Genomic DNA, 57,671 nt, shown 5'->3' with positions numbered 1-57,671 from the left:
TAAATACGGCGGACAGGACCATCGCGATACCGACCAGCGCGCCCTGGATCTGCGACATCGATTTTTCAGTCGCCTCTTTAGGCGGTAACTTGTCTTCCATCATGACGCGTTCAACGTTTTCCACCACCACGATCGCATCATCCACCAGCAGGCCGATGGCCAGCACCATGCCGAACATCGTCAGGGTGTTTATCGAATAGCCGAATGCCGCCAGCACCGCAAACGTCCCCAGCAACACCACGGGCACCGCGATGGTAGGAATGAGAGTGGCGCGGATATTCTGCAAAAACAGGTACATGACAAGAAAGACCAGCACGATCGCTTCGAACAGCGTTTTTACCACTTCATGAATGGAGATCTTCACAAACGGCGTGGTGTCGTAAGGGTAAACCACCTTCATGCCCTGCGGGAAGAAAGGCTCCAGTTCGGCAAGTTTGGCTTTGATCGCGGTGGCAGTATCAAGCGCGTTTGCTCCGGTCGCCAGCTTGATTCCCAGACCGGATGCCGGTTTTCCGTTAATGCGCGCCACGACGTTATAGTTTTCCCCGCCAAGCTCAATGCGGGCGACATCTTTCAGCCGCACAACGGAGCCGTCGCTGTTGACACGCAGCGTCACTTTGGCGAATTCGTCAGGATCTTTCAGACGCGTCTGCGCGATGATTGAGGCGTTCAGCTGCTGCCCTGGCAATGCCGGTGTCCCACCGAGCTGGCCCGCGGCGATCTGATCGTTCTGCACCTTTAACTGATTGATGACATCGACCGGGGTAAGCTGGTATTTATTCAGCAGGTTGGCATCCAGCCAGATACGCATTGCGTACTGGGCGCCAAACAGCTGAACGTCCCCCACGCCGTTCAGACGGCTGATGGAGTCTTTCACGTTCGACGCGACATAGTCGGAGATATCGTCCTGGGTGGTCTGCGGATTATCTGAGACGAACCCCGCCACCATCAGAAAGCTGCTGCTCGATTTCTCTACGCTGATGCCCTGTTGCTGCACTTCCTGCGGCAGCAGCGGCGTCGCCAGCTGCAGCTTGTTTTGCACCTGAACCTGCGCGATATCCGGGTCGGTGCCGGACTGGAAGGTTAAGGTGATAGTCACGCTGCCCGCCGAGTCGCTGGTGGAGGACATATACATCAGGTTATCGATACCGTTCATGTTCTGTTCGATAACCTGGGTAACGGTATCCTGCACCGTTTGCGCATCTGCGCCGGGGTAGGTGGCAGAGACGGATACCGCCGGCGGGGCGATAGTCGGATACTGTGCGACAGGGAGTTGCAGAATCGCCAGAGCGCCCGCCAGCATCAGAATGATGGCCAGCACCCAGGCAAAGATCGGTCGTTGAATAAAAAAGTTTGCCATGTCCGGTTACCTTATTGCGCCGCTTTCGCCGGGGAAGTATCGGTATCTGCGGTGGCGTTAACCTTCACGCCCGGGCGCGCTTTTTGTAAACCGCTGACAATGACCTTATCGCCGGGCTTCAGCCCCTGCGCGATCAGCCACTGGTCGCCAATAGCCTGGGAAGCGGTAACGGGCCGTGATTCCACCAGGCTCTTGTCGTTGACGACCAGTACGGTGGCATCGCCGCGCGGCGTGCGCGTCACCCCCTGCTGAGGCACCAGAATCGCGTCTGGTTGCACTCCTTCGTCAATTCGCGCGCGTACGAACATACCCGGCAGCAGCATGTGCTGTGGATTAGGGAAGACCGCCCGTAAGGTAATTGAGCCAGTGCTTTCATCTACCGTGACGTCAGAGAACTGCAATGTTCCTTTCAGCGGATAGCGCTGACCGTTTTCCATGACCAGCTCAACGCTGCTGCCGGCGCTGTCCTTATGCAGACTGCCTTGCTCGACGGATTGCTTAAGGCGCATAAAATCGCTGCTCGATTGCGTCACATCGACATAGATGGGGTCGAGCTGCTGTACGGTTGCCAGTTCGGTCGCCTGGCCGTTGGTGACCAGCGCGCCCTCGGTTACGTTCGATTTACCGATACGGCCGCTTATTGGTGAAGTAACTTTGGTGTAAGCGAGATTGATGCGCGCGCTTTCTACTGCGGCTTTCGCGGCTATAACGGCGGCGTCAGCCTGGCGGGCGTCGGCAATCGCCTGATCGTATTCCTGCTGGCTGATGTATTTCGTGCCCACCAGCGGAACATAGCGTTTCACCGTCAAATGGGCGATAGCGGCGGCGGCCTCACTTTTTGCCAGTTCGCCTTTCGCGCTGTCGTAATCGGCCTGATAGGTGGCTGGATCGATCTGATAGAGCGACTGCCCGGCTTCGACATCGCTGCCTTCGGTGAAATTACGCTTGAGAACGATGCCGCTGACCTGCGGACGTACTTCTGCAATACGCCAGGCGGAGGTCCGCCCCGGTAATTCGGTTGTTACGGCTAATGGCGCGGTTTTGACCACATGAACGGTCACATGCGGCTCGGTCGCATGAGCCTGTTGCTCTCCCTGATCGTTACAACCGGCAAGTAACGCAGCAGAAATTATGATGAATGAGGGCAGGAGTGAAAACCCGGCATGTTTCGTCATGACTGTTCCTTAAAAACCAATAGCTCGTTATTTACCGGAAATGGTAAGGCGGTAACGTGCGCAAAGAAATAACAGTTGGCTATCCTACAAATTATTGCTCCGGGATGTAAGTAATACTTATTTTATCGCTTGCGCAACGGCACATAAAAGCAAAAAAAGGCATTGATCCTGTTGTCTTACTTCGTGCGGTTTCGTTATCCTTTGACGTTAATTTATATAATTTGAAATGCTCATATAAAATATCAATATTTATAGTTTAAATATTCTTAATCTTTATAGGTCTGCATCTTTTATACGTGGCATGACCTTTTTCGCCTCATGCAAAAAATGATGAGGTGTTATAGTCGCGTTTTCCGACATTACCTGGTCGGCAGAAAATAGATTAATTCCGTTCCCGAAGTGATAACTCATGGCAAAGAAAACCAGGGCCGAAGCCCTCAAAACGCGGCAGCATTTGATTGAGACGGCGATCGTTCAGTTTGCGACGCGGGGGGTAGGCAACACCACGCTCAATGATATTGCCGATGCGGCCCAGGTCACGCGCGGCGCCATCTACTGGCACTTTCACAACAAGACGCAGCTCTTTAATGAGGTCTGGTTGCAACAGCCGCCGCTGCGCGATCTTATTCAGGAAAGGCTCTCCACGTCGCCAGCCGCTAATCCATTACAACGGCTGCGTGAGAAATTCATTGCCGCATTGCAATACATCGCGGAAATTCCCCGTCAGCAGGCGCTGCTGCAAATTTTATATCATAAATGTGAATTTCAGGATGACATGATATCTGAGCGTGAAATACGTGAAAAAATAGGCTTTCATCAGCAGGCGTTGCGCGAGTCATTACAGGAAAGTATGGCGGCAGGTCTGATTGCGAAGACCGTGGATCTTGATATGGCTGTTATCATTATCTGTGGCAGCTTTAGCGGTATTGTTAAAAACTGGCTAATGAATCCCGCCAGTTATAATCTTTATCAGCAGGCGCCCGCGCTGGTCGATAATGTATTAACAATGCTAAGTCCGGTGGGGAATCTGCATCAATTAATAAAAACAGAGAATGCGATTGGGGAAATATAATTATTTCCCCAATTAAGATACTGCACTATTTCAGATCGGCACAGTTGACCAGCCTGAGAGGGTTTACCGAGTCCATATTGCGGCACTTATCCGATTCCGTGGTGATCGTCTCGAGCCACTGAAACAGCAGGGCATCAAAGAGGAAAACGGTGACCGCAAACACCACCAGCCACCAATACTTACGAATCATTGCCTAATCCTGTGTATTCATGCCAAAGCGTGATGAAAATATACATGAAAAATGCCCCCGTAAAAGCGCCCTTACAATGCTTTTACTTTGCCGTTATTCCCGTTTCCGGACGGCTTTTTTTCGACAGATTTCGGGTCTTTCTCTTTTTCACTTTGGCAAGTTCATCCGTTGTGAAATGGGAGCTGACGCGCATCCTTCGCAGACCCATCTTCACATATTCCGTGTTGATCTCTATCCCGATGAACTTACGTCCTGCCGCTACCGCCACGGCACCCGTGGTAAAGCTGCCGGCAAAGGGATCAAGTACCGTATCGCCCGGATTGGATGAGGCCAGAACGATCCGCTGCAGCAGCGCCATCGGCTTTTGCGTCGGGTGGTTCTCATATTCATCCATCAAATAACGCACGCGAGGAAACTCCCAGACGTTGCCCGGTACTTTTTGCGTGTTGTAAGGCTGGGGAGGGTTTTTGCGATAATCTATCAGCGCTCTTTTGGCGCCGGTTTTCGTCTCGACCAGAATCGATTCACGATTAAAGGTGTAATGTTTAGCGTCTTTTACCATCATCAGGATGGGTTCATACATCGAGCCAAAGAATTTCTTCGCCTGGACGCCTGAACTGTCGTAGGACCAGACAATCCGGCTTTTAATGGTAAACAGCCCCCGACATTTAAGGTCGATGTGCGGCATGTTTTCGGTGCTGTTCATAATGTACATGGTGCCCTGTTTTTTCAGGACCCGGTGGCACTCATCAATACAGGCGAACAGCCACGTCAGGAAGACATTTTCGTCCCAGGACTCGATCATCCCGTCAAAATCTTTTCCGATGTTGTAGGGGGGATCGGCGAAGATCAGATCGACGCTTTCGGCAGGCAACTTTTTCAGTTCATTCAGCGCATCTCCGAGGATTATCGACCTCGACGCATCGCCAAAGTACTGCGTTTCAAATCCCGTTTCCATGCTAACTCCACATGAAATGCGTATAAAAAAGGCGCTTCCCCATGCCGAGTAGCGCCTTTTTAAACAAGCAGTAAGCTAATCGGAATTAGTTCATGCCGTATTTTTTCAGTTTTTTACGCAGCGTACCACGGTTGATGCCCATCATCAGGGCAGCACGGGTCTGGTTACCACGGGTGTATTGCATCACCATGTCCAACAGGGGCTGTTCAACTTCAGCCAGTACCAGCTCATACAGGTCATTAACGTCCTGACCGTTCAGTTGAGCAAAATAGTTCTTCAGTGCCTGTTTAACCGAGTCACGCAGGGGTTTTTGAGTTACCTGATCCTGAGAGTTAACGGTAGAAACGGTCAGTACGTCAGAATTTACGCGTTGTTCGAACATAGTTCTGTCAGCTCTTTATTTCATTACGCAAAATTTTCGAAGTATGCCTCCAACGCCTCCAGCTGTTCGCTGGCATCCTCAATGGCGTTGAATGTGCGCCGAAACTGGTCATTTGGAGCGTGCTCCTGGAGATACCAGGAGACGTGTTTACGCGCAATTCGGTACCCTTTTGCGTGGCCATAAAAGTCATGCAATTCCCGAACATGTGCGCAAAGCAAGCGCTTAACCTCTGCCAAAGGCAGCGGGGGCAGCAACTCCCCAGTGTCCAGATAATGCTGGATTTCCCGAAAGATCCAGGGTCTTCCCTGAGCTGCGCGGCCTATCATCAGGGCATCAGCCCCCGTATAGTCAAGCACAGCTCTGGCTTTAAGCGGGTCAGTAATGTCGCCATTCGCGATAACCGGAATGGAAACTTTCTGCTTAACTGCCCGAATGCTGTCGTATTCAGCATCTCCATTGAACAAACAGGCGCGGGTGCGTCCATGAATGGTCAGAGCCTGAATGCCACAGTCTTCGGCCAGTTGGGCAATCTCTACGCAGTTACGGTGTTCCGGAGCCCAGCCGGTGCGAATCTTCAGGGTGACAGGAACGTCCACTGCATTGACGACCTCGGTTAGTATCGACTTCACTAGATCCGGGTACTGCAAGAGGGCTGAACCTGCGAGCTTGCGATTCACTTTTTTAGCCGGACACCCCATATTGATATCAATAATCTGGGCGCCGCTTTCCACGTTAATACGTGCGGCATCGGCCATTTCAACAGGGTCGCTACCGGCAATTTGCACCGTGCGAACGCCTGGTTCGTCAACGTGCACCATCCGTAAACGAGACTTGTCGCTTTCCCAAACCTGCGGGTTAGAAGACATCATCTCGGATACGGTCAAACCTGCTCCCATCTCATAGCACAGCGTCCGGAATGGTCTGTCAGTGATGCCAGCCATGGGCGCTGCGATCAGGCGATTTCTGAGCTGGTATTGTCCGATGCGCATGAGTTAAGAAATGACCATACTGTGACTGCAAGGCGGCGTATATTACGCATTTTTTGCACGAGATGAAAGGCCAAACTTTAACCAATCCACTGAGGTGGATCAAAGAATCGCCGTTAAAGCCCACCCCTTTGAATAATTAGCTATATAAATCATCCTGTTACAAAAATATGTCGAATTTACGTACGCCTATAAATTTGCGTAACTTCTCATTTTTTCTTCGCTGTGGCCGTCGCTGTCAGGATAATCTGCTGAATTAATCAGCAGAACAGAGGGACATTGTGTGATTGCGATCCCATTTCAAAAGATGAGCGCGCCGAAGCGCCGTTACGCAAACGCGATACGCTTGTGAGGCGGCTGTCCGAAGGGACGGGAGTGTGCGGCAGCTGTAGATATGGCCTGCGAACAGGCCATAAAAAGAGGTTACTGTTTACGGCCGGTAATGCGGCACCACTCCTCTTTTTCGACTACCGGGTCGAGAGTGAAGAGAGCGGCATAAGCTTCGCACACGCTTTCCGCCTGGCTGGCAAGTATGCCGGAAAGGCCCAGCAGGCCGCCTGAAACGGGCAGTACGCTGATTAAAGGCGCCAGCTCGCGTAATGGACCAGCAAGAATATTGGCGACCACCACATCCGCTTTCATCTCCTCTGGCTGATCCTGCGGCAGATAAAGCTCCAGACGCTCAGAAACGCCATTGCGCTTAGCGTTGTCGCGGCTGGCCTGAATCGCCTGCGGGTCGATATCTATCCCGATGGCTTTCGCCGCGCCCAGCTTCAGCGCCGCAATGGCCAGGATACCGGAGCCGCAGCCGAAATCGATGACGGTTTTACCGGTCAAATCGAGGCTATCCAGCCACTCCAGGCACAGTGAGGTAGTCGGATGGGTGCCAGTACCGAACGCCAGACCCGGGTCGAGCATCACGTTGACGGCATTTTCGTCCGGCACGTCACGCCAGCTCGGACAGATCCATAAACGTTCGCCAAAGCGCATTGGGTGGAAGTTATCCATCCACTCGCGCTCCCAGTCTTTATCTTCCAGCTGTTCGATTTTGTGGGCAAAACCGGCGCCGAGCAGCGGATGCTGTTCCAGAATCGCGACCGCCGCTTTCATATCCGTTTCGGCATCGAACAGACCAATCACGTCGGTGTCGCCCCACAGACGGGTTTCGCCCGGCAATGGCTCAAAAACCGGGGTATCGTGGGTGTCCTGGAAGGTGATGGAAACGGCGCCCGCTTCCATCAGCGCATCGCTCAGTTCTTCCGCGTTCGCACCGGTGGTATTCAGTTTCAGTTGGATCCATGGCATGGCAAAACTCTTTATTTATCAGTAGACAATTCGGTGACCTGCGGAGCGGGAGAGCCAAAACGGTTCCCGACCAGAAAGGCCAGCAGGCTTAGCAGTAACGAGGGCACTATCGGATGGAAGCCCAGGTACTGAATATTCAGGGTGGCGAGAATGGCGTACAGGCCCCCGCCGACGATCATTGCGCTCAGCGCTCCGGCAGCATTGGCCCGCTCCCAGTAAAGACCCAGCACCAGCGGCCACAGGAATACCGCTTCTAGGCCGCCGAAGGCCAGCAGGTTCAGCCAGATGATCATCTCTGGCGGCTTCCACGCGGCCAGCAATAACAGCGCGCCGAGGATCAGAGTGATGGTGGCGGACATCCGCTTCAGGCGCGTCTCATTTTGCGTCTGTTCGGGACGAACATTGAGATAGAGATCTTTAATGATCGTAGCGGAACTTTGCAGCAGTTGGGCATTGATCGTCGACATAATCGCCGCCATCGGCGCGGCAAGGAAGATCCCGGCGGCAAACGGCGGCAGCACTTTCACCATCAGCGTTGGGATAACCAGATCCGGCACCTTCAGATCGGGGATCACCGCGCGCCCCAGCGCGCCCGCAAGATGCATGCCGAACATCAGGATCGCCACGACAATGGTGCCGATAATCATCCCCCGGTGTACCGCTTTGCTGTCTTTATAGGAAATACAGCGCACGGCGGTATGCGGCAGACCAATAACGCCGAAGCAGACCAGCACCCAGAAAGAGGTCATGAACGCCGGCGACAGAATGTCATCCGCCCCCTGCGGCGAAATCAGCTTCGGATCGATCGCTTCTAACGTCCTGACGGCATGGCTCAGCCCGCCAGCAGCGTGAACGATGCCGACCAGCAGGACAATCGTGCCGATAAGCATCACCAGCCCCTGCAAGGTGTCGTTGAGCACGCTGGCGCGAAAGCCGCCAAAAGCGGTGTAGAGCGCGATGCTGACGCCGAAAATCAGCAGGCCGGTTTCATAGGGAATACCCGCCGCGGTTTCCAGCAGGCGCGCCCCGCCGATGAACTGGACGGTCATGGCGCCAACGAAGGCGACCAGCAGACTGAGGCTGGCCAGCCACACCAGCAGGCGACTCTGGTAGCGGGCAAACAGCATGTCGTTGAGGGTGACCGCATTATAACGACGCGCCAGAATGGCGAATTTCTTGCCGAGGATCCCCAGCGAGAGCCAGACGGCGGGCAGCTGGATCATCGCCAGCAGCACCCAGCCCAGCCCATATTTATAGGCGGCGCCTGGTCCGCCAATAAAGGAGCTGGCGCTGATGTAGGTGGCCGTCAGCGTCATCGCCAGTACGATCCCGCCCATCGAGCGGCTGCCGAGGAAATATTCATTCAGGAAGGTACCGGCCTGCCGTTTACGCATCGCGTAAACCGAAAGGGCAAACACCACCACCAGATAGGCGACAAGCGGCAGAATGACTTCAGGCTGCATCATCATCCTCCAGCGGAATATCGCGGTAGATAAATTTCACCATCGCCCAGCACAGCAAAATGAAGATCAGCGGCGTCAGCAGGCAGGCCATTTCAAACCAGCGCGGTAACCCGGTAATGCCCGGTGTAACGCCTGGTAAGTAAGCAGTTACTAACCACGCAGCGAGATAAAGAAGGGTCAGCCACAGCGCCCAGCGCGCTTCTTTGTGGGCCTGAACAAAACGATTGTCCATTTTTTGTCCCTTTTGGAGAAAGAAAGCGGGGATTGTACCTTATGGTGTACGACGGAGGGGAAAAAAACAAAAGGCCGGATTTCCGGCCTTTTTGGCATTATCGGCTGGCGGCGAGCGCCAGATCCGATCTGCAAGCGTCAGACGGCAGGATTATTTTTCCTGCAACCCGAGCTTTTTCTCCAGATAGTGGATATTGGTGCCGCCATGCTGGAAATGCTCGTCGTTCATGATGCGGATCTGCAGATCAACGTTGGTTTTAATACCGTCGATGATCAGCTCCTGCAGGGCGTTCTTCATGCGGGCAATCGCCACATCACGGTTTTCGCCGTAGCAGATAAGTTTACCGATCATGGAGTCATAGTACGGCGGTACGGTGTAACCGGCGTAGATATGAGATTCCCAGCGCACGCCAAAGCCGCCCGGCGCGTGGAAACGCGTAATTTTACCCGGGCTTGGCAGGAAGGTGTTCGGGTCTTCGGCGTTGATACGGCATTCAACCGCATGGCCGCGAACCACCACTTCGTCCTGCTTAATGGACAGCGGTTGGCCTGCCGCGATACGCAGCTGTTCTTTGATCAGGTCGACGCCGGTGATCATTTCGGTAACCGGGTGTTCAACCTGAATACGGGTGTTCATTTCAATGAAATAGAACTCGCCGTTTTCGAACAGGAACTCGAAGGTGCCCGCGCCGCGGTAGCCGATATCGACACACGCTTTCGCACAGCGCTCGCCGATGTAGCGACGCAGTTCCGGCGTAATGCCCGGCGCTGGCGCTTCTTCGACGACTTTCTGGTGACGACGCTGCATTGAGCAGTCACGTTCGGCCAGATAAATGGCGTTACCCTGACCGTCCGCCAGCACCTGAATTTCGATGTGGCGCGGGTTTTCAAGGTATTTCTCCATATAAACCATATCATTACTGAACGCGGCTTTCGCTTCCGCTTTGGTCATGGAGATAGACTGCGCCAGCTCGGCGTCGCTGCGCACAACGCGCATACCGCGTCCGCCGCCGCCGCCGGAGGCTTTGATGATCACCGGGTAGCCGATGCGTTTCGCATGGGCGCGGTTAGCGTCCATGTCGTCGGTCAGCGGGCCGTCAGAGCCAGGGACGGTCGGTACGCCCGCTTTCTTCATGGCGGTAATGGCCGACACTTTGTCGCCCATCAGGCGAATAGTGTCAGCTTTCGGGCCGATGAAGATAAAGCCGGAACGTTCAACCTGCTCGGCAAAGTTGGCGTTCTCAGAGAGGAAGCCGTAACCCGGGTGAATCGCCACCGCGCCGGTGATTTCAGCGGCGCTGATGATAGCCGGGATGTTCAGATAGCTTTTTACGGACGGCGCCGGGCCGATACAGACCGTCTCATCCGCCAGCAATACGTGTTTTAAATCGCGATCCGCGCTTGAGTGCACGGCGACAGTCTTGATACCCAGTTCTTTACAGGCACGAAGAATTCGTAGTGCGATCTCGCCGCGGTTGGCGATAACAATTTTATCCAGCATGTTCGCCTCGTTACTCGATGACGACCAGCGGCTCGTCAAATTCTACCGGTTGACCACTTTCGACCAGAATTGCTTTCACGGTACCTGATTTGTCCGCTTCGATCTGGTTCATCATTTTCATGGCTTCAACGATGCACAGGGTATCGCCTACGTTGACTTTCTGACCCACTTCGATGAATGCTTTCGCGTCCGGGCTCGGGGTGCGGTAGAAAGTACCAACCATTGGGGAACGTACGATGTGACCACTGATTTCTGCGGCTGCTGCAGGGGCGGCTTCTGCTGCTGGCGCGACGGCCGCGGAGAGCGCAGGCTGCTGCACTGGCGCAGCGTAAGCTTGCTGCATTACCGGGAAGCTAGCGGCTGGGGCTGCACGACTGATGCGTACAGACTCTTCGCCTTCAGAGATTTCCAGTTCGGAGATGCCTGATTCTTCAACCAGCTCGATCAGTTTTTTAATCTTACGAATATCCATGAGTGGGTTCCGTACTCTTTGTTTAGTGTGATTGTGACAGAGGGGTTACCGCTGTCTGTAAAGCGTGTATTCCGACGGCAACAGCGCGTTTGCCCGTCAGGACGCCGGTATACTTTGCCTCAAAGATGATGATGTTGAGACTTATCGGTTAACATGCTGCGATTTGCGGCAATCCTCCGGCAAAAAACAAAATATACCTTCAAAGCGCAATTGTCACCCTTTCAGCGTCCTAAAACGCCGTTCGGGCAGGCCAGGGTCGCACATTATAACGATTTCGTTGCAATTGGCAGCTAAATACTGGTCTTATCAGGGAAGATAATCAACAGCTAACAGACAAATAACATCTGAATCTCTGCATTTTGCAGGCGACTGCACGGTTCGCGGAATCAGCGCCACCACTGGCGAAACTTCCTGTAACGGCAGGCTAAAAGCGCCAGCGCCAGCAGCGCGTAAATGATGGGTTGCGGCGACAATATTTTTACCGACCACAGGTAATGGACGGGCGCGAGGATCGCCGCAAGATAGACGAAATTATGCAGTTGTTGCCAGCGTTTACCCAGTTTGCGCTGCGCCGCCTGGGTGGAGGTCAGGGTCAGCGCCAGCAGGATAGACCAACTGATGATGGCAGGCGTCAGATACGGGCGAGTGAACAGTTCCCGTCCCAGTAAACTGAGGTGATCGATGCCCAGTTCCAGCAGCGCATAGCTGGTTAAATGCAGCGTCGCCCAGGCGAAACACCATAACCCCAACAGGCGGCGGACGCGTATCAGTAATGGCTGTTTAGCGTAACGCGCCAGCGGCGTGACCAGTAAGGTCGCCAGCAAAAATTTCAGCGCAGTCCTGCCGGTAAAGTGCTGAATATCTTTTACCGGGTCGGCGCTGAGGCCGCCGGTGTTAATCGCCCAACACATCCAGAGGAACGGCAGGATCCCCGCCAGATGCAGAACCACTTTCAGCCAGGTAATCTGTTTTGCCGTCAGTCGCACTTAAAAATTCTCCCGCAGATTCAGGCCGCGATATAAAGACGCCACTTCTTCGCCATAGCCGTTGAACAGCAGCGTGGGCTGGCGCTGAACGTCAAGAATACCGCCCGCGCCGATAACGCGCTCTGTCGCCTGCGACCAGCGCGGGTGATCCACGTGCGGATTCACATTGGCATAAAAGCCGTATTCATCCGGCGCGGAAAGGTTCCATGTGGTCGGCGGTCGTTCGCGGGTGAGCCTGATGCTGACGATCGATTTTATGCCTTTAAAGCCATACTTCCACGGCACCGTCAGCCGGATGGGCGCGCCGTTTTGCGGCGGCAGCGCTTTGCCGTATACGCCGACGGTCAGCAGCGTGAGCGGATGCATCGCTTCGTCAAGACGCAGCCCCTCAACGTAAGGGTATTTTAACCCGCCGCCAATGAAGCGATCTTTTTGTCCCGGCATCTCCTCCGGCGCGTAAAGCGTCTCAAATGCCACATAGCGGGCGTTGCTGGTGGGCTCAACCAGCGCGAGCAGCTTATGCAGAGGAAAGCCGATCCACGGTACTACCATCGACCAGGCCTCAACGCAGCGCATCCCGTAAATGCGCTCTTCTAAAGGAAAACGGGTGGTTAAGGCATCGTGATCCAGGGTCAGGGGCTTTGCCACTTCGCCGCTGATTTTTAAGGTCCAGGGATCGGTCTTCATGCTGCCCGCATTGGCCGCCGGATCGGCTTTATCCAGCCCGAACTCATAAAAGTTGTTGTAGCCGGTGACCTTATCTTCCGGCGTTAAGGGCAGACTGTTTTGCCACGCCTGAGGTTTAGTGAAATCGAGCGGCTTTCCGGCAGGCGCGGGTGGACGATCGTTGCCTTTGAACCAGCTCAGCAAATCGGCGTGGGCCGCCGTAGGCAACGACAGGGCAGCAGCGCTGACGCCCAGCGCTTTCAGCACCTGGCGACGACGCATAAAAAAAGCCGATTCGGCAGTGACATCGGCTTCTGTAAGTGGACGTAATTTCTTCATAACAGACTCCCGGCGTACGCATTACGCGTAGTTACTATGGCAGGAAGGCTGTCAACGCGCTGAGAAATTTCGTTATTTAAATGTAAATTTCTGCTGCGCGGCGGCTTACTTTATTTTTACCAGCGTACGACCCTGCGCCTGGTTATTCATGATCGCATCGGCGAGCTTCGGCGCATCGGCCAGAGGAATCTCCGTGGTGGCCTGCTGGTAGAAAGACTCGGGCAGATCGCGAACCAGACGTTCCCAGGCCTGGGCGCGACGCGCCGCGGGCGTCATTACTGAATCCACCCCCTGCAGACGCACATTGCGCAGGATAAATGGCATAACCGTCGTCGGCAGCGCGAAGCCGCCCGCCAAGCCACAGGCGGCAACGCAGCCGCCGTAATTCATCTGCGCCAGCACTTTCGCCAGCACCTTATCGCCCACGGTATCAATGGCGCCTGCCCACAGCTGTTTTTCCAGCGGACGGGATTCGGCGAACTCATCGCGTCCCAGAATACGGTTTGCGCCAAGCTGTTGCAGATACGCATGGGTGCTTTCACGGCCCGAGACGGCGACAACCTGATAGCCCAGTTTATGCAGCAGAGCGACCGCCGTGCTGCCTACGCCGCCGCTGGCGCCGGTCACGACGATTTCGCCATCTTCAGGGCGGATACCGGCATCTTCCAGCGCCATGACGCACAGCATTGCGGTGAAGCCCGCGGTGCCGATCACCATCGCTTTACGGCTGTCCAGCCCTTTCGGCAGCGCCACCAGCCAGTCCGCTTTTACCCGCGCCTGTTCCGCCAGACCGCCCCAGTGGTTTTCGCCAACGCCCCAGCCGGTGAGCAACACTTCCTGCCCCGCATGAAAACGAGGGTCCTCGCTTGCCCGCACGGTGCCGGCGAAATCGATTCCCGGCACCATCGGAAACTGACGAATGATTTTTCCTTTGCCGGTAATCGCGAGCGCATCTTTGTAGTTCAGACTGGACCAGTGGATATCCACCGTGACGTCGCCTTCCGGCAGCCGACTTTCTTCGATCGTCTTCACGGATGCGAGGGTTTTACCGTCCTGCTGTTCCAAAATCAAAGCCTGCATAACCTGTCCTCAATATTGCGTAGTGGATTGGAAAATGATTCATCAAGACTATACTCGCTAATTGAAACGTGATGCCGATTCAACGCAATAAATTGCCAGAAACAGCTGATTTGGTAGTATGCACTCACTCTTTGCGAAACCAGGCGGATTTTGCGTTCGGTTATGCATTTTCGTGTCACATTTTAACTGTCGGAGTTAACACAAGGATGCGATTAACGACGAAATTCTCAGCTTTTGTAACGCTACTGACCGGGTTAACCATCTTCGTGACCCTTATCGGTTGCTCGCTGAGTTTTTACAACGCTATTCAGTACAAAATGAGCCATCGCGTGCAGGCGGTGGCGACCGCCATCGATACGCATCTTGTTTCGCGCGATTTCCACCGCCTGGCGGTACAAATTAACGAGCTGATGATGTCTGCGGATATCGTGCGTCTCGATCTGCGCCAGGGCAGCAAGTCAATCTATACCCAGACGCGCAACGGCAGCTACCGCCCGATGGGCGCAAGCGATATGTACCGCGAGCTGTCGGTTCCTCTGATGAAGCAGCCGGGAATGACGATGCGCCTGGTTTACCAGGATCCGATGGGCCACTATTTTCATTCGACTATGACCACCGCGCCGCTCACGGTGGCGATCGGCTTCATTATTATTATGCTGTTTCTGGCGGTGCGCTGGCTCCAGCGACAGCTTGCCGGGCAGGAACTGCTGGAGATGCGTTCGACGCGCATACTGAACGGCGAACGCGGGTCGGGCGTGCGGGGAACCGTCTACGAATGGCCGGCGCGCACCAGCAGCGCGCTGGACATGCTGCTCTCTGAAATCCAGAATGCGCAGGAGCAGCGTAGCCGACTCGACACGCTGATTCGTTCTTACGCGGCCCAGGACACCAAAACCGGCCTGAACAACCGGCTCTTTTTTGACAACCAACTGGCGACGCTGCTCGACGATCAGGAAAAGGTCGGCGCGCACGGCGTGGTGATGATGATTCGCCTGCCGGACTTTAACCTGCTGCGCGACAGCTGGGGACGTAACCTCGCCGAAGAAGAACTTTTCAGCCTTATTAATCTGCTCTCCACCTTTATTATGCGTTTCCCGGGCGCGCTGCTGGCGCGTTACCACCGCAGCGATTTTGCCGTTCTGTTGCCGCATCGCACGCTGAAAGAGGCGGAAAGCGTTGCCGGACAGCTGTTAAAAGCGGTGGACGCGCTGCCGTCCAATAAGATGCTCGACCGCGATGATATGTTTCATATCGGCATATGCGCCTGGCGTAGCGGACAGTCGACCGAGCAGGTGATGGAACATGCGGAAGCGGCCACCCGTAACGCCGTATTGCAGGGGGGCAACAGCTGGGCGGTGTACGATGACACGCTGCCGGAAAAAGGGCGCGGCAACGTGCGCTGGCGCACCCTGATTGAACAGATGCTTCGCCGCGGCGGGCCGCGCATTTACCAGAAGCCTGCCGTCACCCGGGAAGGGCGCGTTCACCACCGCGAGCTGATGTGCCGTATCTTTGACGGCAATGAGGAGGTCAGCTCGGCGGAATATATGCCGATGGTATTGCAGTTCGGCCTGTCGGAAGAGTATGACCGCCAGCAGATCGGCCGCGTTATCCCACTGTTAGGCTACTGGCCGGAAGAGAATCTGGCCATTCAGGTGACGGTTGAGTCCCTGATTCGTCCCCGTTTCCAGCGCTGGCTGCGCGATACCTTGATGCAGTGTGAAAAATCGCAACGTAAACGCATAATTATTGAACTTGCAGAGGCGGATGTGGGTCAACACATCAGCCGGCTACAGCCTGTTATTCGTCTGGTCAATGCGCTGGGCGTTCGGGTGGCGGTAACGCAGGCCGGTTTAACGCTGGTGAGCACCAGCTGGATTAAAGAACTCAATGTAGAATTGCTTAAGCTTCATCCGGGGCTGGTGAGGAACATTGAGAAGCGAACGGAGAACCAGCTGCTGGTGCAAAGCCTGGTGGAAGCGTGCTCGGGCACGCATACCCAGGTGTACGCGACGGGGGTCCGATCGCGTGGCGAGTGGCAGACGCTGACAGCGCGCGGCGTCTCTGGCGGGCAGGGAGATTTCTTTGCTTCCTCGCAGCCGCTGGATACTAACGTGAAAAAATATTCTCAAAGATACTCGGTTTGACCTGCCGTTTGTTCAGTTTTCACGTAGAATAACGCGCGCTGTGCCTTCATGGGGGTGTGCTTGTCTGCTCGCCATTGTATCGCAGCACATATGCAGGTGAATGACCTTAAACAGGTTGCAAATTAATGGGGCGAGGATAGCTGCTGAAGAGTCCTGAGGGAATCAGGTAAAGATTTGTAACAGAGGAAACGAACTGCACTAATTTTCACCGTAGCAGATGATTTTTGCGCCTTGTCGCTGCTGCGTGTGGTTGGTAAAGTAAGCGGATTTTGTTTTCCGCCCCAGCTTTCAGGATTATCCCTTAGTATGTTGAAAAAATTTCGTGGCATGTTTTCCAATGACTTGTCCATTGACCTGGGTACCGCGAATACCCTCATTTACGTAAAAGGACAAGGCATCGTATTGAATGAGCCTTCCGTGGTGGCCATTCGTCAGGATCGTGCCGGTTCACCGAAAAGCGTGGCTGCAGTAGGTCATGATGCGAAGCAGATGCTGGGCCGTACGCCGGGCAACATTGCTGCGATTCGCCCAATGAAAGACGGCGTCATCGCCGACTTCTTCGTGACTGAAAAAATGCTCCAGCACTTTATCAAGCAGGTGCACAGCAACAGCTTTATGCGCCCAAGTCCGCGCGTGCTGGTGTGTGTACCGGTTGGCGCAACGCAGGTTGAGCGCCGCGCGATTCGTGAATCCGCTCAGGGCGCAGGCGCCCGTGAAGTGTTCCTGATTGAAGAACCGATGGCTGCCGCTATCGGCGCCGGTCTGCCGGTTTCTGAAGCGACTGGTTCGATGGTGGTCGATATCGGCGGCGGTACGACGGAAGTGGCCGTTATCTCCCTGAACGGCGTGGTCTACTCCTCTTCTGTCCGCATCGGCGGCGACCGCTTCGACGAAGCGATCATCAACTACGTGCGCCGCAACTACGGATCGCTTATCGGTGAAGCGACCGCGGAGCGCATTAAGCATGAAATTGGTTCAGCCTATCCGGGCGACGAAGTGCGCGAAATCGAAGTGCGCGGTCGTAACCTGGCGGAAGGCGTTCCACGCGGCTTTACCCTGAACTCGAACGAAATTCTGGAAGCGTTGCAGGAACCGCTGACCGGTATCGTCAGCGCGGTGATGGTTGCCCTGGAACAGTGCCCGCCGGAGCTGGCGTCTGACATCTCCGAACGCGGTATGGTGCTGACCGGCGGCGGCGCGCTGCTGCGCAACCTTGACCGTCTGTTAATGGAAGAAACCGGTATTCCGGTCGTTGTTGCCGAAGACCCGCTGACCTGTGTGGCGCGTGGCGGCGGTAAGGCGCTGGAGATGATCGACATGCACGGCGGCGACCTGTTCAGCGAAGAGTAATCGGATGCAGGCGGGGGCGCGTCAGGCGGCCCTGCCGGTTCCGATACGAGAATACGCACACTTATGAAGCCAATTTTTAGCCGTGGCCCGTCGCTACAGATTCGCCTTATTCTGGCGGTGCTGGTGGCGCTCGGCGTGATTATCGCCGACAGCCGACTGGGTACGTTCAGCCAGATTCGTACCTACATGGATACCGCTGTCAGCCCTTTCTACTTTATTTCCAATGGTCCCCGTGAACTGCTTGATGGCGTTTCGCAAACGCTGGCGTCGCGCGATCAGCTTGAGCTTGAAAACCGGGCGTTGCGTCAGGAACTGCTGCTGAAAAACAGCGAACTACTGATGCTGGGGCAGTACAAACAGGAGAACGCGCGTCTGCGCGAGCTGCTGGGGTCGCCGCTGCGTCAGGATGAACAAAAGATGGTGACTCAGGTCATCTCGACGGTTAACGATCCTTACAGCGATCAGGTGGTCATCGACAAGGGCAGCGTCAACGGCGTTTACGAAGGCCAGCCGGTGATCAGCGATAAGGGCGTAGTCGGTCAGGTGGTGGCGGTCGCGAAGCTGACCAGCCGCGTGCTGCTGATTTGCGATGCGACGCATGCGCTGCCGATTCAGGTGCTGCGTAACGATATCCGCGTGATTGCCGCCGGTAACGGCTGCACTGACGATCTCCAGCTGGAACACCTGCCTGCGAATACCGATATCCGCGTCGGCGATGTGCTGGTGACTTCGGGGCTGGGCGGACGTTTTCCGGAAGGGTATCCGGTAGCGGTCGTCTCTTCCGTTAAGCTCGACACTCAGCGTGCGTATACGGTGATTCAGGCGCGTCCTACCGCCGGTTTGCAGCGTCTTCGCTATCTGCTGCTGCTGTGGGGCGCCGATCGTAACGGCGCCAATCCGATGACGCCGGAAGATGTCCATCGCGTGGCGAATGAGCGTCTGTTGCAGATGATGCCGCAGGTGCTGCCGTCGCCGGACATGATGGGGCCGCCGGCCCCGGTGCCTGCGCCGGCCACCGGTATCACCACGTCGCCTGCTGCGCCGCAGCCGTCAGCGGCGGGGGCGACGCCGTCTCAACCACGCGCGCCGGGAGGGCAGTAGTGGCAAGCTATCGTAGCCAGGGGCGTTGGGTTATCTGGCTCTCATTTTTCATCGCGCTGTTGCTGCAAATCATGCCCTGGCCGGAGGAGATCATCGTCTTTCGGCCAAACTGGGTGCTGCTTATCTTACTGTACTGGATCCTCGCCCTGCCGCATCGCGTAAATGTGGGCACGGGTTTTATGATGGGTGCCATACTGGATCTGATTAGCGGCTCCACGCTCGGCGTGCGGGCGCTGTCGATGAGCATCATCGCTTATCTGGTCGCGCTGAAATACCAGCTGTTCCGCAATCTGGCCCTCTGGCAACAGGCGCTGGTCGTTATATTGCTTTCGCTGGCGGTGGATATTATTGTTTTCTGGTCCGAGTTTTTAGTGATCAACGTCGCTTTCAGACCTGAAGTGTTCTGGAGTAGTGTCATTAACGGCGTGCTCTGGCCCTGGCTTTTCCTGCTGATGCGTAAAGTCCGCCAGCAGTTTGCGGTGCAATAAAGGTATCTATGACGTCTTTGTACTTAGCTTCCGGCTCACCTCGCCGCCAGGAACTGCTTGGCCAGTTAGGCGTTGCTTTCGAACGTATCGTCACGGGGATCGAAGAAACCCGCGGCGAAGGGGAAAGTGCGCAGCAGTATGTGTCTCGTCTGGCGCGGGAAAAGGCGCAAGCAGGCGTGGCGCAGACCCCGCGCGATTTACCGGTGCTGGGCGCGGATACCATCGTGATCCTCAACGGGGAAGTGTTAGAGAAGCCGCTTGATGCCGGGCACGCCGCAACCATGCTGCGCAAATTGTCCGGGCAGACGCATCAGGTGATGACCGCCGTGGCGCTGGCTGACAGTCAGAATGTACTCGATTGTCTGGTCGTCACCGACGTCACCTTCAGAACGTTGACGGAGGCGGATATCGCTGGCTATATCGCCAGCGGCGAACCCATGGATAAAGCAGGTGCATACGGTATTCAGGGGCTGGGTGGCTGTTTTGTCAGGAAGATAAATGGCAGCTATCACGCCGTGGTCGGCTTACCGCTGGTTGAAACGTATGAGTTGTTGAGCAATTTTAACTCACTGCGTGAGAAAAGGGATAAACATGACGGCTGAATTATTGGTAAACGTAACGCCATCGGAGACCCGCGTGGCGTACATTGATGGCGGGATACTTCAGGAAATTCACATTGAGCGTGAGGCGCGACGCGGGATCGTAGGCAATATCTACAAAGGTCGGGTGAGCCGGGTACTGCCGGGTATGCAGGCGGCTTTTGTAGATATTGGGCTGGATAAAGCCGCATTTCTTCACGCTTCCGACATCATGCCGCACACCGAATGCGTGGCGGGGGACGAGCAAAAGCAGTTCACCGTACGGGATATTTCGGAGCTGGTGCGTCAGGGGCAGGATCTGATGGTGCAGGTGGTGAAAGATCCGCTCGGCACCAAAGGCGCGCGCCTGACAACCGATATTACCTTGCCTTCCCGCTATCTGGTTTTTATGCCCGGCGCATCGCACGTTGGCGTGTCTCAGCGTATCGAAAGCGAAGCCGAGCGCGAGCGGCTGAAAAGGGTGGTGGCGGATTACTGCGACGAGCAGGGCGGGTTTATCATCCGTACCGCGGCGGAAGGCGTGTGTGAAGAGGATCTGGCGTCCGATGCCGCCTACCTCAAGCGCGTGTGGACAAAAGTTATGGAGCGCAAAAAGCGCCCGCAGACGCGCTATCAGATGTACGGCGAGCTGGCGCTGGCGCAGCGCGTGCTGCGTGACTTTGCCGACGCGCAGCTGGACCGCATTCGCGTGGACTCCCGCCTGACCTATGAAGCGCTGCTGGAGTTTACCGCGGAATATATCCCGGAAATGACCAGCAAGCTGGAACATTACAGCGGGCGTCAGCCGATTTTCGATCTCTTTGACGTGGAAAATGAGATCCAGCGGGCGCTGGAGCGCAAGGTTGAGCTGAAATCCGGCGGCTATCTGATTATCGATCAAACCGAAGCGATGACCACCGTCGATATCAATACCGGCGCCTTCGTCGGCCATCGCAATCTTGATGACACCATTTTCAACACCAATATTGAAGCGACCCAGGCGATTGCGCGCCAGCTGCGGCTGCGCAATCTCGGCGGCATCATTATTATCGATTTTATCGACATGAATAATGAGGATCATCGCCGCCGGGTGCTGCACTCTCTTGAGCAGGCGCTGAGTAAAGACCGGGTCAAAACCAGCATTAACGGTTTTTCACAACTGGGGCTGGTGGAGATGACGCGTAAACGCACCCGTGAAAGCGTGGAGCATGTGCTGTGTAACGAGTGTCCTACCTGTCATGGCCGCGGCACGGTGAAAACGGTGGAAACCGTCTGCTATGAGATCATGCGTGAGATTGTACGGGTGCACCATGCCTACGATTCCGACCGCTTCCTGGTCTATGCTTCACCCGCAGTGGCGGAAGCCCTGAAAGGGGAAGAGTCGCACGCGCTGGCGGAAGTGGAAATTTTTGTCGGCAAGCAGGTCAAAGTGCAAATCGAACCGCTCTATAACCAGGAACAGTTCGACGTCGTCATGATGTGATCGTTTACCCAAGCCGGATAAGGCGTTCACGCCGCCATCCGCCCCCCTTTGCTTGCAGTTTGCGAGCCACTTTCAGGCAGACAGGAGAGACGCGTGAGGCGATTGCCGGGGATATTATTGCTGACTGGAGCCGCGCTCGTCGTCATCGTGGCGCTGCTGGTCAGTGGCCTGCGCCTTGCCCTGCCGCACCTCGATAGCTGGCGTCCCGCCATTCTCAGCAAGATTGAAGCCGCCACCGGCCTGCCCGTCGACGCCAGCCAGCTTTCCGCCAGCTGGCAAAATTTCGGTCCGACGCTGGAAGCGCGGGATATTCGCGCGCAGCTGAAAGACGGCGGCGAATTCTCGGTGAAGCGCGTGACCCTGGCGCTGGACGTCTGGCAAAGCCTGTTGCACCTGCGCTGGCAGTTTCGCGATTTGACCTTCTGGCAGTTGAACTTCCGCACCAACACGCCCATTGAGCGCGGTGACGGCGGCGAGGGTCTGGAAACCAGCCGTATCAGCGATCTTTTCCTGCGTCAGTTCGATCACTTCGATCTGCGCGACAGCCAGATCAGTTTTCTGACCCTCTCCGGCCAGCGTGCGGAACTGGCGATCCCCCAGCTTACCTGGCTTAACGGCAGAAACCGCCATCGCGCGGAGGGGCAGGTCAGCCTCTCCAGCCTGACCGGGCAGCACGGCGTGATGCAGGTGCGGATGGATCTGCGTGACGATGACGGTTTGCTGAATAATGGCCGCCTCTGGCTGCAGGCGGACGACATTGACGTCAAGCCATGGCTGGGCCGGTGGATGCAGGATAACGTGGCGCTGGAGAGTGCGCGCTTTAGCCTTGAAGGCTGGATGACCATCAGCAAAGGCGACATTGCCGGCGGCGATGTCTGGCTGAAAAAGGGCGGCGCAAGCTGGAAAGGCGAAAATCATACGCACACTCTCTCCGTCGATAATCTGACGGCGCATGTCAGCCGTGAACAGCCCGGATGGCAGTTCTCTATTCCGGACACCCGCATTACCGTGGATGGGAAGCGCTGGCCGAGCGGCGCGCTACAGCTTGCCTGGATCCCGGAACAGGAAGTGGGCGGGACGGACAATAAACGTAGCGATGAGCTGCGCATTCGCGCCAGCCATCTCGACTTAGCGGGCCTTGAGGGGCTGCGACCGCTGGCGGCGAAGCTTTCTCCCGCGCTGGTTGATGTCTGGCAGGCGACGCAACCGGAAGGAACGCTTGAAGCGCTGGCGCTGGATATACCGCTTGATGCCACCGAAAAGACCCGTTTTCAGGCTTCCTGGCGCGATCTGGCCTGGAAACAGTGGAAGCTGTTGCCGGGGGTAGAGCATTTTTCCGGAACGCTCTCCGGCAGCGTCGAGGACGGCAGGCTGACCGCCGCCATGAAGCAGGCGAAAATGCCTTACGAGACGGTCTTTCGCGCGCCATTGGAAATTGAAGACGGCGTCGCGACGTTAAGCTGGCTGAAGAATGACCACGGTTTTCAGCTGGACGGACGCGATATCGACGTGAAGGCGAAAGCGGTTCATGCCCGCGGCGGTTTCCGCTACCTGCAACCCGCCGGGGATGAACCCTGGCTGGGCATCCTCGCCGGGATCAGCACTGACGATGGCTCCCAGGCCTGGCGCTACTTCCCGGAAAACCTGATGGGGAAAGCGCTGGTGGACTACCTCAGCGGCGCGATTCAGGGCGGCGAAGCGGATAACGCGACGCTGGTTTACGGTGGCAACCCGCACCTGTTCCCGTACAAACATAATGAAGGTCAGTTTGAAGTGCTGGTGCCGCTGCGCAATGCGACATTCGCCTTCCAGCCCGGCTGGCCTGCGCTCACTAACCTGGACATTGAACTGGATTTCCTCAACGACGGTTTATGGATGAAGACCAATGGCGTCGATCTGGGCGGAGTAAAAGCCAGCAATCTGACGGCGGCGATCCCCGACTATTCAAAAGAAAAATTGCTGATCGACGCTGACATTAACGGTCCGGGGAGTGCGGTTGGCCCCTATTTTGACGACACGCCGCTGAAGGAGTCGCTTGGCGCGGCGCTGGAGCAGTTGCAGATCGACGGCGATGTGAATGCTCGCTTACATCTCGATATTCCGCTCGACGGCGAACAGGTCACCGCGAAAGGCGACGTCACGCTTCGCAACAACAGTCTGTTAATCAAACCGCTCGACAGCACGTTGGAAAACCTCAGCGGCAAATTCAGCTTTATCAATGGCGACCTGAAGAGCGGGCCGATGACGGCGAACTGGTTTAATCAGCCGTTGAACATCGGTTTCTCGACGACCCAGGGGGCCAGAGCGTATCAGGTCGCGGTCAATCTTGACGGGAACTGGCAGCCTGCCCGCACCGGCGTTCTGCCCGCGCAGGTGAACGACGCGCTCAGAGGGAGCGTGGCATGGAACGGCAAGGTGGGCATTGATCTGCCGTATCGCTCCGGCGCGACATGGAACGTTGAGCTTAACGGCGATCTGAAAAATGTGAGCAGTCACTTACCTGCGCCGCTGGATAAAAATGCCGGCGAGCCGCTTCCTGTCAACATCAAAGCCGACGGCGATCTGCGCGGCTTTACCCTGACCGGCAATGCCGGAAAAGAGAACCATTTCAACAGCCGCTGGCTGCTGAGTCAGAAACTGACGCTGGATCGCGCCATTTGGACCGCGGAGAGCCGGACCACGCCGCCGCTGCCGGAACAGCAGGGCGTTGAGTTGAATCTGCCCGCGATGGACGGTGCGGAATGGCTGGCGCTGTTTCAGAAAGGCGCGGTGGATAACGTCGCCAGCAGCACCAAATTGCCACAGCGGATTACGCTGCGCACGCCTGTGCTGACGCTGGGCGGACAGCGGTGGAATAACATGAGCATTGTCTCTGCCCCTGCACTGAGCGGAACGACCGTCGAAGCACAGGGACGAGAGATCAATGCGACGCTGGCGATGCGTAATAACGCCCCCTGGCTGGCGAACATTAAATATCTCTATTACAACCCCGCCACGACCAAAGCAACGCAGAGCAGCGCGCCCGCGTCGCCGTTTGCCGATGCCGGGCGGATAAGCTTCCGCGGCTGGCCCGATCTGCAGCTACGCTGCGGCGAATGCTGGCTGTGGGGGCAAAAATATGGACGCATTGACGCCGATTTCGCCATCAAAGGCGATACGCTGAACCTGAGCAACGGGGTGCTGGATACCGGCTTTGCCCGACTGACGGCGAACGGTCAGTGGGTGAACGCGCCCGGCAGCGAACGCACTTCAATCAAAGGAAAACTGCGCGGCAACAAGATAGACGCGGCGGCGGGGTTCTTTGGCGTCACCACGCCGATGCGCAACGCGTCGTTTAACGTTGATTACGATCTGCACTGGCGTAATCCGCCGTGGCAGCCGGAAGAGGCGTCGCTGAACGGCATCATCCGTACTCGCCTGGGCAAAGGCGAAATTGCGGATTTAAGCACCGGTCACGCTGGTCAACTGCTGCGACTGCTGAGCTTCGACGCGCTGCTGCGCAAGCTGCGTTTTGATTTCAGCGATACGTTTAACGAAGGCTTCTATTTTGATTCCATCCGCAGCACCGCGTGGATTAAAGACGGCGTGCTGCATACCGATGATACGCTGGTGGACGGTCTGGAGGCGGATATCGCCATGAAGGGATCGGTTAATTTGCTGCGCCGCGAACTGGACATCGAAGCGGTGGTGGCGCCGGAGATTTCCGCGACGGTGGGCGTGGCGGCCGCGTTTGCGGTTAACCCCATCGTCGGCGCGGCGGTGTTTGCCGCCAGTAAAGTGCTCGGGCCGCTGTGGAGCAAGGTTTCGATTCTTCGCTATCGGATCACCGGTCCGATCGATAAGCCGCAAATCAACGAGGTCCTGCGCCAGCCGCGCAATGAAAACGCGCAATGATTTGACGGCGGCGCGGAATTGCCCCACTCTCAGTACAGAGTACGGCTTGCGCTATGACCGCCGGATCAGCGTAGCGCCATCCGGCATAACGTTTTAGAAAGTCGCCCGTCCGGGCAGCAACCAACGAGTAGCAAAAACGATGAGTCTGAACCTGGTAAGTGAACAATTGCTTGCAGCGAACGGCCTGAAACATCAGGACCTGTTTACCATTCTCGGCCAACTGGCCGAACGCCGTCTCGATTACGGCGACCTCTATTTTCAGTCGAGCTATCACGAATCCTGGGTTTTAGAAGACCGCATCATTAAGGATGGTTCTTATAATATCGATCAGGGCGTGGGCGTTCGCGCCATCAGCGGCGAAAAAACCGGCTTTGCCTATGCCGATCAGATCAGCCTGCAGGCGCTTACGCAAAGCGCGCAGGCAGCGCGTACCATTGTGAGAGACAGCGGCGACGGGAAAGTGAAAACGCTGGGCGCGGTTGAGCATTCCGCCCTGTATACCGCCGTGGATCCGCTGCAGAGCATGTCCCGTGAGGAGAAGCTTGATATTCTGCGTCGCGTGGATAAAGCGGCGCGTGACGCCGACAAGCGGGTGCAGGAAGTGACTGCCAGCCTGACCGGTGTCTATGAGCTGATCCTTGTGGCGGCCACGGACGGAACGCTGGCGGCGGATGTCCGTCCGCTGGTGCGCCTTTCGGTCAGCGTGCTGGTGGAAGAAGACGGTAAACGCGAGCGCGGCGCCAGCGGCGGCGGCGGTCGTTTCGGCTATGAGTGGTTCCTCGCCGATCTCAATGGCGAAGTTCGCGCTGACGCATGGGCGAAAGAAGCGGTGCGCATGGCGCTGGTCAACCTGTCTGCCGTTGCCGCGCCTGCGGGCACGCTGCCGGTCGTGCTTGGCGCCGGCTGGCCGGGCGTTCTGCTGCATGAAGCGGTAGGACACGGTCTGGAGGGCGACTTTAACCGTCGCGGCACCTCGGTATTCAGCGGACAAATTGGCGAGCTGGTCGCTTCTGAACTGTGTACCGTGGTGGATGACGGCACGATGGTCGATCGCCGCGGTTCAGTGGCTATTGACGACGAAGGAACGCCAGGCCAGTACAACGTGCTGATTGAAAACGGTATACTGAAAGGTTACATGCAGGACAAGCTGAATGCGCGTCTGATGGGCGTTGCGCCAACCGGTAACGGGCGTCGTGAATCCTACGCGCATCTGCCGATGCCGCGTATGACCAACACCTACATGCTGGCGGGCAACTCCACGCCGCAGGAGATTATTGAATCCGTTGAATATGGCATCTACGCACCGAACTTTGGCGGCGGCCAGGTGGATATCACCTCCGGTAAGTTTGTCTTCTCCACCTCGGAAGCGTACCTGATCAAAAACGGAAAGGTGACGAAGCCGGTGAAAGGCGCGACGCTGATCGGCTCCGGCATTGAGGCGATGCAGCAGATTTCGATGGTGGGCAACGATCTGAAGCTGGATAACGGCGTCGGCGTCTGCGGCAAAGAGGGCCAGAGCCTGCCGGTTGGCGTTGGTCAGCCGACGTTGAAGGTCGATAACCTGACCGTTGGCGGCACCGCCTGATTAACAGCCCGTATGTGCCGGATGGCAACGCGTTACGCTCTTACTCCATACCCGATAAGTTGTAGGCCCGATAAGCGTCAGCGCCATCGGGCATGGCGCGCCGGCTGGCAACGCGTTCCGCTTTACCCGGCCAGCAATGGCGCATTTACTCCAGGCCCGATAAGCGACAGCGCCATCGGGCAAGGCGCGCCGGCTGACAATCCGTCACTTCTCTTTCCCCCGACCGTACATCCCCTTAAATAACTGCGCCACGTCGACGAAATAATCCGTCAGATAGTTAATCACTACCTGCACCTTGAGCGGCAGCTTGTCTTTCTCGGTGTATAGCGCATAAACCGGTCGCGGATCGGACTGATAGCGGGGCAATAAGATCTCCAGCTCGCCGCGATTGATCTCATTGATCACCCACATCAGCGGTACGTAGGCGACGCCCGCGCCAGCGGTCAGCCAGCGGCTGATGGTCATCGGATCGTTGGTGACAAAACGGCCCTGTGGAATGAGGCGCGTGGAAATGCCTTCCGGGGCGATCAGTTCAAATTCGTTGTCCGGACGCACGCTGTACTCCAGCCAGGAGTGGTTGGCAAGGTCGGCTGGCTTTTCCGGTATACCGTACTGCGCGAGATAGCTTTTGGCGGCGCAGACCACCATCGGCATGGCACCCAGACGGCGGGAAAACAGGCTGGAATCCTGCAACGCGCCCACGCGGATCACCACGTCCAGCCCGTCGGCGATCAGATCCGGCGCCGGGATCCCGGTCACCAGGTTGACCGTCAGGCCGGGATACTCTTTGAGCATTGTTGCCGTCAGTCCGGCGAGGACATTTTGCGCCATCGTTGAAGAACAACCGATACGCAGCGTGCCGATAGGCGTGTTGTTAAACGCATAAAGTTGCTCATGCACATCCTGCACTTCGTGCAGCATCCGCCGACAGCCCTGATAATAAATTTTTCCGGCTTCGGTCAGGCCAATGCTGCGCGTACTGCGGTTCAGCAGCTTTACCTGAAGCTCATCTTCCAGCTTCGCCACGGTCTGGCTGATGGAGGAAACGCTCATTTGTAACTGCCTGGCGGCGGCGGTGAAAGAACCAAACTCCACCACTTTGGCAAACACCGTCATTCGCTTTAATCGTTCCATTATTCACTCTGGCTTAAAAGTGATTTAGATCACATATCATAGATAACAGCATAACAGTTAAGCTAATATATTATTATTCAAATAACGGCTGTGTCGCACTCGCCTGGCTTTCCATGCCCCTCTTCGGTGACACAGACTAAAATATGTATCGCCTGCACTCTCAAAAATTCAAGGTCAACATGAGTCTCTTTCCCGTTATCGTGGTGTTTGGTTTGTCCTTCCCACCGATATTTTTTGAATTGCTTCTGTCACTGGCGATTTTCTGGCTGGTACGTCGGGTGCTGGTGCCCACGGGCATCTATGATTTTGTCTGGCATCCGGCGTTGTTTAATACCGCGCTGTATTGCTGTCTCTTTTACTTAATATCGCGCCTGTTCGTTTGAGGTTGAAGTGAAAACGTTAACAAGAAAACTCTCCCGTACGGCCATTACCCTCGTTCTGGTCATCCTGGCATTTATCGCTATTTTTCGCGCCTGGGTCTATTACACCGAATCGCCGTGGACGCGCGACGCGCGCTTCAGCGCCGACGTGGTTGCCATCGCGCCGGATGTTTCCGGGCTGATTACCCACGTCGAGGTGCATGATAATCAGCTGGTGAAGAAAGATCAGGTGCTGTTTACCATCGACCAGCCGCGCTATAAAAAAGCGCTGGAAGAGGCGGAAGCCGACGTTGCCTACTACCAGGTATTGGCGCAGGAAAAACGTCAGGAGGCCAGTCGCCGTAACCGTCTTGGCGTGCAGGCGATGTCGCGTGAAGAGATAGACCAGGCGAATAACGTGCTGCAAACCGTCCTGCATCAGCTTGCTAAAGCGCAGGCGACCCGCGATCTGGCAAAACTGGATCTTGAGCGTACCGTGATTCGCGCTCCGGCCGACGGCTGGGTGACCAACCTCAACGTCTATACCGGCGAGTTTATCACCCGCGGCTCCACCGCCGTGGCGTTGGTGAAAAAGAACTCCTTCTACGTGCTGGCCTATATGGAAGAGACCAAGCTTGAAGGCGTGCGTCCGGGCTATCGCGCGGAAATTACCCCGCTCGGCAGCAATACGGTGCTGAAAGGTACGGTAGACAGCGTGGCGGCGGGCGTCACCAACGCCAGCAGCACGCGCGACGACAAAGGAATGGCGACCATTGATTCTAACCTTGAATGGGTGCGTCTGGCGCAGCGTGTGCCGGTGCGCATTCGTCTCGACAGCCAGCAGGAGAACCTGTGGCCCGCCGGAACTACCGCGACCGTGGTGGTCACCGGTGAACGGGATCGGGATGCCAGTAACGACTCCTTCTTTCGTAAAATGGCGCACCGCCTGCGCGAGTTTGGTTAATCGCAATGGGCATTTTTTCTATTGCCAACCAGCATCTCCGCTTTGCGGTAAAACTGGCGAGCGCCATCGTTCTGGCTCTGTTTGTTGGCTTTCACTTCCAGCTTGAGACGCCGCGCTGGGCGGTGCTGACAGCTGCGATCGTCGCCGCAGGGCCAGCCTTTGCCGCGGGCGGCGAACCCTATTCCGGCGCCATCCGCTATCGTGGGATGTTACGTATTGCCGGGACGTTTATCGGCTGCGTCGCCGCGCTGGTGATCATCATGACGATGATCCGCGCGCCGCTGCTGATGATTCTGGTGTGCTGCATCTGGGCGGGATTTTGTACCTGGGTGTCGTCGCTGGTGCGCATCGAGAACTCCTATGCGTGGGGGCTGTCGGGCTATACGGCGCTGATTATCGTCATTACCATCCAGCCAGAACCGCTGCTGACGCCGCAGTTCGCCGTTGAGCGCTGTAGCGAGATTGTCATCGGGATTGTCTGCGCCATCATGGCGGATCTGCTGTTCTCCCCGCGATCCATCAAACAGGAAGTGGATCGCGAACTGGATAGCCTGCTGGTGGCGCAATATCAGCTGATGCAGCTATGCATTAAGCATGGCGACAGAGAAGAGGTGGATCAGGCCTGGGGCGATCTGGTGCGCCGGACCACGGCGCTGGAAGGGATGCGCAGCAACCTGAATATGGAGTCATCGCGCTGGACGCGCGCTAACCGTCGCCTGAAGGCGATTGACACCCTTTCGCTGACCATGATTACCCAGTCTTGTGAAACGTATCTGATCCAGAATACGCGACCGGAAGCGATCACTGATACCTTCCGTGAATTCTTTGAAACACCGGTTGAAACGGCGCAGGAGGTGCATAAGCAGCTCAAGCGCCTGCGTCGGGTGATTGCCTGGACCGGCGAGCGCGATACGCCCGTTACGCTTTATACCTGGGCCGGAGCGGCGACGCGTTACCTGCTGCTTAAGCGCGGGGTAATTGGCAATACTAAAATCAGCGCCACCGAAGAGGAGATCCTGGAGGGCGAGCCGGTGGTGAAGGTGGAATCTGCTGAACGCCATCATGCGATGGTGAACTTCTGGCGTACCACGATTTCCTGCGTGCTGGGCACATTGTTCTGGCTGTGGACCGGCTGGACCTCCGGCAACGGGGCGATGGTCATGATTGCGGTCGTCACCTCGCTCGCTATGCGGTTGCCGAATCCGCGGATGGTTGCCATCGACTTTATTTACGGCACCCTTGCCGCGCTGCCGCTGGGGGCGCTCTACTTCCTGGTGATCCTCCCCAACACTCAGCAAAGTATGCTGCTGCTGTGCCTGAGCCTTGCGGTGCTTGGCTTCTTTCTGGGTATTGAAGTGCAGAAGCGGCAGCTGGGGTCGATGGGGGCGCTGGCCAGCACCATTAACATCATCGTGCTGGATAACCCGATGACCTTTCATTTCAGCCAGTTCCTCGACAGCGCCTTAGGGCAAATTGTGGGCTGCGTGCTGGCATTTCTGGTCATCCTGCTGGTGCGGGATAACTCCCGCGATCGCACAGGACGGGTGCTGCTGAATCAGTTTGTCTCGGCGGCGGTATCGGCAATGACCACTAACGTCGTGCGACGGAAAGAGAACCATCTGCCGGCGCTGTACCAGCAGCTGTTTTTACTGATGAACAAATTCCCCGGCGACCTGCCGAAGTTCCGTCTTGCCCTGACGATGATTATCGCTCACCAGCGCCTGCGCGACGCGCCCATCCCGGTAAATGACGACCTGTCGGCGTTCCATCGCCAGCTGCGGCGCACTGCGGATCACGTGATTTCCGCCAGCAATGACGATAAGCGCCGCCGCTATTTTGCACAGTTGCTGGACGAACTGGATATCTATCAGGAAAAACTGCGGATCTGGGAAGCGCCGCCGCAGGTGACAGAGCCGGTGAGGCGTCTGGTGGTAATGCTGCACAAATACCAGCAGGCTTTGACCGACAGCTAATCAGAAAACCGACGCCGAAAGCGTCGGTTTTTTTATGGCTATACTTATCGACGTGCGCAAACCATGACATCGAAAGGAGAAAACACCATGCAAACGCTCCAGGAGAACGAACTGTTTCAGACGGGATATCTGGTTGATGGGCTGTGGAAAACGCTGGATACCACTTTTGATGTCCTTAACCCGGCGACCGGTGAAACGATCGCGAAGGTGGCAAAAGCGGGCAAACAGCAGACCGAAGAGGCGATAGCCGCCGCCAGCAAGGCCTTTCCCGGCTGGCGGGCGAAAACGGCGAAAGAGCGCTCGGCGATTCTGTATCGCTGGTATGAACTGATTATTGAAAATAAAGCCTGGCTGGCGCGTCTGATGACCACAGAGCAGGGCAAGCCGTTAAAAGAGGCGGAGGGTGAAGTTGAGTACGCCGCCAGCTTTATCCAGTGGTTTGCGGAACAGGCGAAACGCGCCAATGGCGAAATCATCCCGCCGATCAAGCCGGGGTCACGTATTCTGGCCACGCGCGAACCGGTTGGCGTAGTAGCGGCCATCACGCCGTGGAATTTCCCGATGGCGATGCTGACGCGAAAACTCGGCCCGGCGCTGGCGGCTGGCTGTACCGGCGTTATTAAACCCGCCAATAACACGCCTCTCAGCGCTTTTGCGCTGCTTACCCTGGCGAAGAAAGCGGGCGTGCCGGATGGCGTCTTAAACGCCGTGGCGGGAAATACGCAGGAGATCAGCGACGCGATTATGGCCAGCCATGAAGTGCGTAAAATTTCCTTTACCGGTTCGACGGCGGTAGGGAAAACGCTGGTGCGTAACGCGGCGGAAACCATGAAGAAGGTGTCAATGGAGCTTGGCGGCAATGCGCCATACATCGTCTTTGACGATGCCGATATCGATGCCGCCGTACAGGGGGCGATCGCCAATAAATTCCGTAACGCCGGGCAGGTGTGCGTCAGCGTCAATCGCTTTTATATTCAGGAAACGGTATACGACGAATTCACCCGCAAGCTGGCCGACGCCGTGCAGGCGCTGAAGGTGGGCAACGGTCTGGAGGATGGCGTGGTGGTCGGTCCGCTTATCGAGCCGTCTGCGGTCGATAAAGTGCGTGAACACGTTGAGGATGCGGTAGCGAAAGGGGCGAAAGTGCTGGCTGGCGGCCAGGCGCATGCGTCAGGCGGCAACTTCTGGCAGCCGACGGTGCTGGGCGAGTGCAGCGACGGGATGAAACTGGCGAGCGAAGAAACCTTCGGCCCGGTTGCCGCCTGCTTCCGCTTTACCAGCGAAGAGGAGGTGATCCAGCGGGCGAACAACACGCCGTTTGGCCTCGCCGCCTACTTTTATTCGCAAAACCTGCAGCGGGTGTTCCGCGTCTCTCAGGCGATTGAAAGCGGCATGATCGGCATTAACGAGTGCGCGGTGTCCACTGAACTGGGGCCGTTTGGCGGCGTGAAGGAGTCAGGGCTGGGACGTGAAGGATCGGTGCTGGGGCTGGACGAATTTCTGGAAGTGAAAACCCTGCATATTGGCGGCCTGTAGTCAGTAATGCCGGGAGGGTGGCGACAGATGAACATCTATACATTTGATTTTGATGAAATTGAGGATCAGAACGACTTCTATCGGGAGTTTACGCAGATGTTCGGCCTGGACAACGAAAAGGTGAACGACCTCGACGCGTTATGGGACATCGTGATGAGTGAAAAGCTACCGCTTCCGCTGGAGATCGAATTTGTTCATCTCCCCGACAAACTGCGCAGACGCTACGGCGCGCTGATTTTGCTGTTTGATGAGGCGGAAGAAGAACTGGAAGGGCAGTTGCGGTTTAACGTCCGCCATTGAGCTATAAAAAGGTTCATCGCAAATTAGCGTGAACCTTTTCTTTTTTGTTTGGACAATTTCCTAATTTACCCCAGGTTGCATGCGTACCGCTGTTTTCTGTCTTTATACAGTATAAGTTATAAATCCATTTATCTTACATAGGGATATGGTGATGAGCGGAAAACCGGCGGCCCGTCAGGGCGACATGACACAGTACGGCGGGCCGATAGTTCAGGGTTCCGCAGGCGTGTTTATCGGCGCGCCCACCGGTGTGGCCTGCTCGGTCTGCCCCGGCGGCATCACCTCCGGCTCGCCGGTTAATCCCCTGTCGGGCGCCAAAGTGCTGCCCGGCGAAACGGACCTCGCCCTGCCCGGCCCGCTGCCGTTTGTCCTTTCCCGCACCTACAGCAGTTATCAGACGAAAACGCCTGCGCCTGTGAGTGTCTTCGGTCCCGGCTGGAAAGCCCCTGCTGATATCCGCCTGCAGCTTTCTGATGACGAACTTATCCTTAACGATAACGGCGGGCGCAGCATTCGCTTTGAGCCACTGTTCCCCGGTGAGACCGCCTTCAGCCGCAGCGAGTCGTTCTGGCTGGCCCGCGGCGGCGTCCTGAAGCTGCATGAGAGCAACCCGCTGCACCGCCTGTGGCAGGCCCTGCCGGAGGAGATTCGCTTAAGCCCGCACATTTACCTTGCCACGAACAGCGCGCAGGGGCCGTGGTGGATACTGGGCTGGCCTGAGCGGGTGCCGGAGGCGGATGAGGTGCTGCCCGCCCCGCTGCCGCCGTACCGGGTGCTGACCGGGCTGGCGGACCGCGCCGGGCGCACGCTCAGTTTTCACCGGGAGGCCGCCGGTGAATTCACCGGCTGCATCACCGCCGTGACCGACGGCGCAGGCCGCTGTTTCAGGCTGGTACTGACCACGCAGGCGCAGCGGGCGCAGGCGGCGCCAGGGCGGCGGACTGGCCGCAGACGGTGCCGGTTTCCGGCTACGGCGCGGACAGCGGTATCCGCCTGGAGGCGGTGTGGCTGACGCATGACCCGCAATACCCGGACAACCTGCCCGCCGCGCCGCTGGCGCGTTATGAATACACCCCGCGCGGGGAGCTGGCGGCGGTGTATGACCGGGGCGGCGTCCGGGTGCGTCAGTTTGAATACGACCCGCAGCATCCGGGACGGATGTGCGCGCACCGGTACGCCGGACGCCCGCCGGTCAGCTATCTTTACGACACCGCCCTTTACGACACCGCCGGCCGGGTGGTGGAGCAGCGTAACCCGGCGGGCCTGAGCTACCGCTACCGGTATGACAGGAACAGCGTCGTGATTACCGACAGCCTGAACCGCCGCGAAGTGCTGCACACGGAAGGCGAAGGCGGCCTGAAGCGGGTGGTGAAGAAGGCGCTGGCGGACGGCGGCTGTGTCCTCAGTGACCATGATAACGCGGGCCGCCTGCTGGCGCAGACTGACGCCACAGGGCGCAGGACAGAATACCGGATGAATGCCGGCTCCGGCCTGGTGACGGAAATTGTCACGCCTGACGGCCGGTCCGTGCGGTTCAGCTATAACGACCGGCACCAGCTCATCTCCTCCACCGGGGCGGACGGCCTGCGCAGCCGGCGGGAATATGACGACCGGGGACGGCTGACGGCAGGGACCTCCCGTCAGGGCGACACCACCCGCTGGTTTTATGATAATCCGGACAGTGAGCTGCCCTGCGCTGTGGAAGACGCCACCGGCAGCCGCAGGACGATGACCCGCAACCGTTACGGCCAGGTGCTGACCGTCACCGACTGTTCGGGATATGAAACCCGTTATGAGTATGACCGCTTCGGGCAGACCACAGCGGTTCACCATGAGGAAGGGCTGAGCGTTTACCAGGATTACGATAACCGGGGCAGACTCATCAGCCGGAAGGATATACAGGGCCGGGAGACGCGTTACGAATACAGCATCGCGGGCGACCTGACCGCCATCATTCATCCGGACGGCCGCCGCCATGAAACGCGTTATGACGCGGCGGGACAGCCGGTCAGCCTGAGCGCAGGCGGCCTGACGCGGCAGATAACATACGATGCTGCCGGGCGCGTCACCGCGCTGACGAATGAAAACGGCGCTGTCACCACGTTGACTACGACGTCATGGACCGGCTGACGGAAGAGTGCGGCTTTGACGGCCGGACACAGCGTTACGGATATGACCCCGGCGGACAGCCTGTCCGCAGCGAAGAGGGCTCCCTCATCACCCTCTGGCATTACGATGCCTCCGGTCGCCTGACGCACAGCACGGTGAACGGTGAGGAGGCTGAACGCCGGCTGTACGATGAGCGCGGCTGGCTGACGGAAATCAGCCACCTCAGCGACGGCCACCGGGTCGCCGTTCACTACGGCTATGATGATAAAGGCCGGATGCGCAGCGAGCGACAGACCGTCCACGCCCCGCAGACAAATGAACTGCTGTGGGAGCACGTCACGCAGCACGATTACCGGAACGGACTGGCGACCAGAACCACCCCTGACCACCTGCCGCCGGTGGAATGGCTGACCTACGGCAGCGGTTATCTGGCGGGGATGAAGCTCGGCGACACGCCGCTCACCGACTTCACCCGCGACCGCCTGCACCGGGAGACGCTGCGCAGCTCCGGGGCATACGAACTGGCCAGCACGTACAGCGCAGGCGGGCAGCTGCAGGGTCATACGCTGAATATAACGGAACTGAACCGGGAATACGCCTGGAGCGACGGCGGAGAGCTGGTGAGTATCCGCGGTCCCCTGCAGCAGCGGCAGTACCGGTACGACGACGCGGGACGGCTGAATCAGGTATTCCTGACCGCCACAGAAACGACAGCAGACTGGCTGACCGACCCGGCGGGCAACCGCATTGCGGACCGGCAACAATACCCGGCGCTGCCCGCAACATGGCCGGATAACCGTATCACTGAGGACAGCCACTGGTTTTACCATCACGATGAACACGGCAGGCTGACGGAGAAGGACGAGCGGCGCATCCGCGACGGCGGCAGCCTCAGCCACCATTATCATTACGATACCCGGCACCGGCTGGTGCGTTATGTCCGCATGCAGCAGGGACAGACGCGGCTGGAAAGCCGCTACCTGTATGACCCTGTGGGCCGCCGCACAGGCAAACGGGTATGGCGAAGCCCGGGCGGGAAAGACCGCCCGTCCCTCAGCCACACGCCGGAGGTGACGTGGTACGGTTATGACGGCGACAGGCTGGTGACCACACAGACGGCAGACCGCCGTGTGCAGACGGTATACATGCCGGGCAGCTTCACGCCGCTGCTCAGGGCCGAAACGGAACTGGCGGAGCTGGAGAAGGCCGCCGCACACCGCACGCTGGCGCAGAAGCTCCAGCAGGAGGCGAACATGACGTTCGTGCCGGAGCTGGTAATGATGCTGGACGTGCTGGAGGGGGAGCTGCGGCGCGGAGAAGTCAGCGAGCCGAACCGGCAGTGGCTGGCGCAGTGCGGGCTGACGCCGGAGCAGATGAAGAACCAGACGGAGCCGGAGTACGTGCCGCGGCGTAAAATCCACCTGTACCACTGCGACCACCGGGGCCTGCCGCTGGCGCTGATACGCCGGGACGGAGGGACGGCCTGGCAGGCGGAATATGATGAATGGGGCAACGTGCTGCGGGAGGATAACCCGGAGGGGCTGGAGCAGCTCATCCGCCTGCCGGGGCAGCAGTACGATGAGGAGACAGGGCTGTACTATAACCGTCACCGGTATTATGACCCGCAGCAGGGACGGTATATTACGCAGGATCCGACTGGACTAAGGGGAGGATGGAACCCGTATACCTATCCGCTCAGCCCTGTGCTGAATATCGATCCGCTGGGATTAAGTGGATTGAGTGCGTTAGAGCCCTTGCTGAATCAACCGGGCATGAAAGATGCTTATAATTGTGCCGTAACTCAATATGAGAATTCACTTCCGAAACCCGTATCTGAGTGGAAATTTATTAGATGGGATGAAATTAAAGGTGAGACATTTTATAGTAGCTATGTAAATATAAATGCAATATGTGAAGATGAGTTCGGTAATACAAAATCAGTTAATGCTAAAACTTTCCAGACAGGTTTATTTACCATAAATGAAATTGAAGCAGGAAGAGGAATACCTGATAGCGGGGAAGATCTTTCGGATATGGCAACAGCTACGGATTCTGCTATTGATAGTATCAAAGGTCTCATAGATGCTCACTCCAGAGCAGTAACGTGTGGTTCCAAAAGTAATTATGCTTGTTTTGATAAGCAAATAGAGTTAGGGAAAAAATTATGTGGACAAAAATAGTGTGGTTAAAATATGAAGCGGATAAATAAGATTTCAGAGTTGCCTTGTAAAATAGGAACCTTATTAACTTATTGTATATGTATAAACTTTTTTTTATTTACGAGAAATGTTTTGCAGATTGTGTATTGGTATTGCTTCAGCGATTCGAATAAAGGGGTGTTGCTATTAAGTATTTTGAGGCAACAATAATTATTATAATGTTCCTGTGCGGCATGCTTTCTGGTTTTTTAATACGAAAAAAAACCATTTTTCATTCTTCGTTAATTGTGGGGTTAGGAGTGGTATTCAGTTATTTGATTTCAAATACTAATCTAAATGATTATACTCTTATCTTTCATGGCGCCATGACAGGGTTTATTTTAGGTGGGGTTGGTGGTGGATGTATTTTATTAGTAAGAAAATTGAAAGACTTAAAGAACAAGGAATTATAATAGAATTGAGGGAGTATATATACTAAGTGATGATGAATATCATTGATGTAAAAATGGCTAGAAAATCACAGTCAAATTACCATGCTTCACCGGCTGAGATGAAGCTTATAAGTCCTTAAAAGAATGTAGATATCCTTAACTGGAAGTGATTGGAATCCGACTGTTTCGTGCAGGCCAATTTCACGCAGTTGCTCAGAATCAAAAAAGAACTGGCGGAGCTGTAGAAGGCGGCAGGCGGCAGGAGGGAAGGGTATCCCCACCGGAATGCACCGACAGACGGAACCGGAATACGTGCCGCGGCGTAAATCCACCTGTACCACTGCGACCACCGGGGCCTGCCGCTGGCGCTGATATGCCGGGATGGAGGAACGGCCTGGCAGGCGGAGTATGATGAATGGGGCAACGTGCTGCGGGAGGATAACCCTGGAAGGGCTGGAGCAGCTCATCCGCCTGCCGGGGCCGCAGTACGATGAGGAGAATAAACGTCACCGGTATTACGACCGTAAGCGGCTCGCCAGAACCGTATTGATATTTACTGAGAGCTCAGATCAACTTTCCAGGGCAACAGATCGCGTACCCGATTTGCCGGCCAGTCCTGGATATGCTCAATGACGTAACGCAGCCATTTTTCTGGCTCCACATTGTTCAGACGGCATGTGCCGATCAGCGAGTACAACACCGCCGCATGTTCGCCACCGCTGTCAGAACCCGCGAACAGCCAGTTTTTCCGGCCTACGGCCACTCCCCTTAAGGCGTTCTCTGCGATGTTGTTGTCGATTTCCACCCAGCCATTACTGCAGTACACGTTCAGGCTATCCCACTGTTTCAGCAGGTATGCGAACGCTTTTGCCGTATCCGAGTGACGCGACAGTGTTTTCATCTGAGTCTGTATCCAGTCATACAGTGACTGCATCAGTGACGCAGCTCTGGCTTTTCTTGCCGCCAGACGCTGTTCTGCTGAACATCCCCGGACTTCTGCTTCGATGGCATACAGTTCACCGATACGCTGCAGGGCTTCCGTGGTGATATCGGTTGGCGCTCTTGCATGCACATCGTGGATTTTTCTCCGGGCATGGGCCATACACGCGGCTTCCGTTATTCTGCCGGATTCGTATAACGCCCGGTAGCCACCGTAAGCATCGGCCTGAAGCACTCCGCTGTAACCGGACAGGTGATTCTGTGGATGTATGCCTTTCCGGTCCGGGCTGTACGCGAACCAGACCGCCGGGGGCATCTGTGAACCGGCGTTACGGTCATCACGGACGTAGACCCACAGCCGGGCTGTCCGGGTTTTACCGCTGCCCGGCTCCTGGACCGGGACGGGGATATCATCAGCATGGACTTTACCGGGCATCAGCACATACTGGCGCAGGACGTCATACAGCGGCTCCAGCAGTTCAGCAACAGCACCTGTCCAGCGCCCCAGTGTGGCACGGCTCAGCTCCACTCCCTGACGACGGTATATTTCTGACTGGCGGTATAACGGCAGATGGTCTGCATATTTCCCGGTGACAACATGGGCCAGAAGCCCCGCTCCGGCATAACTGCGTGCAATGGGTTTTGAAGGTACTGGTGCCTGCACGATATGGTCGCACCGGCAACAGGCCAGTTTCGGACGTTGTGTTTCGATAACCTTAAAGGCGCTGCTGATAAGCTCCAGTTGCTCTGACACATCACATCCCAGAGAACTGAGTTCACCACCACAGGCAGGACAGCATTCCTCTTCCGGCCGGATAACCCGGGTTTCACGGGGAAGTGAGGCCGGTAACGGTTTACGGGCTGAAGACTGGCGCAGGGCGGATGGCAGTGCCGGGTCATATTGCTCACCCAGCGTTTCAGCCATTTCTTCCTGAAGTGCGCTGATTCTCTCCTGTGCATCCTGTATCTGCCGTTCGGTTTTTGCGCGAAGTTTTTCTGAGCTTTTACCGAACTGCATACGTTGCAGTTTCGCAACCAGCGCCTTCAGCCGGTTGATTTCGGAAGCATAAGCCGCCACCCGCTGTGAGAGCAGGCGGTTGTATTCGGCCATCTGGCGGATGGTGTCCTGTTGCGTCTGCAACAGTGCCCGCAGGCGGGCGTTCTCATGAGCAAGTGAGGTGTCCATATCCTCACTTTACAACGGGTTATATGCGGATTCCAGCGCGTTCCGTTCGTTTCGGGTGCTTCCAGTTGATACCTTCAAGAAGCATGGATAACTGAGCCGGAGTAAGGTGCACCTTGCCGTCACGGGTGACTGGCCAGATGAAGCGGCCCCGCTCCAGGCGTTTGGTGAAGAGGCACAGTCCGTCACTGTCAGCCCACAACACTTTTATCTGGTCACCCCGGCGTCCGCGGAAGATGAACAGGTGTCCGGAGAACGGGTCATCCTTCAGGACGTTCTGAACTTTTGATGCCAGGCCGTTAAAGCCATTTCGCATATCGGTGATACCTGCAACCAGCCAGATACGCGAACCTGCAGGGAGAGATATCATCAGTGGCTGCTCCCTTTTATTTCGCGGATAAGTGTCTGTAATAACGCCGGCGTCAGTTTACCTTTAAGCCTGAGAGTTCCGGCCGGCAGAACCAGCTCACAACACAGACTGTCGGACGGTGTATTTATCTGCTCTGGTTCCTGTGCGGGGGCCGGGATTTTATTATCCGGCTCCGGCGTTAACGTCACGGGAAGCAGTGCCGGCATATTTTTTCCGGAAGGCAGCAGGCCACCTTTCCGGTATTGATGGCGCCAGTTGAAGAGCAGGTTATCGTTGATTCCGTTTTCCCGGGCGATCTGCGCCACACAGGCTCCGGGCTGCAGTGACTGCTCCACTAAGGCGATTTTAAACTCATAAGGGAAGTTGGGCCGCCGGGGACGTTTTTTTACCACGGGGGTTTCGGATATAACGGTGCTTTCAGGACGTACGACTGGTACCGTGGAAAATTGTCCGTAAAGGCAGGCATCAAGTTCCTGCTCCGACATGCCTGCGGGCAAAGGCCACGAAAGGCCAGCTCTCCGAAAGCGCACGAACATACTACAAACTGTTGATTTTGGTACACCCAGGCGACGTCCGGCCACAACCCGAGGTAAATGTTCTTCGAAGTGAAGGCGTAAAGCTTCAGTAATCCAGGTCCGGTATTCCATACGATAGTGTCCACTAAAAATGATGGACATTATTTTTGTGGAGCCGGAGGAAACAGACCAGACGGTTTAAATGAGACGCTTACTTACGACCCGCAGCAGGGACGCTATATCACCTAAGATCCGTTACGTGCTATGGAACTCTGGGTAGTGAGAAGGCTATTTGTGACGCAAACTTAGGAGCCGACATGAAGCTTGCATGCAAAAATGATTAGAGAGGATTACATAAATTGTATTGCCCTGTTTGTAACGGTATGGCAAGTGGATATGAGTTTGCAGTAAGTAATTTTGGTGATTCAGCCTTTACATCAGCCCAAAAAGGAGCTTTATACAATTATAGAGAACTGGAGTTATTGGATTTCTTAAAGTTTGAATTGGGAGAAGATATCGATCCTGGCTATCATAACAAAGTATATTATAGAGTCGCTAATCCCAGATGATTCAGGAGGGGACAATGTTGTTGAAGACAATAATGTTGTTTTTTTTGACTGCAATGCTTTATGGATGTAGTCTATTTAAAGATGTCTTTGAGGAAAATTACTCTTTAAGTGCAGTATCAAGTTTTCCAGAAGATATTGATGAGTTAAAAAAGTATGGTTTCATTGCGCGAAGTGTTTGAATAATCCATCATGTGAAAATGATATAGTAAAACAATGTAATAATATCACTTTACCAAGTAGAGATGAAGCTCTAAGTAAGGCCATAGGGCGAGCTAATGTCGAAGCAGTGCATTTTCTTGTCGATGTAGCAAAAACTGATGTTAATGGAGTTACTGGCAGGTATCAGAATACACCACTAATCGTTGCAGCCTATTACGGCACGAAAGACCATCAAGATATCGCTGCTTTTTTACTATCACGAGGAGCAAATATTAATAAAACATATCCAGCTGTGGGGGGAACTCCTCTGGGAGTTGCTATATGGAAACGTAATGCTACTTTCGCAAAATTTCTACTTGAACATGGAGCGGACCCTTCTATAACTATTAACGGCAGGGAGGAAGGGTTTGCTTGTGAGAAAGCAATGAGTAAAGAATTACCGGAATTATTTCCAATGATTCCCGGTTGCTGTTCTTTAGCCTTGCATGATCTCAATTTTGATCCAAACATAGCACCAGAAACTATTCCTCAGTGCCAGGGGGTGAAAAACTAGCCGAAAAATAATGTATAATGCGATAAGTACTGATAAACAAAAAGGAAAATGAAATTCTAAAAGGCTATTATGAGCGGAAAATTGATGGCGATATTGAGACCGTATCGCTCACGGTACCCGATAGTGCAATCACCATTATAAGCACGACAATCTGATAAAGTAGAGGGCCTATTTATTACTTGGGGTGACGTACATGGACGATGAATGCCACTATGATAGACGGTACTGGCTGAAGGGGGGACAATAGCCAGCATTCATCAGAATGAAGAATAAACTGTATATTATTGGCGCTGACGCCGGAATACACGCCGCGGAGAAGGCTACGCTTTGTACCGCTACGACCACTTGTTACTGCCACTGCACGCCGGGACGGAAAGGGGGAATTATTGTCCCGTCAGAACAGTTCCTAAATAACAAGCTGAACAAAGAATATCACAACTGAGCGGGAAACTGATTGCACGGCAGAGATAGCCATGCCGAATAATTTTATTGATTAATTAATATGGGACAGTGTTGAAGACCTGCTTTGAAATGAATCAAAAAAAGCCCCCGACAGTCGGGGGCAAGGTCGTCGGACTAGACGACGAGGGTTTATTTGTACAGTTCGGCAGTGGCATGCCAGTTATCACCGCTGCGGGCTTCGGTGATCTGATAGGCTGACGCGCCTTTTTCTTCAGCTTTTTTGTTCAGCATTTCATGCATGTCCATCGGGTTAGAACCGACGGCGCTGACGGAAACCGAACCAATTGATTCACGGTTTTGCGCTTGTTCAGCATTGATTGCGTCTGCGGCGAATGCGCCAAAAGAAAGAACAGAGAGAACGCTTAATGCTGCGACAGATGTTTTGATTTTCATGATAAGTACCTCGTCGAATTTTTTATTGGGGGTCTTTGTTTCGTGACCCTCATCACAAAAACAAGTATACACTAGTAACGTGAAAAATTAATACCACGCTAATGGTTTCCCGGTCATTAAGGTATAAGACGTTCAGTTTTTATAAGCATGTGCAATTAAAATTAACACTTGTTGAATATTTTGTTTGATAAATCAAATGGATAATGAATTTTGCAATTTGTGCGATTTAGCGTAGTTGTATTCACTATGTGAATCAGTTTGAGTGGTTAAAGGCACTGATTGTTAAATTAAAGGCAGTCTAAAGGAGAGAAGGAAGGGCGTTCTGTCAGATTTTTACCCCGCCACGGAGAGCGGCGGGGGAGGTGGTATTAGAGCTCTTGCTCAAACAGCTCAAGAATGGCTTCGTATAAGTCTTTTACCGTGAAGCCGTTCGCCGGGGTGGTGAAAATGGTGTCGTCGCCAGCAATGGTGCCGAGAATACCTTCCGCCTTACCGAGCGAGTCCAGAAGACGAGCAATAAGCTGCGCTGCGCCGGGGCTGGTGTGGATCACCACCACCGCATCGTTGTAGTCGATATCCAGCACCAGATTTTTCAGCGGGCTGGAGGTGGTGGGGACGCCGAGTTCCGCCGGGAGGCAGTAAACCATCTCCATTTTCGCGTTGCGGGTGCGCACGGCGCCGAACTTGGTCAACATGCGCGATACTTTGGACTGGTTGATATTATCAAAGCCCTGATCCTGCAAGGCGAGGACGATTTCGCCCTGGGAACTGAATTTTTCTTCTTTAAGGAGCGCTTTGAACGCCTTTACTAATTCTTCTTGCTTAGCGGAGCTTCGCATAAGTCACCCATAGTATGAGGATGGAAACAACATTATTATGCATACAGATGAATTTTTATGCAAATGGTCTGCCTTAGTGAAGGCTGAAATAATGTTATGAAAGAGCGGAATTTTATCAAATTTCGTTATCAAGGAACATGCCTGCGTCACGGCGCGCGAATAAGCTTAAAAGTAAATTAATTGTTATCAAATTGATGTTGTTTTGGGCTGACAGTAGGGTATATTGTCACCACCTGTTGGAATGTTGCCCTGCTGCATGGCGTCCCCGGATTACGTAAATTAAATGCATAAACGCTAAATTCGCGTGACTACACAGATTTGGATACCGGTGATTGTATTCGTTGGATTTGTGGATTATGGTCGCCGCCGCGGAGCAACAAACGTTTAGTTTCTCAATATAATAAGGAGTTTAGGATGAAAGTCGCAGTCCTCGGCGCTGCTGGCGGTATCGGTCAGGCGCTTGCATTACTGTTAAAAACCCAACTGCCTTCAGGTTCAGAACTCTCCCTGTATGACATCGCTCCAGTGACTCCCGGTGTGGCCGTCGATCTGAGCCATATCCCAACTGCTGTGAAAATTAAAGGTTTTTCCGGTGAAGATGCAACCCCGGCGCTGGAAGGCGCTGACGTGGTGCTGATCTCCGCAGGCGTCGCGCGTAAGCCAGGTATGGATCGTTCCGACCTGTTCAACGTTAACGCAGGCATCGTGAAAAATCTGGTCCAGCAGATCGCAACTACCTGTCCGAAAGCCTGCATCGGTATTATTACCAACCCGGTGAACACCACCGTGGCTATCGCGGCTGAAGTGCTGAAAAAAGCCGGCGTTTACGACAAGAATAAACTGTTTGGCGTGACCACGCTGGACATCATCCGCTCCAACACCTTTGTTGCGGAACTGAAAGGCAAACAGCCGACCGACGTTGAAGTTCCGGTTATCGGCGGCCACTCTGGCGTAACCATTCTGCCGCTGCTGTCGCAGATCCCGGGCGTGAGCTTTAGCGAGCAGGAAGTGGCAGACCTGACTAAGCGTATCCAGAACGCGGGTACAGAAGTCGTAGAAGCCAAAGCTGGCGGCGGATCCGCAACCCTCTCTATGGGCCAGGCGGCGGCGCGCTTCGGTCTTTCTCTGGTTCGTGCGCTGCAGGGCGAAAAAGACGTGGTGGAATGCGCCTACGTTGAAGGCGACGGCCAGCATGCCCGCTTCTTCTCTCAGCCGCTGCTGCTGGGTAAAAACGGCGTCGAAGAGCGTAAGGCTATCGGTACCCTGAGCGCATTCGAGCAGAACGCGCTGGAAGGTATGCTGGATACTCTGAAGAAAGACATTCAGCTTGGCGAAGAGTTCGTTAACAAGTAAGCCAGGCGCTGAATCTGAATGCGAAAACCGCTCATTTGAGCGGTTTTTTTATGCTCTGGTTGCCGGATGGCGCGACGCTTATCCGGCTTTTCCTTTAATTAGTTGCCGGATATTCCTGTATCGTCACCTGCAACGTCAGTTGCTTGTCATCACGCATGACCACCACCGGAATCACCGAGCCCGGGCGAATCTCCGCCACCTGGTCCATCGTTTCCAGCGCGGATACCGCCGGTTTATTGTTCACCGAGAGAATCAAATCATTAACCTGGATGCCAGCCTGCGCCGCCGGGCCGCCCGGTGAGACTTCGTTCACCACTATCCCCTGGATCTGATCCATCCCGCTGCCCTGCGCGTGTAGCGGCGCGATCTCCCGACCGCCAATGCCAATGTAGCCACGGATCACCCGGCCGTCGCGGATCAGCTTATCCATAATTTTGGTCGCCAGCTGGAACGGAATCGCAAAGCCGATCCCCTCCGGCGTCTCGCCATCGTTGCTCTTATCAAACGACAGGGTGTTGATGCCCATCAGTTCGCCCAGCGAATTGACCAGCGCGCCGCCGGAGTTACCGTGGTTGATGGAGGCGTCCGTTTGCAGGAAGTTTTGCCGTCCGGTCGGATTCAGGCCGATGCGCCCTGTGGCGCTGATGATGCCCTGGGTTATGGTTTGCCCGAGGTTATACGGGTTGCCGATCGCCAGCACCACGTCGCCGATGTGCGGCGTACGTTTGGTATTGATCGGAATAGTCGGCAATCCGCCGGTGGCATTGATTTTCAGCACCGCCAGATCGGTCAGCGTATCGGAGCCGACCAGCAGCGCTTCGAACACCCGCCCATCCTGCAGGGCGACGATGATCTGGTCGGCATCGTTAATCACGTGCTTGTTGGTAATGATGTAGCCGCGCTGATCCATAATCACGCCGGAACCGAGCGTGCGGATCTCAAGCTGGTTATGCGCGGTGCTGTTCATGCTGCGGTTATAGACGTTAACCACCGCAGGCGCCGCGCGGCGTACCGCAGCGTTATAGCTGGCCGGCGTTTCGTCGGCGCTGTCATATTGCGGAACGGAGAGGGTATTGATTTTGCGTAGCGAAGGCATGGCGGCCAGAAGAATGGCGCCGACAATCAAACCAATTGCGACCGAACGTAAGAGCTTAACAAACATGATGGTGGCGTCATTAAAAAAGGGAACGACAGCAGCATATCATGAGTTAACCGGACATCACACGCGGGGCAGATGTCCGGTTACTGTCTTTATCGCAGGAGCAGATAAATACTATCGTTTCCGCGTACCACCTGAAGTGCGATGATTGACGGTTTCGCTTCCAGCGCTTTGCGCATCTCGGCGATGGAGTTCACCCTCTCGCGGTTAACGCCGATAATCACATCATCCTTCTGCAAACCGGCCTGGGCGGCTGGACTGCTTTTCTCCACGCTGTCAATTTTAATGCCCTTGCTGCCGTCTTTCAGCTGACCGTCGCTTAGCGTCGCGCCCTGAAGGGCCGGGGCGATCATCTCCGCGCTGGCGGAGGAGGATGTGCTGGTGTCGAGCGTGACTTCCACTTCCAGCGGCTTGCCGTTTCGCAGCAGTCCCAATTTCACCTTCGTGCCCGGTTCGGTGGTGGCGATACGGGAACGCAGCTCAGCGAAGCTGTTGAGCGGTTTACCGTTGAGGCTGGTAATCACATCGCCGGATTTCACGCCTGCTTTCGCGGAGCCGGAATTGGGCAGCACTTCGCTGACGAAGGCGCCGCGCTGAACGTCCAGCTTAAACGCTTTGGCGATGTCGGCGGTCATCTCGGTGCCTTTGATCCCCAGCAGGCCGCGCTTGATCTCACCGAACTGGATCAGCTGCTGCGCCAGAATGCGCGCCATATTACTGGGAATGGCGAAGCCAATGCCGACGCTGCCACCGCCCGGCGCGAGAATGGCGGTGTTAATGCCGATCAGCTCGCCGTTAAGATTAAGCAGCGCGCCGCCGGAGTTGCCGCGGTTGATTGAGGCATCGGTCTGGATAAAGTTTTCCAGCCCTTCCAGGTTCAGTCCGCTGCGCCCCAGCGCGGAGATGATGCCGGAGGCGGCGGTTTGTCCCAGACCGAACGGGTTGCCGACGGCGACGGCGAAGTCGCCGACGCGCAGTTTATCGGAGTCGGCGATGGCGATTTGCGTCAGTTTGCTGGCGTTCTGAATTTGCAGCAGGGCGATGTCGCTCTGGTCGTCGCTGCCGATCAATTTGGCGTCAAATTCGCGACCGTCATTCAGCTGTACGCTGATTTTCTGCGCCTGATTAATGACGTGATTGTTGGTTAATACGTAGCCTTTAGCGGCGTCAATGATGACTCCCGAACCCAGCCCTTCAAACGGCTGCGAAGGCTGATCCGGCAGTTCGTCGCCAAAGAACTTTTTAAATTCTTCCGGTACTTTCTGGCTTTGCGTGGCGGTGCCTTCAACCTTTACGCTCACCACCGCAGGCAATACCTTTTCGAGCATTGGCGCAAGGCTTGGCAGCGCGGGCTGGCCCGGCACCTGACCGGGAATCGAAGCGACAGCCTGAAACGGCGCCGAGAGGGTTAACCCGACACTTAACGCTAAAGCACTCAACAGCTGGGTTTGTTTTTTCATTGGTCCTGCTCTCGTACCTTGAGTGAAAGGAATGACGATTCAAAACGGATTGATGTTATTGAATTTTCAGTCTGCTAACAATGCGGATAATGATTAAATGATAGTCGGGACGGGAGAGAAGGGGGCGGGCGCAACGGCGGCGCCCGGTAAATTTCTTCAACGCTGTGCAATTAGTCGCGCTTTACGCCGCTACGCAGCAGGCCGGATGCGCCTTCAGAGTAGTCTCGCGGCATCTGCACCGGCGCCTGATCGTTACTGGCTTCAGACTCGGCCAGTCGATTACGGAACGGATTCGACTCCGCGGAGAGTTCCGGCAGCAGGCTGCTGGAGCTTTTCGCCATGTGCTGATACAGCTGGCGATAATCATGGGCCATGGTGTCCAGCAGCTCGGCGCTGCGGGCAAAGTGGCTGACCAGCTCTTCGCGATACTCTTCCAGCTCAGCTTTGTTTTTTTCCAGTTCGTACTGCAACGCCTGTTGCTGACGTAATTTACGATTACCAAAACGCATGGCTACGGCACCGATGATGATGCCGACAACTAACCCAATTAGCGCATATTCCCAGGTCATGAACATCTCCCGTTGTCTTTTGTTTCCGTAGGGTGTTGGCTTCCAGGCTCCATGCCCGCGCCTGATACTGCCACTATAACCGCTAATCCCGCAGAAGTGGAATCCTGTGTATATATCGCGTAGTGTAGAACGGCCTTTTTTTCGTCAGCCGTGAACGACGGCACATCGATTCTCAAGGAATAACAATAGCATCATGCAAAGCGTTTCCCCTACATCGCGTTATCTGAAAGCCCTTAATGATGGCACCCATCAACCCGACGAGGTGCAAAAAGAGGCGGTTCGCCGTCTGGAAAGCATTTACCAGGCGCTGACCGCGAAAGAGCCGCCGCCGCAGGAAACGGGCTTTTTCGCCCGCGTCGGTAAGCTGCTGGGAAAACGGGAAGAGGCGGAAATCGCCCCGGTACGCGGCTTATATATGTGGGGCGGCGTAGGACGCGGCAAAACCTGGCTGATGGATCTGTTCTACCATAGCCTGCCAGGCGAGCGGAAACAGCGTCTGCACTTTCATCGCTTTATGCTGCGCGTGCACGAGGAGCTGACGGCCCTGCAGGGGCAAAGCGATCCGCTGGAAACCCTCGCCGACCGCTTTAAAGCGGAGACGGACGTATTGTGCTTCGACGAGTTTTTCGTCTCCGATATTACCGACGCCATGCTGCTCGGCGGCCTGATGAAAGCGCTGTTCGCGCGCGGCATCACGCTGGTGGCGACCTCCAATATTCCGCCCGACGAGCTGTATCGCAACGGCCTGCAGCGCGCGCGTTTCCTGCCCGCTATCGATGCCATCAAACACCATTGCGACATTATGAATGTCGACGCGGGGGGGGATTATCGCCTGCGCACGCTGACGCAGGCCCATCTGTGGCTTACGCCGCTCAATGAGCAAACGCAACAGCAGATGGATACGCTTTGGCAGGCGCTGGCAGGCGTGAAGCGCCAGCAGGGGCCGACGCTGGAAATCAATCACCGCCCGCTGCCTACGCTGGGCGTGGAAAACCAGACGCTGGCGGTAACGTTCGACACGCTGTGCGTCGACGCCCGCAGCCAGCACGATTACATCGCGCTGTCGCGTCTCTATCACACGGTGATGCTGTTCAATGTGCCGGTAATGACGCCGCTGATGGAGAGCGAAGCGCGGCGTTTTATCGCGCTGGTGGATGAGTTTTATGAGCGACACGTTAAGCTGGTGGTCAGCGCGGCAGCGCCTTTATATGACATTTATCAGGGCGAGCGGCTGAAATTTGAATTCCAGCGCTGCCTGTCGCGTTTGCAGGAGATGCAGAGCGAAGAGTACCTCAGACGGGAGCATATGCCCTGAGCGCTCCCGCTGCGGGACAAATTCCGCAATGCAAATCACAAAAAGGGGTCGATCTTTGACCCTGACTTCTCTATAATCCTGCGACCCCACGTTACAACGAAGTTTTTTTCCCGAAACTTTGTGTGCCGGTGAAACATATCCGAGGGGGTAGGTTTACTGGACAATGTCGTGTGAACCTCAACTGACAAAACGTTTGGGTGTTCGCCAACGTGTAACTTATTTATTGGGTAAGCTTTTAATGAAAACTTTTACAGCTAAACCAGAAACCGTAAAACGCGACTGGTACGTTGTTGACGCGACCGGTAAAACTCTGGGCCGTCTGGCTACTGAACTGGCTCTTCGCCTGCGCGGTAAGCACAAAGCGGAATACACTCCGCACGTAGATACCGGTGATTACATCATCGTTCTGAACGCTGAAAAAGTTGCTGTAACCGGCAACAAGCGTACTGACAAAGTGTACTATCACCACACCGGCCACATCGGTGGTATCAAACAAGCGACCTTTGAAGAGATGATTGCTCGCCGTCCTGAGCGTGTGATTGAAATCGCGGTTAAAGGCATGCTGCCAAAAGGCCCGCTGGGTCGTGCTATGTTCCGTAAACTGAAAGTTTACGCTGGCAACGAGCACAACCACGCGGCACAGCAACCGCAAGTTCTTGACATCTAATCGGGATTATAGGCAATGGCTGAAAATCAATACTACGGCACTGGTCGCCGCAAAAGTTCCGCAGCTCGTGTGTTCATCAAACCGGGCAACGGTAAAATCGTTATCAACCAACGTTCTCTGGAACAGTACTTCGGTCGTGAAACTGCCCGCATGGTAGTTCGTCAGCCGCTGGAACTGGTCGACATGGTTGAGAAACTGGATCTGTACATCACTGTTAAAGGTGGTGGTATCTCTGGTCAGGCTGGCGCGATCCGTCACGGTATCACCCGCGCTCTGATGGAGTACGACGAGTCTCTGCGTTCTGAACTGCGCAAAGCGGGCTTTGTTACCCGTGATGCTCGTCAGGTTGAACGTAAGAAAGTCGGTCTGCGTAAAGCACGCCGTCGTCCGCAGTTCTCCAAGCGTTAATTGTTTCTGCCTCTGGCAGATTACAGTTGGCGAAAAAACCCGCTTCGGCGGGTTTTTTTATGGATAAATCTGCGCTCATCCCCTGTCTTACGCCTCTTTTTCCCCATTTACGGAATCGACTCACCACAAAGGTCACAAAATCTGGTAAACTATCATCCAATTTTCTGCCCAAATATCGGGTATTGCTCATTTTTTGTTTGCTTTTTGAACGATGATGGCTTTTCCGATATGGGTAACATCACTTCTGGCCGGCCACGCGTGGCTGGTAGCAGTAAAAATTCTGAATATACCTGGAGGTTTTCATGGCTGTCGCTGCCAACAAACGTTCGGTAATGACGCTGTTTTCTGGTCCTACTGACATCTATAGCCATCAGGTCCGCATTGTGCTGGCTGAGAAAGGTGTGAGTTTTGAGATCGAACACGTGGAGAAGGACAATCCACCTCAGGATCTGATTGACCTCAACCCGAATCAGAGCGTCCCGACGCTGGTGGATCGTGAGCTGACCCTGTGGGAATCTCGCATCATTATGGAATATCTGGATGAGCGTTTCCCTCATCCGCCGCTGATGCCGGTTTATCCGGTGGCGCGTGGCGAAAGCCGCCTGTACATGCACCGTATTGAGAAAGACTGGTATACGCTGATGAACGTCATCGTGAACGGTTCCGCCTCAGAAGCTGACGCCGCACGTAAACAGCTGCGCGAAGAGCTGCAGGCGATCGCGCCGGTCTTCGGTCAGAAGCCCTATTTCCTGAGCGATGAGTTCAGCCTGGTCGATTGCTACCTGGCGCCGCTGCTGTGGCGTTTGCCGATTCTGGGCATCGAGTTTAGCGGCGCGGGCGCAAAAGAGCTGAAAGGCTACATGACCCGCGTTTTTGAACGTGATTCTTTCCTGGCTTCCTTAACCGAAGCTGAACGTGAAATGCGCCTCGGTCGGGGTTAATGCCTATGGATTTGTCACAGCTCACACCACGTCGTCCGTATCTGCTGCGTGCCTTTTATGAGTGGTTGCTCGACAACCAGCTCACGCCGCATCTGGTGGTGGATGTGACGTTGCCGGGCGTGCACGTTCCGATGGAATATGCGCGCGACGGGCAAATCGTCCTTAATATCGCGCCGCGCGCGGTGGGTAATCTTGAGCTGGCGAACGACGAAGTACGTTTTAACGCGCGCTTCGGCGGCGTACCGCGCCAGGTTTCCGTCCCGCTGGCGGCGGTGCTGGCGATTTATGCGCGTGAGAACGGCGCCGGAACGATGTTCGAACCGGAAGCGGCTTACGACGAAGAGGTTGCCAGCCTCAACGATGATGATGCGACATCGGGCGCGGAAAGCGAAACGGTGATGTCGGTGATTGATGGCGATAAGCCGGATCGCGAAGACGACAACAATCCGGATGACGAGCCGCCGCCTCCGCGCGGTGGACGACCAGCGTTACGCGTTGTGAAATAATCGCAAACGGGCTCTGACGGGCCCGTTTTTGTTTGAGTCTGCCACCCTGTTTCCCCCTTGTTTTGATCCTGTGTTAGGATGAACCTGCCGTTTGTTCCCTCAATTTGCTAAACAGGTTTTATGAAAACATTTGATTCTCAAGCTGAAAATTCTCCTGCCGTTATCGGTCGCAGTCTGCGAAACCGCCCGCTGGCGCGTAAAAAGCTGTCGGAAATGGTTGAAGAAGAGCTGGAGCAAATGATTCGCCGCAAAGAGTTTGGTGAAGGCGAACAGCTGCCGTCTGAGCGCGAGCTGATGGCTTTCTTCAACGTGGGGCGTCCCTCTGTACGTGAAGCGCTGGCGGCGCTCAAGCGTAAAGGTCTGGTGCAAATTAATAACGGCGAACGCGCCAGGGTATCGCGTCCTTCCGCTGATACCATCATCGGTGAGCTGTCCGGCATGGCGAAAGATTTCCTTGCTCATCCCGGCGGCATTGCCCATTTCGAACAGCTGCGGCTGTTCTTTGAATCCAGCCTCGTGCGCTATGCCGCGGAAAACGCCACCGACGCGCAGATCGATCTGCTGGCGAAAGCGCTGGAGATCAACAGCCAGTCGCTGGACGATAACGCGCTGTTTATTCGATCCGATGTCGATTTTCACCGCGTGCTGGCGGAGATCCCCGGCAACCCGATCTTTAAGGCGATCCACGTCGCCCTGCTCGACTGGCTGATCGCCGCCCGTCCAACCGTGCCCGATCGCGAACTGTATGAACATAACAGCGTCAGCTATCAGCAGCATATCGCCATCGTTGACGCGATCCGCCAGCGCGATCCGGATGCCGCCGATCGGGCGCTGCAAACCCATCTCAACAGCGTTTCCGCGACGTGGCACGCTCTCGGACAGCAGTCGAAACGCAAAAAATAACCCTGCTTTAGTGAACTCGATCGCAATATAAGCGTTCTGTCAGGATCATTGCGTAAACTGTCTGGTATAACAGGTATAAAGGTATGCAGTCAGATAACACTGAATATGACAGAGGTCGTTATGGCAAAAGATTTACGCGGCGTAATGCCGGCATTATTAACCCCATTCGATAACCAACAGCGGCTGGATGTTGAAAGCTTGCGCCGTCTGGTGCGTTTCAATATCGCGCAGGGTATTGATGGGCTGTACGTTGGCGGTTCCACTGGCGAAGCCTTCGTGCAGAGCATTGCGGAAAGGGAACAGGTGCTCGAAGCGGTGGCTGAAGAAGCGCAGGGTAAAGTGACGCTGATCGCTCATGTGGGTACGGTCAGTACCGATGAGAGTCAGCAGCTGGCGCGCGCGGCGCAGCGTTACGGTTTTGACGCGGTTTCGGCCGTCACGCCGTTCTACTATCCGTTCAGCTTTGCCGAACACTGCGATCATTACCGCAGCATTATTGATGCGGCGGACGGCCTGCCGATGGTGGTCTATAACATTCCGGCGCTGAGCGGCGTAACGTTAAATCTTGAGCAGATCAACACCCTGGTCACTCTGCCGGGCGTTGGCGCGCTGAAGCAAACCTCCGGCGATCTCTATCAAATGGAGCAGATCCGCCGCGCCCATCCGGATCTGGTGCTTTACAACGGTTATGACGAAATTTTCGCCTCCGGCCTGCTGGCGGGCGCGGATGGCGGGATCGGCAGCACCTACAACATCATGGGCTGGCGCTATCAGGCAATTGTGAAAGCGCTCAAAGAAGGAAACATTCAGGCCGCGCAACAGCTGCAAACCGAGTGTAATAAGGTTATCGACCTGCTGATTAAGACCGGCGTGTTCCGTGGGCTGAAAACGGTGCTGCACTATATGGATGTGGTCGCGGTCCCCCTGTGCCGGAAGCCGTTTGCGCCGGTTGAGGAAAAATATCTGCCAGCGCTGAAGGCCCTGGCGGAGCAGTTAATGGCGGAACGCGCCTGAGTGATTGCCGGATGGCGCTTTGCTTATCCGGCTTACAACGACACACGAGGCCGGATAAGGCGTAGCCGCCATCCGGCTATATCGGGAGAGTGTTATGAGTAAATGTACCCAAAGCATCCCGTGGTATCGCCATCTCAACCGGGCACAATGGCGTGCATTTTCCGCCGCCTGGCTGGGATACCTGCTTGATGGTTTCGATTTCGTGCTCATTGCCCTTGTGCTTACGGAAGTACAAGGCGAATTTGGGCTGACGACGGTGCAGGCGGCAAGCCTGATTTCGGCAGCCTTTATCTCCCGCTGGTTTGGCGGGCTGATGCTGGGGGCGATGGGCGACCGCTACGGGCGTCGCCTGGCGATGGTCACCAGCATCATCATGTTCTCCGTGGGCACCCTGGCCTGTGGCTTCGCGCCGGGTTACACCACCATGTTTATCGCCCGTCTGGTGATTGGCATGGGGATGGCGGGCGAATACGGTTCCAGCGCCACCTACGTGATTGAAAGCTGGCCAAAGCACTTGCGTAATAAAGCCAGCGGCTTTCTGATTTCCGGTTTCTCCGTTGGCGCGGTGGTCGCCGCTCAGGTCTACAGCCTGGTGGTGCCGGTCTGGGGCTGGCGCGCGCTGTTCTTCATCGGCATTTTGCCGATTATCTTCGCCCTCTGGCTGCGGAAAAACATTCCGGAAGCGGAGGACTGGAAAGAAAAACATGCGGGCAAAGCGCCGGTGCGCACAATGGTCGATATTCTTTATCGCGGCGAACACCGGATGGTCAACATTCTGTTGACGATCGCCGCGGCAACCGCGCTGTGGTTCTGCTTTGCCGGGAACCTGCAAAACGCGGCGATTGTCGCGGCGCTGGGCCTGCTGTGCGCCGTTATCTTCATCAGCTTTATGGTGCAAAGCAGCGGCAAGCGCTGGCCGACGGGCGTGATGCTGATGGTGGTCGTGCTGTTTGCTTTCCTCTATTCATGGCCTATCCAGGCGCTGCTGCCGACGTATCTGAAAACTGAGCTGGCTTACGATCCGTCAACCGTCGCGCGGGTGTTGTTCTTTAGCGGCTTTGGCGCGGCGGTCGGCTGCTGCGTGGGCGGTTTTCTCGGCGACTGGCTTGGCACCCGCAAAGCCTACGTTTACAGCCTGCTGGCTTCGCAGGTGCTGATTGTGCCGGTATTCGCGATTGGCGGCGCAAACGTCTGGGTGCTGGGTTTGCTCCTGTTTTTCCAGCAAATGTTAGGGCAGGGAATTTCCGGGATCTTACCGAAGCTGATCGGCGGCTATTTCGATACCGACCAGCGTGCGGCGGGGCTGGGCTTCACCTATAACGTCGGGGCGCTTGGCGGCGCGCTGGCGCCGATCCTGGGGGCGCTGATTGCCCAGCGTCTGGATCTGGGCACCGCGCTGGCATCGCTCTCCTTCAGCCTGACCTTTGTGGTGATCCTGTTAATTGGTCTGGATATGCCGTCCCGCGTGCAGCGCTGGCTGCGTCCGGAAGCGCTGCGCACGCACGACGCTATTGACGGTAAGCCATTCAGCGGAGCCATCCCGTCTGGCGGCGATAAAAGCGCTTTAGCAAAAGGTAAAAGTTAATCTGTTTGCCCGGTCTCGCGCCGGGCGACTTTGGTAAGGAAAGGGGTATGTCGTTACTTACACAACTGGATAAAAACATTGCCGCAAACGGCGGCCTGATTGTCTCCTGTCAGCCGGTTCCCGGCAGCCCGCTGGATAAGCCGCAAATTGTCGCGGCGATGGCGCTGGCGGCGGAGCAGGCGGGAGCGGTTGCTCTGCGTATTGAGGGCGTTGAAAATTTACGCGCAACCCGCGCAGTGGTATCGCTACCGATTATCGGTATTCTCAAGCGCGATCTCGACGATTCGCCGGTGCGCATCACCGCGTTTACCGAAGATGTGGATGCGCTGGCGCAGGCCGGTGCGGACATTATCGCCTTCGATGGCACCGATCGCGCGCGCCCTGTGCCGGTGGACGAGTTACTTGCGCGCATCCACCGCCACCAGCGTCTGGCAATGGCGGACTGCTCCACGCTGCAGGACGGACTGGCCTGTCAGAAACGGGGAGCGGAAATTATTGGCACTACGCTTTCCGGCTACACGACGCCGGATACGCCGGAGGAGCCGGATCTTGCGCTGGTGCAAGCGCTCAGCGAGGCTGGCTGTCGGGTGATTGCCGAAGGGCGCTATAACACCCCGGCGCAGGCTGCTGAAGCGATGCGTCACGGCGCCTGGGCGGTAACGGTCGGTTCCGCCATCACCCGGCTGGAGCATATCTGCGGCTGGTACAACACGGCGCTGAAAAAGGCGGCGCTATGACGACGCTGGCGATTGATATTGGCGGCACCAAACTGGCCGCCGCGCTGATGGATGCCGATCTGCGGATCCGTGAACGCTGCGAACGCCCCACTCCCGCCAGCAAAACGCCGGATGCCCTGCGTGAAGCGCTAACTGAACTGGTAAAGCCGCTGCAATCGCAGGCAAAACGGGTGGCGATTGCCTCAACGGGGATCATCCAGGAAGGCAATTTGCAGGCGATTAACCCGCTGAATCTCGGCGGGCTGCTGCATTTTCCGCTGGTACAGACGTTGGAGGCGATCGCCGGTTTACCGACGCTGGCGGTAAATGACGCGCAGGCCGCGGCGTGGGCGGAATATCATGCCCTCGCAGATGAGGTCCGCGATATGGTGTTTATTACCGTCTCTACCGGCGTGGGCGGCGGTGTGGTCAGCGGCGGCCGGTTGCTGACCGGAAGCGGCGGGCTTGCCGGGCATCTCGGCCATACGCTGGCGGATCCCAACGGACCGCGATGCGGCTGTGGACGGATTGGCTGCGTTGAAGCCATCGCCTCGGGACGCGGCATAGCCGCAGCCGCGCAGGGCGAGCTTGCCGGAAGCGACGCCAGAACCATTTTCGCTCGCGCCGCCGATGGCGATGAGCAGGCCGCAAGCCTTGTCAGGCGCTCCGCAGAGGTTCTGGCGCGGCTCATCGCCGATGTTAAAGCGGTAACAGACTGCCAGCGCGTGGTTGTCGGCGGCAGCGTTGGGCTGGCGGAAGGCTATCTGGCGCAGGTGCAGGATTTTCTCGTTCAATACCCTTCCGTGTATCAGGTGGACTTATCCGCCGCACGCTACCGGCACGACGCGGGATTACTGGGCGCGGCGCTGCTGGCGCAAGGAGAGAGATTATGATTCTTGGTGAAATTCGTTCGTTACCGTCCGCAGGGTTACATCCTGCGCTTGTGGATGCGCTGACGCGTGCGCTGGCCGCAAGGCCGCTGGAGAAAGCGGCTGGTCGCTATGAGTTGCAGAGCGATAATATCTTTATGAACGTAATGGAACTGACCACGCAGTTGCCGACGGAGAAAAAAGCGGAACTGCATGAGCAGTATATTGATATACAGCTGCTGCTGGCGGGGGAGGAGCGGATTCAGTTCGGCGTATACGGCTCGGCGCGACGGTGTGAAGATTTTCATCCGGAAGAGGATTATCAGTTGTGCAGCGAAATCGCCAACGCGCAGACGATAACGCTGCAGCCCGGGGTATTCGCCGTGTTTATGCCAGGAGAGCCGCATAAGCCGGGCTGCGCCATTGGTGAACCGGGCGAAATTAAGAAAGTGGTGGTAAAGGTGCGC

52 protein-coding genes and 2 pseudogenes (2 of these 54 only partly in view) are annotated in these 57,671 nt (G+C 55.9%); 31 read left to right on the top strand and 23 right to left on the bottom strand.

Features of this window, described 5'->3' with window-relative positions; all coding sequences use genetic code 11:
* Window positions 1–1,360, bottom strand: the 5' portion of a protein-coding gene (locus K7R23_RS03720) for an efflux RND transporter permease subunit (protein WP_012908453.1). 1,754 nt of this gene lie to the left of the window's left edge; 1,360 of the gene's 3,114 nt are visible here — the first part of the coding sequence; it begins with the start codon at window positions 1,358–1,360; the stop codon falls past the left edge of the window.
* 11 nt (window positions 1,361–1,371) lie between these two features.
* Window positions 1,372–2,535, bottom strand: a complete 1,164-nt coding sequence (locus K7R23_RS03715; protein WP_012908454.1) for an efflux RND transporter periplasmic adaptor subunit — start codon at window positions 2,533–2,535, stop codon at window positions 1,372–1,374.
* 409 nt (window positions 2,536–2,944) lie between these two features.
* Between K7R23_RS03715 and envR the strand changes: the two genes are divergently transcribed.
* Window positions 2,945–3,607: an acrEF/envCD operon transcriptional regulator gene (envR, locus tag K7R23_RS03710; RefSeq protein WP_012908455.1), complete on the top strand. Its 663-nt coding sequence runs from the start codon at window positions 2,945–2,947 to the stop codon at window positions 3,605–3,607.
* A 25-nt stretch (window positions 3,608–3,632) separates the two neighbouring features.
* On the opposite strand, the gene K7R23_RS03705 is transcribed toward envR, so the two are convergent.
* The 12 genes from K7R23_RS03705 to acuI form a co-directional block, all read right to left on the bottom strand.
* Window positions 3,633–3,797 (bottom strand): DUF2556 family protein, encoded by a 165-nt coding sequence (locus K7R23_RS03705; protein WP_012908456.1) that lies wholly within the window; start codon window positions 3,795–3,797, stop codon window positions 3,633–3,635.
* An 82-nt stretch (window positions 3,798–3,879) separates the two neighbouring features.
* Window positions 3,880–4,755, bottom strand: a complete 876-nt coding sequence (gene yhdJ / locus K7R23_RS03700; protein ID WP_012908457.1) for an adenine-specific DNA-methyltransferase — start codon at window positions 4,753–4,755, stop codon at window positions 3,880–3,882.
* An 85-nt stretch (window positions 4,756–4,840) separates the two neighbouring features.
* Window positions 4,841–5,137 carry a DNA-binding transcriptional regulator Fis gene (gene fis / locus K7R23_RS03695; protein WP_000462905.1) on the bottom strand — a complete coding sequence of 99 codons (297 nt, stop codon included), beginning with the start codon at window positions 5,135–5,137 and terminating at the stop codon, window positions 4,841–4,843.
* A 23-nt stretch (window positions 5,138–5,160) separates the two neighbouring features.
* On the bottom strand, window positions 5,161–6,126 hold the full coding sequence (gene dusB / locus K7R23_RS03690; RefSeq protein WP_012908458.1) for a tRNA dihydrouridine synthase DusB: 966 nt from the start codon (window positions 6,124–6,126) through the stop codon (window positions 5,161–5,163).
* A gap of 420 nt (window positions 6,127–6,546) precedes the next feature.
* Window positions 6,547–7,428 (bottom strand): 50S ribosomal protein L11 methyltransferase, encoded by an 882-nt coding sequence (gene prmA / locus K7R23_RS03685; protein WP_012908459.1) that lies wholly within the window; start codon window positions 7,426–7,428, stop codon window positions 6,547–6,549.
* An 11-nt stretch (window positions 7,429–7,439) separates the two neighbouring features.
* Entirely contained in the window at window positions 7,440–8,891 is a 1,452-nt protein-coding gene (gene panF / locus K7R23_RS03680) for a sodium/pantothenate symporter (RefSeq protein ID WP_012908460.1), read from the bottom strand.
* A complete protein-coding gene (locus tag K7R23_RS03675; RefSeq protein WP_012908461.1) occupies window positions 8,881–9,123 on the bottom strand; it encodes a YhdT family protein in 243 nt (80 codons plus the stop codon). Before K7R23_RS03675 ends, panF begins: the two co-directional genes overlap by 11 nt.
* Window positions 9,124–9,273: 150 nt before the next feature.
* Complete coding sequence (accC, locus tag K7R23_RS03670; RefSeq protein ID WP_012908462.1) at window positions 9,274–10,623, bottom strand: acetyl-CoA carboxylase biotin carboxylase subunit; 1,350 nt, start codon at window positions 10,621–10,623, stop codon at window positions 9,274–9,276.
* 10 nt (window positions 10,624–10,633) lie between these two features.
* A complete protein-coding gene (gene accB / locus K7R23_RS03665) occupies window positions 10,634–11,095 on the bottom strand; it encodes an acetyl-CoA carboxylase biotin carboxyl carrier protein (RefSeq protein WP_010436174.1) in 462 nt (153 codons plus the stop codon).
* 386 nt (window positions 11,096–11,481) lie between these two features.
* Window positions 11,482–12,081 (bottom strand): protein-methionine-sulfoxide reductase heme-binding subunit MsrQ, encoded by a 600-nt coding sequence (msrQ, locus tag K7R23_RS03660; protein WP_012908463.1) that lies wholly within the window; start codon window positions 12,079–12,081, stop codon window positions 11,482–11,484.
* The gene (gene msrP, locus K7R23_RS03655) at window positions 12,082–13,086 is read right to left on the bottom strand and encodes a protein-methionine-sulfoxide reductase catalytic subunit MsrP (protein ID WP_012908464.1); all 1,005 of its coding nucleotides are present in this window, start codon (window positions 13,084–13,086) and stop codon (window positions 12,082–12,084) included.
* Between the two features lie 105 nt (window positions 13,087–13,191).
* Window positions 13,192–14,166 (bottom strand): acrylyl-CoA reductase (NADPH), encoded by a 975-nt coding sequence (gene acuI, locus K7R23_RS03650; RefSeq protein ID WP_012908465.1) that lies wholly within the window; start codon window positions 14,164–14,166, stop codon window positions 13,192–13,194.
* Between the two features lie 206 nt (window positions 14,167–14,372).
* Here acuI and csrD point away from each other — a divergent pair, with 206 nt between their 5' ends.
* The 8 genes from csrD to tldD all read left to right on the top strand — a co-directional run bounded on the left by csrD (window position 14,373) and on the right by tldD (window position 26,792).
* Window positions 14,373–16,313: an RNase E specificity factor CsrD gene (gene csrD, locus K7R23_RS03645; RefSeq protein WP_012908466.1), complete on the top strand. Its 1,941-nt coding sequence runs from the start codon at window positions 14,373–14,375 to the stop codon at window positions 16,311–16,313.
* A 306-nt stretch (window positions 16,314–16,619) separates the two neighbouring features.
* Window positions 16,620–17,663: a rod shape-determining protein MreB gene (mreB, locus tag K7R23_RS03640; RefSeq protein WP_000913396.1), complete on the top strand. Its 1,044-nt coding sequence runs from the start codon at window positions 16,620–16,622 to the stop codon at window positions 17,661–17,663.
* A 63-nt stretch (window positions 17,664–17,726) separates the two neighbouring features.
* Complete coding sequence (mreC, locus tag K7R23_RS03635) at window positions 17,727–18,764, top strand: rod shape-determining protein MreC (RefSeq protein ID WP_012908467.1); 1,038 nt, start codon at window positions 17,727–17,729, stop codon at window positions 18,762–18,764.
* Window positions 18,764–19,252, top strand: a complete 489-nt coding sequence (gene mreD / locus K7R23_RS03630) for a rod shape-determining protein MreD (protein ID WP_012908468.1) — start codon at window positions 18,764–18,766, stop codon at window positions 19,250–19,252. The genes mreC and mreD overlap by 1 nt, the downstream gene beginning before the upstream one ends.
* Window positions 19,253–19,260: 8 nt before the next feature.
* A complete protein-coding gene (locus K7R23_RS03625) occupies window positions 19,261–19,854 on the top strand; it encodes a Maf family protein (RefSeq protein WP_012908469.1) in 594 nt (197 codons plus the stop codon).
* On the top strand, window positions 19,844–21,313 hold the full coding sequence (gene rng / locus K7R23_RS03620; RefSeq protein ID WP_012908470.1) for a ribonuclease G: 1,470 nt from the start codon (window positions 19,844–19,846) through the stop codon (window positions 21,311–21,313). The genes K7R23_RS03625 and rng overlap by 11 nt, the downstream gene beginning before the upstream one ends.
* A 93-nt stretch (window positions 21,314–21,406) precedes the next feature.
* A complete protein-coding gene (gene yhdP / locus K7R23_RS03615; protein ID WP_012908471.1) occupies window positions 21,407–25,207 on the top strand; it encodes an AsmA2 domain-containing protein YhdP in 3,801 nt (1,266 codons plus the stop codon).
* 139 nt (window positions 25,208–25,346) lie between these two features.
* The gene (gene tldD / locus K7R23_RS03610) at window positions 25,347–26,792 is read left to right on the top strand and encodes a metalloprotease TldD (protein WP_012908472.1); all 1,446 of its coding nucleotides are present in this window, start codon (window positions 25,347–25,349) and stop codon (window positions 26,790–26,792) included.
* A gap of 204 nt (window positions 26,793–26,996) precedes the next feature.
* Here the strand turns inward: tldD and aaeR are convergent, their stop codons facing one another.
* On the bottom strand, window positions 26,997–27,926 hold the full coding sequence (gene aaeR, locus K7R23_RS03605; protein ID WP_012908473.1) for an HTH-type transcriptional activator AaeR: 930 nt from the start codon (window positions 27,924–27,926) through the stop codon (window positions 26,997–26,999).
* Between the two features lie 179 nt (window positions 27,927–28,105).
* Here aaeR and aaeX point away from each other — a divergent pair, with 179 nt between their 5' ends.
* The 7 genes and pseudogenes from aaeX to K7R23_RS25915 all read left to right on the top strand — a co-directional run.
* Entirely contained in the window at window positions 28,106–28,309 is a 204-nt protein-coding gene (gene aaeX / locus K7R23_RS03600; protein WP_000051841.1) for a p-hydroxybenzoic acid efflux pump operon protein AaeX, read from the top strand.
* Window positions 28,310–28,316: 7 nt separating this feature from the next.
* A complete protein-coding gene (gene aaeA / locus K7R23_RS03595; RefSeq protein ID WP_012908475.1) occupies window positions 28,317–29,249 on the top strand; it encodes a p-hydroxybenzoic acid efflux pump subunit AaeA in 933 nt (310 codons plus the stop codon).
* Between the two features lie 5 nt (window positions 29,250–29,254).
* Window positions 29,255–31,222, top strand: coding sequence for a p-hydroxybenzoic acid efflux pump subunit AaeB (gene aaeB / locus K7R23_RS03590; protein WP_012908476.1), 1,968 nt, complete (start codon window positions 29,255–29,257; stop codon window positions 31,220–31,222).
* A gap of 87 nt (window positions 31,223–31,309) precedes the next feature.
* Window positions 31,310–32,758 carry an NAD-dependent succinate-semialdehyde dehydrogenase gene (locus tag K7R23_RS03585; protein ID WP_024133050.1) on the top strand — a complete coding sequence of 483 codons (1,449 nt, stop codon included), beginning with the start codon at window positions 31,310–31,312 and terminating at the stop codon, window positions 32,756–32,758.
* Between the two features lie 27 nt (window positions 32,759–32,785).
* Window positions 32,786–33,058 (top strand): barstar family protein, encoded by a 273-nt coding sequence (locus tag K7R23_RS03580; RefSeq protein WP_012908478.1) that lies wholly within the window; start codon window positions 32,786–32,788, stop codon window positions 33,056–33,058.
* A gap of 151 nt (window positions 33,059–33,209) precedes the next feature.
* Window positions 33,210–37,347 (top strand): annotated as a pseudogene (locus K7R23_RS03575) (RHS element core protein).
* Window positions 37,348–38,042: 695 nt separating this feature from the next.
* Window positions 38,043–38,390: pseudogene (locus K7R23_RS25915) on the top strand (RHS domain-containing protein); the annotation flags it as partial.
* Here K7R23_RS25915 and K7R23_RS03565 read toward each other — a convergent pair.
* Genes K7R23_RS03565 through tnpA form a run of 3 tightly spaced genes read right to left on the bottom strand, consistent with a single transcriptional unit; the run spans window position 38,311 to window position 40,926 of the window.
* On the bottom strand, window positions 38,311–39,882 hold the full coding sequence (locus K7R23_RS03565; protein WP_012904571.1) for an IS66-like element ISCro1 family transposase: 1,572 nt from the start codon (window positions 39,880–39,882) through the stop codon (window positions 38,311–38,313). The pseudogene K7R23_RS25915 and the gene K7R23_RS03565 sit on opposite strands and share 80 nt — an antisense overlap.
* Window positions 39,883–39,901: 19 nt before the next feature.
* Window positions 39,902–40,249, bottom strand: coding sequence for an IS66 family insertion sequence element accessory protein TnpB (gene tnpB / locus K7R23_RS03560; RefSeq protein WP_012904570.1), 348 nt, complete (start codon window positions 40,247–40,249; stop codon window positions 39,902–39,904).
* A complete protein-coding gene (tnpA, locus tag K7R23_RS03555; RefSeq protein WP_012904569.1) occupies window positions 40,249–40,926 on the bottom strand; it encodes an IS66-like element accessory protein TnpA in 678 nt (225 codons plus the stop codon). The genes tnpB and tnpA overlap by 1 nt, the downstream gene beginning before the upstream one ends.
* Before the next feature lie 221 nt (window positions 40,927–41,147).
* On the opposite strand from tnpA, the gene K7R23_RS03550 reads away from it, so the two are divergent.
* Genes K7R23_RS03550 through K7R23_RS03540 form a run of 3 tightly spaced genes read left to right on the top strand, consistent with a single transcriptional unit; the run spans window position 41,148 to window position 42,045 of the window.
* Entirely contained in the window at window positions 41,148–41,333 is a 186-nt protein-coding gene (locus K7R23_RS03550; protein WP_148222120.1) for a hypothetical protein, read from the top strand.
* Between the two features lie 14 nt (window positions 41,334–41,347).
* Window positions 41,348–41,512, top strand: coding sequence for a hypothetical protein (locus tag K7R23_RS03545; RefSeq protein ID WP_231851586.1), 165 nt, complete (start codon window positions 41,348–41,350; stop codon window positions 41,510–41,512).
* Entirely contained in the window at window positions 41,509–42,045 is a 537-nt protein-coding gene (locus tag K7R23_RS03540) for an ankyrin repeat domain-containing protein (RefSeq protein WP_012908479.1), read from the top strand. Before K7R23_RS03545 ends, K7R23_RS03540 begins: the two co-directional genes overlap by 4 nt.
* 591 nt (window positions 42,046–42,636) lie before the next feature.
* Here K7R23_RS03540 and yhcN read toward each other — a convergent pair.
* Both yhcN and argR read right to left on the bottom strand, forming a co-directional pair.
* On the bottom strand, window positions 42,637–42,900 hold the full coding sequence (gene yhcN, locus K7R23_RS03535) for a peroxide/acid stress response protein YhcN (protein ID WP_024133054.1): 264 nt from the start codon (window positions 42,898–42,900) through the stop codon (window positions 42,637–42,639).
* 368 nt (window positions 42,901–43,268) lie between these two features.
* Complete coding sequence (gene argR / locus K7R23_RS03530; RefSeq protein WP_012135369.1) at window positions 43,269–43,739, bottom strand: transcriptional regulator ArgR; 471 nt, start codon at window positions 43,737–43,739, stop codon at window positions 43,269–43,271.
* 414 nt (window positions 43,740–44,153) lie between these two features.
* Between argR and mdh the strand changes: the two genes are divergently transcribed.
* A complete protein-coding gene (gene mdh / locus K7R23_RS03525; RefSeq protein WP_012908482.1) occupies window positions 44,154–45,092 on the top strand; it encodes a malate dehydrogenase in 939 nt (312 codons plus the stop codon).
* 94 nt (window positions 45,093–45,186) lie between these two features.
* Here the strand turns inward: mdh and degS are convergent, their stop codons facing one another.
* The 3 genes from degS to zapG all read right to left on the bottom strand — a co-directional run bounded on the left by degS (window position 45,187) and on the right by zapG (window position 48,280).
* Window positions 45,187–46,254, bottom strand: a complete 1,068-nt coding sequence (degS, locus tag K7R23_RS03520) for an outer membrane-stress sensor serine endopeptidase DegS (RefSeq protein WP_012908483.1) — start codon at window positions 46,252–46,254, stop codon at window positions 45,187–45,189.
* A gap of 89 nt (window positions 46,255–46,343) precedes the next feature.
* Window positions 46,344–47,711 (bottom strand): serine endoprotease DegQ, encoded by a 1,368-nt coding sequence (gene degQ / locus K7R23_RS03515; RefSeq protein WP_012908484.1) that lies wholly within the window; start codon window positions 47,709–47,711, stop codon window positions 46,344–46,346.
* Between the two features lie 170 nt (window positions 47,712–47,881).
* Window positions 47,882–48,280 (bottom strand): Z-ring associated protein ZapG, encoded by a 399-nt coding sequence (zapG, locus tag K7R23_RS03510; protein ID WP_012908485.1) that lies wholly within the window; start codon window positions 48,278–48,280, stop codon window positions 47,882–47,884.
* A 193-nt stretch (window positions 48,281–48,473) separates the two neighbouring features.
* Here zapG and zapE point away from each other — a divergent pair, with 193 nt between their 5' ends.
* The 11 genes from zapE to nanQ all read left to right on the top strand — a co-directional run.
* A complete protein-coding gene (zapE, locus tag K7R23_RS03505; RefSeq protein ID WP_012908486.1) occupies window positions 48,474–49,595 on the top strand; it encodes a cell division protein ZapE in 1,122 nt (373 codons plus the stop codon).
* A 238-nt stretch (window positions 49,596–49,833) separates the two neighbouring features.
* Window positions 49,834–50,262: a 50S ribosomal protein L13 gene (gene rplM, locus K7R23_RS03500; RefSeq protein ID WP_012908487.1), complete on the top strand. Its 429-nt coding sequence runs from the start codon at window positions 49,834–49,836 to the stop codon at window positions 50,260–50,262.
* Window positions 50,263–50,277: 15 nt separating this feature from the next.
* Window positions 50,278–50,670, top strand: a complete 393-nt coding sequence (gene rpsI / locus K7R23_RS03495) for a 30S ribosomal protein S9 (RefSeq protein ID WP_000829818.1) — start codon at window positions 50,278–50,280, stop codon at window positions 50,668–50,670.
* A gap of 302 nt (window positions 50,671–50,972) precedes the next feature.
* Window positions 50,973–51,611: a stringent starvation protein SspA gene (gene sspA / locus K7R23_RS03490; protein WP_012908488.1), complete on the top strand. Its 639-nt coding sequence runs from the start codon at window positions 50,973–50,975 to the stop codon at window positions 51,609–51,611.
* A gap of 5 nt (window positions 51,612–51,616) precedes the next feature.
* Window positions 51,617–52,117, top strand: coding sequence for a ClpXP protease specificity-enhancing factor (gene sspB, locus K7R23_RS03485; RefSeq protein ID WP_012908489.1), 501 nt, complete (start codon window positions 51,617–51,619; stop codon window positions 52,115–52,117).
* Window positions 52,118–52,237: 120 nt separating this feature from the next.
* Window positions 52,238–53,020: a transcriptional regulator NanR gene (nanR, locus tag K7R23_RS03480; protein WP_012908490.1), complete on the top strand. Its 783-nt coding sequence runs from the start codon at window positions 52,238–52,240 to the stop codon at window positions 53,018–53,020.
* Window positions 53,021–53,140: 120 nt separating this feature from the next.
* On the top strand, window positions 53,141–54,034 hold the full coding sequence (nanA, locus tag K7R23_RS03475) for an N-acetylneuraminate lyase (RefSeq protein ID WP_012908491.1): 894 nt from the start codon (window positions 53,141–53,143) through the stop codon (window positions 54,032–54,034).
* 94 nt (window positions 54,035–54,128) lie between these two features.
* Window positions 54,129–55,619 (top strand): MFS transporter, encoded by a 1,491-nt coding sequence (locus K7R23_RS03470; RefSeq protein WP_012908492.1) that lies wholly within the window; start codon window positions 54,129–54,131, stop codon window positions 55,617–55,619.
* A 47-nt stretch (window positions 55,620–55,666) separates the two neighbouring features.
* Complete coding sequence (locus K7R23_RS03465) at window positions 55,667–56,356, top strand: N-acetylmannosamine-6-phosphate 2-epimerase (RefSeq protein ID WP_012908493.1); 690 nt, start codon at window positions 55,667–55,669, stop codon at window positions 56,354–56,356.
* The gene (nanK, locus tag K7R23_RS03460; RefSeq protein ID WP_012908494.1) at window positions 56,353–57,228 is read left to right on the top strand and encodes an N-acetylmannosamine kinase; all 876 of its coding nucleotides are present in this window, start codon (window positions 56,353–56,355) and stop codon (window positions 57,226–57,228) included. Before K7R23_RS03465 ends, nanK begins: the two co-directional genes overlap by 4 nt.
* Window positions 57,225–57,671 carry the 5' portion of an N-acetylneuraminate anomerase gene (gene nanQ, locus K7R23_RS03455; protein ID WP_012908495.1) on the top strand. The gene runs 21 nt beyond the window's last position, so 447 of the gene's 468 nt are visible here — the first part of the coding sequence; it begins with the start codon at window positions 57,225–57,227; its stop codon lies off the right edge, out of view. Before nanK ends, nanQ begins: the two co-directional genes overlap by 4 nt.

Source organism: Citrobacter rodentium NBRC 105723 = DSM 16636 (genome assembly GCF_021278985.1).
GTDB classification, from domain to species: Bacteria; Pseudomonadota; Gammaproteobacteria; order Enterobacterales; family Enterobacteriaceae; genus Citrobacter_A; species Citrobacter_A rodentium.
This window is presented reverse-complemented; position numbering and strand designations above follow the sequence as displayed.

Excerpts from the sequence above, each read along its gene's own strand:
- aaeX (WP_000051841.1), top strand. The coding sequence starts at position 28,106 with ATGAGTCTCTTTCCCGTTATCGTGGTGTTTGGTTTGTCCTTCCCACCG.
- K7R23_RS03585 (WP_024133050.1), top strand. The coding sequence starts at position 31,310 with ATGCAAACGCTCCAGGAGAACGAACTGTTTCAGACGGGATATCTGGTT.
- sspB (WP_012908489.1), top strand. The coding sequence starts at position 51,617 with ATGGATTTGTCACAGCTCACACCACGTCGTCCGTATCTGCTGCGTGCC.
- sspA (WP_012908488.1), top strand. The coding sequence starts at position 50,973 with ATGGCTGTCGCTGCCAACAAACGTTCGGTAATGACGCTGTTTTCTGGT.
- argR (WP_012135369.1), bottom strand. The coding sequence starts at position 43,739 with ATGCGAAGCTCCGCTAAGCAAGAAGAATTAGTAAAGGCGTTCAAAGCG.
- aaeR (WP_012908473.1), bottom strand. The coding sequence starts at position 27,926 with ATGGAACGATTAAAGCGAATGACGGTGTTTGCCAAAGTGGTGGAGTTT.
- mreC (WP_012908467.1), top strand. The coding sequence starts at position 17,727 with ATGAAGCCAATTTTTAGCCGTGGCCCGTCGCTACAGATTCGCCTTATT.
- tldD (WP_012908472.1), top strand. The coding sequence starts at position 25,347 with ATGAGTCTGAACCTGGTAAGTGAACAATTGCTTGCAGCGAACGGCCTG.
- zapG (WP_012908485.1), bottom strand. The coding sequence starts at position 48,280 with ATGACCTGGGAATATGCGCTAATTGGGTTAGTTGTCGGCATCATCATC.
- K7R23_RS03580 (WP_012908478.1), top strand. The coding sequence starts at position 32,786 with ATGAACATCTATACATTTGATTTTGATGAAATTGAGGATCAGAACGAC.
- dusB (WP_012908458.1), bottom strand. The coding sequence starts at position 6,126 with ATGCGCATCGGACAATACCAGCTCAGAAATCGCCTGATCGCAGCGCCC.
- rpsI (WP_000829818.1), top strand. The coding sequence starts at position 50,278 with ATGGCTGAAAATCAATACTACGGCACTGGTCGCCGCAAAAGTTCCGCA.
- tnpA (WP_012904569.1), bottom strand. The coding sequence starts at position 40,926 with ATGTCCATCATTTTTAGTGGACACTATCGTATGGAATACCGGACCTGG.
- prmA (WP_012908459.1), bottom strand. The coding sequence starts at position 7,428 with ATGCCATGGATCCAACTGAAACTGAATACCACCGGTGCGAACGCGGAA.
- K7R23_RS03705 (WP_012908456.1), bottom strand. The coding sequence starts at position 3,797 with ATGATTCGTAAGTATTGGTGGCTGGTGGTGTTTGCGGTCACCGTTTTC.
- yhcN (WP_024133054.1), bottom strand. The coding sequence starts at position 42,900 with ATGAAAATCAAAACATCTGTCGCAGCATTAAGCGTTCTCTCTGTTCTT.
- rng (WP_012908470.1), top strand. The coding sequence starts at position 19,844 with ATGACGGCTGAATTATTGGTAAACGTAACGCCATCGGAGACCCGCGTG.
- nanA (WP_012908491.1), top strand. The coding sequence starts at position 53,141 with ATGGCAAAAGATTTACGCGGCGTAATGCCGGCATTATTAACCCCATTC.
- mreB (WP_000913396.1), top strand. The coding sequence starts at position 16,620 with ATGTTGAAAAAATTTCGTGGCATGTTTTCCAATGACTTGTCCATTGAC.
- yhdJ (WP_012908457.1), bottom strand. The coding sequence starts at position 4,755 with ATGGAAACGGGATTTGAAACGCAGTACTTTGGCGATGCGTCGAGGTCG.
- degQ (WP_012908484.1), bottom strand. The coding sequence starts at position 47,711 with ATGAAAAAACAAACCCAGCTGTTGAGTGCTTTAGCGTTAAGTGTCGGG.
- nanR (WP_012908490.1), top strand. The coding sequence starts at position 52,238 with ATGAAAACATTTGATTCTCAAGCTGAAAATTCTCCTGCCGTTATCGGT.
- K7R23_RS03545 (WP_231851586.1), top strand. The coding sequence starts at position 41,348 with ATGTTGTTGAAGACAATAATGTTGTTTTTTTTGACTGCAATGCTTTAT.
- K7R23_RS03465 (WP_012908493.1), top strand. The coding sequence starts at position 55,667 with ATGTCGTTACTTACACAACTGGATAAAAACATTGCCGCAAACGGCGGC.
- K7R23_RS03675 (WP_012908461.1), bottom strand. The coding sequence starts at position 9,123 with ATGGACAATCGTTTTGTTCAGGCCCACAAAGAAGCGCGCTGGGCGCTG.
- K7R23_RS03625 (WP_012908469.1), top strand. The coding sequence starts at position 19,261 with ATGACGTCTTTGTACTTAGCTTCCGGCTCACCTCGCCGCCAGGAACTG.
- csrD (WP_012908466.1), top strand. The coding sequence starts at position 14,373 with ATGCGATTAACGACGAAATTCTCAGCTTTTGTAACGCTACTGACCGGG.
- aaeB (WP_012908476.1), top strand. The coding sequence starts at position 29,255 with ATGGGCATTTTTTCTATTGCCAACCAGCATCTCCGCTTTGCGGTAAAA.
- tnpB (WP_012904570.1), bottom strand. The coding sequence starts at position 40,249 with ATGATATCTCTCCCTGCAGGTTCGCGTATCTGGCTGGTTGCAGGTATC.
- rplM (WP_012908487.1), top strand. The coding sequence starts at position 49,834 with ATGAAAACTTTTACAGCTAAACCAGAAACCGTAAAACGCGACTGGTAC.
- zapE (WP_012908486.1), top strand. The coding sequence starts at position 48,474 with ATGCAAAGCGTTTCCCCTACATCGCGTTATCTGAAAGCCCTTAATGAT.
- nanK (WP_012908494.1), top strand. The coding sequence starts at position 56,353 with ATGACGACGCTGGCGATTGATATTGGCGGCACCAAACTGGCCGCCGCG.
- accC (WP_012908462.1), bottom strand. The coding sequence starts at position 10,623 with ATGCTGGATAAAATTGTTATCGCCAACCGCGGCGAGATCGCACTACGA.
- fis (WP_000462905.1), bottom strand. The coding sequence starts at position 5,137 with ATGTTCGAACAACGCGTAAATTCTGACGTACTGACCGTTTCTACCGTT.
- K7R23_RS03565 (WP_012904571.1), bottom strand. The coding sequence starts at position 39,882 with ATGGACACCTCACTTGCTCATGAGAACGCCCGCCTGCGGGCACTGTTG.
- panF (WP_012908460.1), bottom strand. The coding sequence starts at position 8,891 with ATGCAGCCTGAAGTCATTCTGCCGCTTGTCGCCTATCTGGTGGTGGTG.
- msrP (WP_012908464.1), bottom strand. The coding sequence starts at position 13,086 with ATGAAGAAATTACGTCCACTTACAGAAGCCGATGTCACTGCCGAATCG.
- K7R23_RS03550 (WP_148222120.1), top strand. The coding sequence starts at position 41,148 with ATGGCAAGTGGATATGAGTTTGCAGTAAGTAATTTTGGTGATTCAGCC.
- accB (WP_010436174.1), bottom strand. The coding sequence starts at position 11,095 with ATGGATATTCGTAAGATTAAAAAACTGATCGAGCTGGTTGAAGAATCA.
- K7R23_RS03715 (WP_012908454.1), bottom strand. The coding sequence starts at position 2,535 with ATGACGAAACATGCCGGGTTTTCACTCCTGCCCTCATTCATCATAATT.
- mdh (WP_012908482.1), top strand. The coding sequence starts at position 44,154 with ATGAAAGTCGCAGTCCTCGGCGCTGCTGGCGGTATCGGTCAGGCGCTT.
- K7R23_RS03470 (WP_012908492.1), top strand. The coding sequence starts at position 54,129 with ATGAGTAAATGTACCCAAAGCATCCCGTGGTATCGCCATCTCAACCGG.
- acuI (WP_012908465.1), bottom strand. The coding sequence starts at position 14,166 with ATGCAGGCTTTGATTTTGGAACAGCAGGACGGTAAAACCCTCGCATCC.
- envR (WP_012908455.1), top strand. The coding sequence starts at position 2,945 with ATGGCAAAGAAAACCAGGGCCGAAGCCCTCAAAACGCGGCAGCATTTG.
- degS (WP_012908483.1), bottom strand. The coding sequence starts at position 46,254 with ATGTTTGTTAAGCTCTTACGTTCGGTCGCAATTGGTTTGATTGTCGGC.